This window comes from Fastidiosibacter lacustris (genome assembly GCF_003428155.1).
Classification (GTDB): domain Bacteria; phylum Pseudomonadota; class Gammaproteobacteria; order Francisellales; family Francisellaceae; genus Caedibacter; species Caedibacter lacustris.
This window is the reverse complement of record NZ_QLIR01000014.1, coordinates 1-48,532: the sequence shown is the minus strand read 5'-3', so window position 1 is coordinate 48,532 and position 48,532 is coordinate 1. Positions and strand designations below refer to the sequence as shown.

Annotated in this window: 52 protein-coding genes, 6 tRNA genes and 1 pseudogene; 17 read left to right on the top strand and 42 right to left on the bottom strand. The window is 36.5% G+C overall.

Translation table 11 applies throughout. From position 1 onward, the window contains the following. Nucleotides 1-296: 296 nt before the first annotated feature. From ispG to epmA, 3 genes are all read right to left on the bottom strand, one after another. Nucleotides 297-1,499: a flavodoxin-dependent (E)-4-hydroxy-3-methylbut-2-enyl-diphosphate synthase gene (gene ispG, locus DNJ77_RS07440; protein WP_116964363.1), complete on the bottom strand. Its 1,203-nt coding sequence runs from the start codon at nucleotides 1,497-1,499 to the stop codon at nucleotides 297-299. Between the two features lie 3 nt (nucleotides 1,500-1,502). Further along, nucleotides 1,503-2,456, bottom strand: coding sequence for a transaldolase (tal, locus tag DNJ77_RS07435; RefSeq protein ID WP_116964362.1), 954 nt, complete (start codon nucleotides 2,454-2,456; stop codon nucleotides 1,503-1,505). Nucleotides 2,457-2,548: 92 nt separating this feature from the next. After that, entirely contained in the window at nucleotides 2,549-3,466 is a 918-nt protein-coding gene (gene epmA / locus DNJ77_RS07430; RefSeq protein WP_116964366.1) for an EF-P lysine aminoacylase EpmA, read from the bottom strand. A 254-nt stretch (nucleotides 3,467-3,720) separates the two neighbouring features. On the opposite strand from epmA, the gene rpiA reads away from it, so the two are divergent. Further along, nucleotides 3,721-4,398, top strand: coding sequence for a ribose-5-phosphate isomerase RpiA (gene rpiA / locus DNJ77_RS07425; protein ID WP_116964361.1), 678 nt, complete (start codon nucleotides 3,721-3,723; stop codon nucleotides 4,396-4,398). A gap of 168 nt (nucleotides 4,399-4,566) precedes the next feature. On the opposite strand, the gene DNJ77_RS07420 is transcribed toward rpiA, so the two are convergent. The 5 genes from DNJ77_RS07420 to DNJ77_RS07400 form a co-directional block, all read right to left on the bottom strand. Further along, a tRNA-Pro gene (locus DNJ77_RS07420) sits at nucleotides 4,567-4,643 on the bottom strand. Between the two features lie 58 nt (nucleotides 4,644-4,701). Then, nucleotides 4,702-5,538 (bottom strand): hypothetical protein, encoded by an 837-nt coding sequence (locus DNJ77_RS07415; protein WP_116964360.1) that lies wholly within the window; start codon nucleotides 5,536-5,538, stop codon nucleotides 4,702-4,704. Nucleotides 5,539-5,547: 9 nt separating this feature from the next. After that, entirely contained in the window at nucleotides 5,548-7,152 is a 1,605-nt protein-coding gene (locus DNJ77_RS07410; protein WP_116964359.1) for a hypothetical protein, read from the bottom strand. Nucleotides 7,153-7,413: 261 nt separating this feature from the next. Further along, complete coding sequence (locus DNJ77_RS07405; protein ID WP_157966641.1) at nucleotides 7,414-8,652, bottom strand: ATP-grasp domain-containing protein; 1,239 nt, start codon at nucleotides 8,650-8,652, stop codon at nucleotides 7,414-7,416. Next, a complete protein-coding gene (locus DNJ77_RS07400; RefSeq protein WP_116964357.1) occupies nucleotides 8,645-9,907 on the bottom strand; it encodes an MFS transporter in 1,263 nt (420 codons plus the stop codon). The genes DNJ77_RS07405 and DNJ77_RS07400 overlap by 8 nt, the downstream gene beginning before the upstream one ends. A gap of 14 nt (nucleotides 9,908-9,921) precedes the next feature. Between DNJ77_RS07400 and DNJ77_RS07395 the strand changes: the two genes are divergently transcribed. Beyond that, complete coding sequence (locus DNJ77_RS07395) at nucleotides 9,922-10,134, top strand: transposase (protein WP_116964356.1); 213 nt, start codon at nucleotides 9,922-9,924, stop codon at nucleotides 10,132-10,134. A 115-nt stretch (nucleotides 10,135-10,249) separates the two neighbouring features. Here the strand turns inward: DNJ77_RS07395 and DNJ77_RS07390 are convergent, their stop codons facing one another. Further along, entirely contained in the window at nucleotides 10,250-10,492 is a 243-nt protein-coding gene (locus DNJ77_RS07390; protein WP_116964355.1) for a hypothetical protein, read from the bottom strand. 143 nt (nucleotides 10,493-10,635) lie between these two features. Between DNJ77_RS07390 and DNJ77_RS07385 the strand changes: the two genes are divergently transcribed. Continuing rightward, a complete protein-coding gene (locus DNJ77_RS07385) occupies nucleotides 10,636-11,595 on the top strand; it encodes a hypothetical protein (protein ID WP_116964354.1) in 960 nt (319 codons plus the stop codon). Nucleotides 11,596-11,996: 401 nt separating this feature from the next. Here the strand turns inward: DNJ77_RS07385 and DNJ77_RS09950 are convergent, their stop codons facing one another. Further along, nucleotides 11,997-12,143, bottom strand: coding sequence for a helix-turn-helix domain-containing protein (locus DNJ77_RS09950; protein ID WP_157966640.1), 147 nt, complete (start codon nucleotides 12,141-12,143; stop codon nucleotides 11,997-11,999). A gap of 177 nt (nucleotides 12,144-12,320) precedes the next feature. Here DNJ77_RS09950 and DNJ77_RS07375 point away from each other — a divergent pair, with 177 nt between their 5' ends. Further along, a complete protein-coding gene (locus tag DNJ77_RS07375) occupies nucleotides 12,321-12,665 on the top strand; it encodes a type II toxin-antitoxin system HicB family antitoxin (protein WP_116964353.1) in 345 nt (114 codons plus the stop codon). Between the two features lie 161 nt (nucleotides 12,666-12,826). Here DNJ77_RS07375 and DNJ77_RS07370 read toward each other — a convergent pair whose 3' ends face one another. Then, nucleotides 12,827-13,327 (bottom strand): DUF4411 family protein, encoded by a 501-nt coding sequence (locus DNJ77_RS07370; protein WP_116964352.1) that lies wholly within the window; start codon nucleotides 13,325-13,327, stop codon nucleotides 12,827-12,829. Next, nucleotides 13,327-14,460, bottom strand: a complete 1,134-nt coding sequence (locus DNJ77_RS07365) for an XRE family transcriptional regulator (RefSeq protein ID WP_116964351.1) — start codon at nucleotides 14,458-14,460, stop codon at nucleotides 13,327-13,329. The genes DNJ77_RS07370 and DNJ77_RS07365 overlap by 1 nt, the downstream gene beginning before the upstream one ends. A 90-nt stretch (nucleotides 14,461-14,550) precedes the next feature. On the opposite strand from DNJ77_RS07365, the pseudogene DNJ77_RS10215 reads away from it, so the two are divergent. The 4 genes and pseudogenes from DNJ77_RS10215 to DNJ77_RS07345 all read left to right on the top strand — a co-directional run. Continuing rightward, nucleotides 14,551-14,724: pseudogene (locus DNJ77_RS10215) on the top strand (type II toxin-antitoxin system HigB family toxin); the annotation flags it as partial. Between the two features lie 2 nt (nucleotides 14,725-14,726). Then, nucleotides 14,727-15,170 carry a helix-turn-helix domain-containing protein gene (locus DNJ77_RS07355; RefSeq protein ID WP_116964350.1) on the top strand — a complete coding sequence of 148 codons (444 nt, stop codon included), beginning with the start codon at nucleotides 14,727-14,729 and terminating at the stop codon, nucleotides 15,168-15,170. Nucleotides 15,171-15,661: 491 nt separating this feature from the next. After that, nucleotides 15,662-15,982: a type II toxin-antitoxin system RelE/ParE family toxin gene (locus DNJ77_RS07350; protein WP_239986773.1), complete on the top strand. Its 321-nt coding sequence runs from the start codon at nucleotides 15,662-15,664 to the stop codon at nucleotides 15,980-15,982. Continuing rightward, entirely contained in the window at nucleotides 15,982-16,272 is a 291-nt protein-coding gene (locus DNJ77_RS07345) for a helix-turn-helix domain-containing protein (RefSeq protein ID WP_116964349.1), read from the top strand. The genes DNJ77_RS07350 and DNJ77_RS07345 overlap by 1 nt, the downstream gene beginning before the upstream one ends. Nucleotides 16,273-16,414: 142 nt before the next feature. Here DNJ77_RS07345 and DNJ77_RS07340 read toward each other — a convergent pair whose 3' ends face one another. From DNJ77_RS07340 to DNJ77_RS07255, 17 genes are all read right to left on the bottom strand, one after another. Then, complete coding sequence (locus DNJ77_RS07340; protein WP_116964348.1) at nucleotides 16,415-16,726, bottom strand: hypothetical protein; 312 nt, start codon at nucleotides 16,724-16,726, stop codon at nucleotides 16,415-16,417. A 48-nt stretch (nucleotides 16,727-16,774) separates the two neighbouring features. Continuing rightward, nucleotides 16,775-17,062 (bottom strand): hypothetical protein, encoded by a 288-nt coding sequence (locus tag DNJ77_RS07335; protein ID WP_116964347.1) that lies wholly within the window; start codon nucleotides 17,060-17,062, stop codon nucleotides 16,775-16,777. Further along, entirely contained in the window at nucleotides 17,062-18,036 is a 975-nt protein-coding gene (locus DNJ77_RS07330; protein ID WP_116964346.1) for an AAA family ATPase, read from the bottom strand. The genes DNJ77_RS07335 and DNJ77_RS07330 overlap by 1 nt, the downstream gene beginning before the upstream one ends. After that, nucleotides 18,033-18,938: a toprim domain-containing protein gene (locus DNJ77_RS07325; protein WP_116964345.1), complete on the bottom strand. Its 906-nt coding sequence runs from the start codon at nucleotides 18,936-18,938 to the stop codon at nucleotides 18,033-18,035. Before DNJ77_RS07325 ends, DNJ77_RS07330 begins: the two co-directional genes overlap by 4 nt. Then, nucleotides 18,935-19,522, bottom strand: a complete 588-nt coding sequence (locus DNJ77_RS07320) for a hypothetical protein (RefSeq protein ID WP_116964344.1) — start codon at nucleotides 19,520-19,522, stop codon at nucleotides 18,935-18,937. Before DNJ77_RS07320 ends, DNJ77_RS07325 begins: the two co-directional genes overlap by 4 nt. Further along, a complete protein-coding gene (locus tag DNJ77_RS07315; protein WP_116964343.1) occupies nucleotides 19,516-19,953 on the bottom strand; it encodes a hypothetical protein in 438 nt (145 codons plus the stop codon). Before DNJ77_RS07315 ends, DNJ77_RS07320 begins: the two co-directional genes overlap by 7 nt. 26 nt (nucleotides 19,954-19,979) lie before the next feature. Further along, a complete protein-coding gene (locus tag DNJ77_RS07310) occupies nucleotides 19,980-20,255 on the bottom strand; it encodes a hypothetical protein (RefSeq protein ID WP_116964342.1) in 276 nt (91 codons plus the stop codon). Next, nucleotides 20,252-20,533 (bottom strand): hypothetical protein, encoded by a 282-nt coding sequence (locus tag DNJ77_RS07305; protein ID WP_116964341.1) that lies wholly within the window; start codon nucleotides 20,531-20,533, stop codon nucleotides 20,252-20,254. The genes DNJ77_RS07310 and DNJ77_RS07305 overlap by 4 nt, the downstream gene beginning before the upstream one ends. A gap of 2 nt (nucleotides 20,534-20,535) precedes the next feature. Further along, on the bottom strand, nucleotides 20,536-20,742 hold the full coding sequence (locus DNJ77_RS07300; protein WP_116964340.1) for a helix-turn-helix transcriptional regulator: 207 nt from the start codon (nucleotides 20,740-20,742) through the stop codon (nucleotides 20,536-20,538). A gap of 198 nt (nucleotides 20,743-20,940) precedes the next feature. Beyond that, a complete protein-coding gene (locus DNJ77_RS07295) occupies nucleotides 20,941-22,005 on the bottom strand; it encodes a hypothetical protein (RefSeq protein ID WP_116964339.1) in 1,065 nt (354 codons plus the stop codon). Nucleotides 22,006-22,347: 342 nt separating this feature from the next. Beyond that, nucleotides 22,348-22,569, bottom strand: coding sequence for a ParD-like family protein (locus DNJ77_RS07285; RefSeq protein WP_116964338.1), 222 nt, complete (start codon nucleotides 22,567-22,569; stop codon nucleotides 22,348-22,350). 18 nt (nucleotides 22,570-22,587) lie between these two features. Then, on the bottom strand, nucleotides 22,588-23,850 hold the full coding sequence (locus DNJ77_RS07280; protein ID WP_192877947.1) for a tyrosine-type recombinase/integrase: 1,263 nt from the start codon (nucleotides 23,848-23,850) through the stop codon (nucleotides 22,588-22,590). A 185-nt stretch (nucleotides 23,851-24,035) separates the two neighbouring features. After that, nucleotides 24,036-24,118 (bottom strand) — tRNA-Leu (locus tag DNJ77_RS07275). A 5-nt stretch (nucleotides 24,119-24,123) separates the two neighbouring features. Then, nucleotides 24,124-24,199: transfer RNA gene (locus tag DNJ77_RS07270), tRNA-His, on the bottom strand. Between the two features lie 15 nt (nucleotides 24,200-24,214). Beyond that, nucleotides 24,215-24,291 (bottom strand) — tRNA-Arg (locus DNJ77_RS07265). 33 nt (nucleotides 24,292-24,324) lie between these two features. Continuing rightward, nucleotides 24,325-24,401, bottom strand: a tRNA-Pro gene (locus tag DNJ77_RS07260). Between the two features lie 11 nt (nucleotides 24,402-24,412). Next, nucleotides 24,413-24,488, bottom strand: a tRNA-Phe gene (locus DNJ77_RS07255). A gap of 200 nt (nucleotides 24,489-24,688) precedes the next feature. Between DNJ77_RS07255 and DNJ77_RS07250 the strand changes: the two genes are divergently transcribed. Then, a complete protein-coding gene (locus tag DNJ77_RS07250) occupies nucleotides 24,689-25,195 on the top strand; it encodes a dihydrofolate reductase (protein WP_116964336.1) in 507 nt (168 codons plus the stop codon). Between the two features lie 16 nt (nucleotides 25,196-25,211). Here DNJ77_RS07250 and hslU read toward each other — a convergent pair whose 3' ends face one another. Both hslU and hslV read right to left on the bottom strand, forming a co-directional pair. Further along, nucleotides 25,212-26,561 carry an ATP-dependent protease ATPase subunit HslU gene (hslU, locus tag DNJ77_RS07245; protein ID WP_116964335.1) on the bottom strand — a complete coding sequence of 450 codons (1,350 nt, stop codon included), beginning with the start codon at nucleotides 26,559-26,561 and terminating at the stop codon, nucleotides 25,212-25,214. A gap of 28 nt (nucleotides 26,562-26,589) precedes the next feature. Continuing rightward, the gene (gene hslV / locus DNJ77_RS07240) at nucleotides 26,590-27,144 is read right to left on the bottom strand and encodes an ATP-dependent protease subunit HslV (protein WP_116964334.1); all 555 of its coding nucleotides are present in this window, start codon (nucleotides 27,142-27,144) and stop codon (nucleotides 26,590-26,592) included. A gap of 58 nt (nucleotides 27,145-27,202) precedes the next feature. On the opposite strand from hslV, the gene DNJ77_RS07235 reads away from it, so the two are divergent. Beyond that, the gene (locus tag DNJ77_RS07235) at nucleotides 27,203-27,940 is read left to right on the top strand and encodes an L-threonylcarbamoyladenylate synthase (protein ID WP_116964333.1); all 738 of its coding nucleotides are present in this window, start codon (nucleotides 27,203-27,205) and stop codon (nucleotides 27,938-27,940) included. Here the strand turns inward: DNJ77_RS07235 and DNJ77_RS07230 are convergent. Further along, a complete protein-coding gene (locus DNJ77_RS07230) occupies nucleotides 27,937-28,455 on the bottom strand; it encodes a cytochrome b (RefSeq protein WP_116964332.1) in 519 nt (172 codons plus the stop codon). The two genes, DNJ77_RS07235 and DNJ77_RS07230, sit on opposite strands and share 4 nt — an antisense overlap. A 167-nt stretch (nucleotides 28,456-28,622) precedes the next feature. Here DNJ77_RS07230 and DNJ77_RS07225 point away from each other — a divergent pair, with 167 nt between their 5' ends. Continuing rightward, nucleotides 28,623-29,384, top strand: a complete 762-nt coding sequence (locus DNJ77_RS07225; protein ID WP_116964331.1) for a hypothetical protein — start codon at nucleotides 28,623-28,625, stop codon at nucleotides 29,382-29,384. Nucleotides 29,385-29,420: 36 nt separating this feature from the next. Here DNJ77_RS07225 and DNJ77_RS07220 read toward each other — a convergent pair whose 3' ends face one another. The 3 genes from DNJ77_RS07220 to glpX all read right to left on the bottom strand — a co-directional run bounded on the left by DNJ77_RS07220 (nucleotide 29,421) and on the right by glpX (nucleotide 32,367). After that, a complete protein-coding gene (locus tag DNJ77_RS07220; protein WP_116964330.1) occupies nucleotides 29,421-30,425 on the bottom strand; it encodes a TDT family transporter in 1,005 nt (334 codons plus the stop codon). Nucleotides 30,426-30,514: 89 nt separating this feature from the next. After that, nucleotides 30,515-31,402, bottom strand: coding sequence for a LysR substrate-binding domain-containing protein (locus DNJ77_RS07215; protein ID WP_157966639.1), 888 nt, complete (start codon nucleotides 31,400-31,402; stop codon nucleotides 30,515-30,517). Continuing rightward, complete coding sequence (glpX, locus tag DNJ77_RS07210) at nucleotides 31,399-32,367, bottom strand: class II fructose-bisphosphatase (protein WP_116964328.1); 969 nt, start codon at nucleotides 32,365-32,367, stop codon at nucleotides 31,399-31,401. The genes DNJ77_RS07215 and glpX overlap by 4 nt, the downstream gene beginning before the upstream one ends. 225 nt (nucleotides 32,368-32,592) lie before the next feature. On the opposite strand from glpX, the gene yaaA reads away from it, so the two are divergent. Beyond that, complete coding sequence (gene yaaA, locus DNJ77_RS07205) at nucleotides 32,593-33,366, top strand: peroxide stress protein YaaA (RefSeq protein WP_116964327.1); 774 nt, start codon at nucleotides 32,593-32,595, stop codon at nucleotides 33,364-33,366. Further along, nucleotides 33,363-33,833, top strand: coding sequence for a 23S rRNA (pseudouridine(1915)-N(3))-methyltransferase RlmH (rlmH, locus tag DNJ77_RS07200; RefSeq protein ID WP_116964326.1), 471 nt, complete (start codon nucleotides 33,363-33,365; stop codon nucleotides 33,831-33,833). The genes yaaA and rlmH overlap by 4 nt, the downstream gene beginning before the upstream one ends. On the opposite strand, the gene DNJ77_RS07195 is transcribed toward rlmH, so the two are convergent. The 4 genes from DNJ77_RS07195 to DNJ77_RS07180 all read right to left on the bottom strand — a co-directional run bounded on the left by DNJ77_RS07195 (nucleotide 33,824) and on the right by DNJ77_RS07180 (nucleotide 38,251). Then, the gene (locus DNJ77_RS07195; RefSeq protein ID WP_116964325.1) at nucleotides 33,824-34,120 is read right to left on the bottom strand and encodes a hypothetical protein; all 297 of its coding nucleotides are present in this window, start codon (nucleotides 34,118-34,120) and stop codon (nucleotides 33,824-33,826) included. The two genes, rlmH and DNJ77_RS07195, sit on opposite strands and share 10 nt — an antisense overlap. A gap of 186 nt (nucleotides 34,121-34,306) precedes the next feature. Continuing rightward, nucleotides 34,307-35,587 carry an AmpG family muropeptide MFS transporter gene (locus DNJ77_RS07190; RefSeq protein WP_420810630.1) on the bottom strand — a complete coding sequence of 427 codons (1,281 nt, stop codon included), beginning with the start codon at nucleotides 35,585-35,587 and terminating at the stop codon, nucleotides 34,307-34,309. Nucleotides 35,588-36,008: 421 nt separating this feature from the next. Then, nucleotides 36,009-37,445, bottom strand: a complete 1,437-nt coding sequence (locus DNJ77_RS07185; RefSeq protein WP_116964324.1) for an amino acid permease — start codon at nucleotides 37,443-37,445, stop codon at nucleotides 36,009-36,011. Between the two features lie 50 nt (nucleotides 37,446-37,495). Beyond that, entirely contained in the window at nucleotides 37,496-38,251 is a 756-nt protein-coding gene (locus tag DNJ77_RS07180) for an indole-3-glycerol phosphate synthase TrpC (protein WP_116964323.1), read from the bottom strand. A 350-nt stretch (nucleotides 38,252-38,601) separates the two neighbouring features. Between DNJ77_RS07180 and DNJ77_RS07175 the strand changes: the two genes are divergently transcribed. Beyond that, complete coding sequence (locus DNJ77_RS07175) at nucleotides 38,602-40,011, top strand: peptide MFS transporter (RefSeq protein ID WP_116964322.1); 1,410 nt, start codon at nucleotides 38,602-38,604, stop codon at nucleotides 40,009-40,011. Here DNJ77_RS07175 and DNJ77_RS07170 read toward each other — a convergent pair. Together DNJ77_RS07170 and DNJ77_RS07165 are read right to left on the bottom strand one after the other, a co-directional pair. Then, nucleotides 40,008-40,892 (bottom strand): DMT family transporter, encoded by an 885-nt coding sequence (locus tag DNJ77_RS07170; RefSeq protein WP_116964321.1) that lies wholly within the window; start codon nucleotides 40,890-40,892, stop codon nucleotides 40,008-40,010. The genes DNJ77_RS07175 and DNJ77_RS07170 overlap by 4 nt on opposite strands. An 11-nt stretch (nucleotides 40,893-40,903) precedes the next feature. Then, a complete protein-coding gene (locus tag DNJ77_RS07165; protein ID WP_116964320.1) occupies nucleotides 40,904-41,674 on the bottom strand; it encodes an SDR family NAD(P)-dependent oxidoreductase in 771 nt (256 codons plus the stop codon). A 302-nt stretch (nucleotides 41,675-41,976) separates the two neighbouring features. Between DNJ77_RS07165 and DNJ77_RS07160 the strand changes: the two genes are divergently transcribed. From DNJ77_RS07160 to DNJ77_RS07150, 3 genes are all read left to right on the top strand, one after another. Beyond that, the gene (locus DNJ77_RS07160) at nucleotides 41,977-43,194 is read left to right on the top strand and encodes an MFS transporter (protein WP_116964319.1); all 1,218 of its coding nucleotides are present in this window, start codon (nucleotides 41,977-41,979) and stop codon (nucleotides 43,192-43,194) included. Between the two features lie 175 nt (nucleotides 43,195-43,369). Next, the gene (locus DNJ77_RS07155) at nucleotides 43,370-43,900 is read left to right on the top strand and encodes a hypothetical protein (RefSeq protein WP_116964318.1); all 531 of its coding nucleotides are present in this window, start codon (nucleotides 43,370-43,372) and stop codon (nucleotides 43,898-43,900) included. A 94-nt stretch (nucleotides 43,901-43,994) separates the two neighbouring features. Then, complete coding sequence (locus DNJ77_RS07150) at nucleotides 43,995-45,221, top strand: ribonuclease catalytic domain-containing protein (RefSeq protein ID WP_116964317.1); 1,227 nt, start codon at nucleotides 43,995-43,997, stop codon at nucleotides 45,219-45,221. A 236-nt stretch (nucleotides 45,222-45,457) separates the two neighbouring features. On the opposite strand, the gene DNJ77_RS07145 is transcribed toward DNJ77_RS07150, so the two are convergent. Continuing rightward, nucleotides 45,458-48,199 carry a hypothetical protein gene (locus DNJ77_RS07145; protein WP_116964316.1) on the bottom strand — a complete coding sequence of 914 codons (2,742 nt, stop codon included), beginning with the start codon at nucleotides 48,197-48,199 and terminating at the stop codon, nucleotides 45,458-45,460. Between the last annotated feature and the right edge of the window lie 333 nt (nucleotides 48,200-48,532).

Here is a 48,532-nt window from a genome sequence, read left to right as displayed (position 1 = left end):
ATGAATTTATTATTAGTATCCAACATGAGGTTGCTCCTGTTTTTGATTTATTTTGTTTCACGTTTATCAAAACAGGCAACCTCATCTAAGTCAAGATGAATGTCAGATTATATCTAGACTAATACAGCTAAGTTTGATAAAATAAATGTGGATTGCCTTAAATTGGCAGAAAATAATGTACAAAGCCGTAATCCTTGATGGACAGGTTGTTGGTCAAACGTAACCGCTCCAATGATTAAAGAGTTTTAAATACTACAATATGGTTTCTACCTGTAATATCAATACAAATGCTTTCTTTAAGCACTGTACTTTTCTTTTACATATTTATCAACAATCGCCATAAACTCCTGAGCGATATGCTTGCCTCGTAACGTATGTACTTTTTTGCCATCAATAAAAACAGGTGCCACAGGTGCTTCTCCTGTTCCAGGTAAGCTTATGCCAATATTAGCGTGCTTACTCTCACCTGGACCATTGACAATACAACCCATCACCGCAACTTTCATGTTTTCAACACCAATATAATGATTTTTCCATACAGGCATCTGGTTTGTTAAATAATTTTGAATATCGTTAGCAAGCTCTCTAAAAAAGCTACTGGTTGTGCGTCCACATCCAGGGCAAGATGAAACTGTAGGAGTAAAAGTACGTAGCCCGATTGTTTGCAGAATCTCACGACAAACTTTTACCTCATTTGTGCGAGGTGCACCTGGTTCAGGTGTTAAAGACACTCGAATCGTATCACCAATATTTTGCTGTAATAGATAACCTAAGCTCACACTACTGGCAACTATACCTTTAATTCCCATCCCCGCTTCAGTTAATCCCAAATGTAATGGGTATCGGCATTTTCTTGCTAACTTTTGATAAACTTCAATCAAATCTTGAACATCGCTGACTTTACATGAAACAATAATTTTATTTGGTGCCAAGCCCAGCTCTTGTGCATACTCTGCACTTTGTAAAGCCGATTCAATTAAAGCTTTGTGCATAATCTCACGCGATGACAGTGGCACTTTTAATTGACTGTTTTGATCCATCAGTTTAGCAAGCAAGACTTGATCTAAACTTCCCCAATTCACTCCTATGCGCACAGGTTTATCATACTCAATTGCTTTTTGAATAATTTCAGCAAATTGAGTATCTTTTTTACGTCCAAATCCAACGTTGCCTGGGTTAATTCGGTATTTATCAAGCGCTTTAGCACATTCTGGAAAGTCTCCTAATAACTTGTGACCATTATAATGAAAATCCCCTATCAACGGCACATCGCAATCACGCTTTAATAGCTGCCTTTTAATTTCTGGAACGGCTTGCGCTGCCTCATCATCATTAACTGTAATGCGTACCAGTTCACTACCCGCATGGTAGAGCGCCAACACTTGAGCAACTGTTTTTTCAACGTCTGCTGTTGCTGTATCTGTCATCGACTGAACCACAACTGGCGCGCCCCCGCCAATGATAATGTTGCCAACTTTAACCGATAAAGACTTAGACATAACTTAAAGTCCTAATTTATTCTCAATGAGTTTCTCTAGCTTAACCGTATCAATCGCAAATTTACGGATACCTTCGGCAAGCTTTTCTGTTGCCATTGGGCTTTCATTCATCATCCACCTAAAATCCCCCTCGCTTATTTTATAATCTGACTCTTTTGCGAGCTCAACAGGAGACAAATGGCGTATTAGTTCACCATTATCTTGCTGCAATTGTTGCAATAAACTAGGGGCAATTGTCAATGCATCACAACCTGCTAAAGCCTCCACTTGAGCAATATGTCTAAAACTTGCTCCCATTATAATTGTTTTATAGCCATGAAGCTTATAATGTTTATAGATCTCTTTGACAGACAATACGCCATTATCCTCACTGACATCTGGAAAGTTTACTGTAGCTTGCTCTTTCATGTACCAATCGGTAATACGACCCACAAATGGTGAAATCAAAAAGACTTTTGCCTGCGCACAAGCAATTGCTTGCACGATATTAAACATCAAGGTCAAATTACAATTAATACCTTTTTGCTCTAGCACTTCAGCTGCCTTAATCCCCTCCCAAGTTGAAGCAACTTTAATCAAAACACGTGACTTATCAATGCCATACTCAGCATACTTAGCCACCAACTTTTGTGCATATTCAATCGTTGCTTCCTTATCGAAAGATAAACGCGCATCAACTTCTGTTGAGATACGCCCTGGAATGATTTTTAAAATTTCAACGCCAAAGCCAACTGCCAGATCAAGCATTGCCTCTTCAACGCGTAATCTGCCCGACAAATGCTTGCTTTTAGCAAGTGCTTTATCAATGACATAAGCATATTCAGACATTTTAGCGGCATTGAGTAATAGGCTTGGATTTGTCGTTGCATCTACAGGTTGATATTGCTCAATTTGAGCAAAGTCACCCGTATCAGCAACCACTTTTGTCATTTTCTTTAACTGCTCTAGTTTATTCATATTATCTACTCTAAATTTGTTATACGACTTAATAAACACTATGCTTTTACATAGCCTATATTTGATTGCTTATGATCTCAACGTTATAATAATCAACAATATAATACCTCATCAATTCGCTTAAACCCTTCCAAGCACATGATCAAACGATCTAAGCCAAGCGCTACACCAGAACACTCTGGAATATTATCTAAACACATAAGAAGATCATTGTCGATGGGAACTGCTATTTTTCCTAGCGTTGCACGTGACTTTAAATCATTTTCAAAGCGCCGCTTTTGCTCCTGATAATTTGTTAATTCATAATAACCATTGGCAAGTTCGACACCTTGGTAAAAAAGCTCAAAACGCTTTGCAACAAGCTCTCCTGAGTTATCGGGCATCACACGTGCAAGTGCTGCTTGCATCTTTGGGTAATTATAAATAAACACAAATTGAAATTGTGTAAGCCACGGTTCAATACAATGACTAAACAATAAGTCTAAGCATTCAAACATATTGGGAGAAGCCAAACCAACGATGTCTCCAATTTTTTCTTTGACCAACGTTTGTAATTGATCTTGAGGTGCTTGATGTGGATTTATATCTAACACCTTCATAAATACTTCACCATAACTTAAGCTATGAATCACAGCGTTAGGTTTAAGCAACAACAACATTTCCATTATTTCTTGCCTTAACTTCTCATCATCCAAGCCCACTCTATACCACTCAAGCATCGTAAATTCATGATTATGGTATTGTGCTTTTGGATCATTGCGAAAGGCTTTACATATTTGGTAAATGCTACCACAGCTATTTGCCAATAAACGCTTCATTGCATATTCAGGGGAAGTTTGCAAAAAACGAATTCCTGATTGCGTCTCGATAGTAAAAGCATCAATATATGGATCCGTTACAGGATAAGGATAAGATAATGGCGTCTCCACCTCTAAAACATGCTTTTGCTCAAAATACTGACGAATTTTTTTAAGATAAATCGCTCGTATTGTAAGTGCTTTTGTCGAAATCATGAAGAAATACTGATTGGCTTAAATTGCAATAATTTTAAAATAAGTACTTAGAAAACACCATTACTATTGATCAACACCATAAAGCATTTTGGCCATACGTAACTTTAAACGTTTGTGCAGGTAAAATAATTACTTGCTCTATGTTTGTTCTTACGTCAACTAAATTCTACAAAAGCCATGCTAAAGAAATTGTTGCATAACTTAAACTATGCCACAATAACTACCATAAATATTGGCTTATAATATAAACTATGTTTTTTAACAAAAAAGTGAACCAAAACGAATTAAAACAACGTGCTGCTCAAGCTGCTATCGAATACATCAAACCAGGTATGGTGGTTGGTATTGGTACAGGCTCAACAGTTAATTTTTTCATCGATGAACTGGTTAAAGCCAAAGCAAAGGTAGAAATGATTGTTTCAAGTTCTGAGTCAACTACTTCAAAGTTAAAAGCATATGGATTTGAAGTCGTTGATTTAAACTATCCAAGCAAGGTTGACATTTACATTGATGGTGCCGATGAGGCAAATAAACATCGTGAGCTTATTAAAGGTGGAGGTGCAGCTTTAACACGCGAAAAAATTTGCCGTGTAGCCAGTAATAAATTTGTATGCATCATTGATCAAAGTAAACTCGTCACTCAGTTGGGCAAATTTCCTTTAGCTGTTGAAGTTATTCCAATGGCGCGTAGCTATGTCGCCAAAGAATTAATGAAAATTGGTGGGCAACCTGTATATAGAGAAGGTGTGATCACTGATAACGGTAACATTATTCTTGATATTCATAACTTTATGATCGATAATCCTTTGCGTATTGAGCAACGAATCAACCAAATTACAGGCGTTGTTTGTAATGGTATTTTTGCAGTTCATCCAGCAGACGTTTTATTAATCGCTAATGAAACAAATGGTGTTAACGTTATTGATTAACCTAAGAGTTTGTCATAAAACTGTCAACTTGATCAAATAACACACCAAGCTCAACGTTTTGCTTGTCATTAATTTATATTTAAGTTATAGCTTAATATGAATTTTCCTTGTGTTAAACTAAAATAACTAAGTTTTACGACACACTCTAAGTCCAGCTGTAGAAATAACTGGTCGGGACGGCGGGATTTGAACCCACGACCTCTAGCACCCCATGCTAACGCGCTACCAATCTGCGCTACGCCCCGAGTGCCGGCATTATAATACACTCTAGATATAGAAACAATTTGAGAATTCGATCTAATTTTAAACCATTTGCATGCCTATCACACCATAAGGCATAGGTGCATTTTGAATTTCAATACCAACGCTATCAGCTGTCGTTTTTAGCAAAGTCCTTTGCTGTGTTCGATCATAGCTAATATATACTCCAGCCGTTGTTGCCAAATTAAATGTCGCAAACTCTGTATCCACAGCTAATGCAATAAAATGTGCAGAACCCATTGGGGGGGTTGTGTCGTCTTCAGAAATTACAATGATGAAACCTTTAAATGGTAGTATTCGCTTAATGGTCTCTCCGCTAAAATTTATCTGTCTGACAAATTCTAACGTTCCTGAGCTAGGTGTATATAGATAAATATCAATACTATTTTGATAAGGTAATACCAAAAAAGCATTTGCCGTACCATTAGGAATAACCAAAGGCATATAAGTCATTCGTGCTCTAGGGAATGATCCTGGCGTAATATCTACAGATGAATCAACCCCAAAAGTCGTTGTACTAAAGTTTATTTGTAAAAGTTTTTCTAGTTGAGTGACACTAGATAAAAACAATAATACATGTTGTGTATTTTGATTACTGTTTATGTCAATTGGTAAAATATAGGCATTACTTATATTAACGAATGTTCCAAGGTTATATTCAAGGCTGACTTGATTACCAACACTATCATATAACCAAGTACCAATTTGATTAGATAAGTCTTTTGTTAATACAATACTATAAATATTATCTTGAGCATTAATGAGTTTTGCAGCTATGATCGTTTCTTCTGCAGGTAACATTGCTGAGTAAATACGATTCATACTGAAAATTAACGCCACTACCCATACTACCTTCCTATATAATATATGCTTAATCATAAAACTTCCTTAAGGCAAACTTGTCCAACCGTTACCTGGGGGAGGATCACCAGGATTAATAGAGCTATTATAATTGATATCAGCAAAATATATTGTCCCCATGAATATAATCGTATCACCTTTATAGTAACGTACATTACTGTTATAAGAGGACGCTGTATTTTCAGGAATAAAAATGCGCCACCAATTTTGATTGTTCTGATAAGGATTGTTACTAGTAGAGTTAAGATTCACAAAAACTTGATTATCATAACTGATACGTAAACCCTTGGTATAAAATATATTTTCATTGTAAGGCAATGGATTATTATTCTGAATTACAATTCGCCAACGAGCAGGTTGATCAAGTGGATTTCTATTTTTACCGCTTTTTTGAACATTAACAAAGGTAAACCCACTATAAGTAACAAACTCACCTGGATCGTATACTTGTTCTTGCCACGGAGTTGCATTAAATTGTGCCACTTCCCAACGGTTACTAGGAGGGGGCGTTTGATTGACATTATTATCACTAGTTGCTACATATCTAATTCCACTATAAGTAACAATATCCCCTTTATAATAATTCACATTGGTATTCCATTGTGGATAAGTATTTCCAGGAATCACTAACCGCCAATCATTTGGATTATTATAAGGATTCTCATTAACTCCTGTATTGATAGGCTGAAGGGAAACAAAAATTTGCTCATCAAATGTTACATAACTACCTTTAGGATATTGTAAAAGAAAATTATATTCTGCTGGCGCTAAATCCCACTGACTTATAATCTCATGCCATTGTAAAGTTGAAAATGTATCGACTGTAGCAAGGTTTTTTAAGCTAGATAAAGTAATCTCAGTTTGCCATACATTCGTTGCGCTTACATCATAAATAAGTAAACTCCAATAACATTCTCCATCTTCCAAACGCCAACCTTGTTCTAATTGATAAGAATTGTCGTTAGGAAATTTCAAAGCAAAACTTGCGGGTGTGGTAGTTGGAAAAGGAAAATAAACAACTTCTTTACCAACACCTAGTACACTACCTGAATTATCAACGGTTAGTGCTCCAATATAGCCTGCTGGACCAACACTTATCGAATTACTAGCATTTTTCTGCCTGTTATTTAATTGTGTCAAGTTTACAACGGGAATATTAACATTTTGTATTACTTGAGGAACTAAGTCATTTATCTGTCTATATTCGCTAGGTGCGTTAACAATTGCTTGGTAGCTTACTTGATGTTGTGCTTGAGTTGTAACGTCCATCTTAACATCATATTGTAACATAGCTGAGGCGTTATTTAAGGCAAAGCTATCTGGGATAATGCTTTTAGCAGTATTCGTTACAGTGGCTTCTGTATTACCCGCGCTATAGTTACTAATAATAGTTGCAGGAGGGATATTGGTATATAGATAATCATTCGTTGCTAACGAAAATTTCAAAGATAAATATGCTGTATTTCTGACATTATGATCGTTCTCAATTGCGCGATTTTGCACTACATTAATTTTAATCATATAAAGGATAGAACCTGACAGGATAGACACAACAGCAACGACAATAAGAGCAATTAATAAAACACCACCATTTTCTTTTGGATATGGGAATGCACTACACTTAACTTCCATCTTTTGCCTGTGCTAGTGATAAAAAATCATGTTACGTATTATAGCGTAATTAAACTAATTTTTCCTTTCTGAAATGGTAATAACATCAGCAATCTTATTTATTTAATAGGGGTAGCTTCCCACTTTATTTTAATAAGTCTGTGAGTCTTTACTAGACCTGTAGCAAATGGTGTCAACATATTACTTAAAATACCGATTTGAAAGTGTTCTCTCCCATTTTTGTAATACTATCATAACAATTATTTTCTAACTCTAGTTAACTTATATGGTCACACTGTTAAAACAAAACATATCTCGTATTGTTTTTTCATCCTCATTAACGATATTAATATCTTTATGCGCAAGCCAAATAATACCAGGGCAGTCAAATAAGCTCTTTGTTTTGGGAATAGGCTTTCCTTCTGGAACAAACCATTTATGCCCTTGATAACTTGTTAAGCTTTCGAATTTAGGTAGATATTGCGCCTCAAACATTGGCATAATCCCATCGCTATCAACATGTAAAAAAACGATTCTTCCTTCACGTAGTTTAGTCGCATAAGTACAATCAAACATTTTGCCTAAAAAACTGTCAACGGCATATGCAAGCAAATGCGGTTCATAGCATGATTTAAAAAAGCTAGGTGCGACACCCCCGTGCAATCTTGCACCTGCTTCGATCATAACAAATCCTTTATCATCTTTCATAAACTCCATATGCATAGGACCTTTTACTAACTCTAGTGCATTAGCACATTCAATGGCATATTGTACTAAATCATTATATTTCGTATCCGATGGGTCAATTATATCCAAGCAGTGATAGACTAGACCTGTTTCTCCCACTTTAGTATATTTGCAAAGCGATGCGATGAAATACTTACTCTCACTTTTGACCAAATCCACCACATATTCATCCCCTGCAATAAATTCTTGTAATACCAACCCTCGACACTTCTCTCCAATAGCGGTGTCCCGCTGCCAATTATATTGTGCCAAATAAGCATAGATATGTTCAACGCTATCAAACGAAATCACTCCATCTGAACCAGCTGAGTTAAGTGGTTTGATTATCCATCTATTTATACTGTTAATTGAACTGTATTTTAAAAACTTAGTGAGATCTTGATCTTGAGACAGGATTTCGTAGGAGCATATATGGCGTAGATCATTTTCTTTCAATGCTATTTGCATCAAGTATTTATCTCTTCTAATGGATGAGCTTGAAGCTTGATTGGCATTAATTTTGAATAATGAATTGAGTTTGTCGGCAAAATAAACACCCGTTTCACCACCCGCAACTGCAATATATAAACCATGCTGGCTGAAAAAACGAACGCATTCCTCATAACTGTAGAATAAGTGCTTATATTTTGCCTTGTCTAGTGTACCTATAAGATATGCTGGTACTTGTTCATTGGAAATTAAACAATATACATCGTAGCCTTGTGCAGTGAATGCATCTGCATACAACGCACCCGTCGAAAATGGATCTACTATTAAAATATTGTTATTACGCATTTTTAGCTCCTTCATTATACAATTCCAATAGTAATGTTTTGGATGAAACAGATAATATAATTACAAGCATGACCACAATACCAATCACACCAAATAAATAAGAAGCAATGATGTCATTGGCATTTAATGCAGAAAGTATCAATGCAACAAGAATCGGTGATACACCTTGAAAACACATATATGTTGCAGTCGAAAAAGAAGCAATCTTTTCTGCCTCAGATGAGTTTGTTGGAAGTTTCATCAGTTCTTGTCGTAAGGCTATGCGGCAATAGTTCATTGAAAATCCTATGAAAAAACATGCAACCATGACAATAGCTAAAGTGCCTGCCAATCCTGCAATCCAATCACAGACAGCCAAAATAATTGCAAATATAATAACGATTTTACTATGATTTCTAACTAATGATGCACAAAAGGATCCTACACCTGCTACTGCAGAAGCTATTCCTAAATAGACGGCATTCCAAATATAAACTTTTTGAAATACAACAGGCATCAGGATATTAAATGAACTAATCTGAAAACCAATCATTCCCACACCTACTGATAGCACAACTAAAGACATCACAGTATATTTACTAAATTGTCCCGTTGAGCTTAGAGCGTTAGACTCATTATTTTCGTGTTCTGAGGCTTGAAGCTGCTCATGTTCTCCTTTCCAAAGAATCAACAGACTTATTGTTGCCAAAAGTGAAATGATGCTAATCACTTGTGCAAACGACAAAATGTTCAAATAATAAATTAAAATTCCACCTAAAAATGCTCCTAAACACGCTCCTATTTGCACCATAGTTTGCATAAGTCTTGCTGCTATTTCATATTTAAGTTTTCCTGACATGGCTATTATCGTATTATGTTTCTCAAGCGTTGAATTCGTAATAAAACTAGACAGACCTAACAATATCCCCCACATCATTAAATTTAAAAGATCATGTTGTGAAAATACTAATGACGATAACATGATAATGGCATAGATTAATATTCTTTGTACGGCCATATTTTTCAGGGTTTTATCACGTTTTTGGCGGTATATAAATTTCTTAGCAAGAAATGGTAAAAATACCGAAACGCTTAACAAGATACCAATCAACATGGGACTACCTGTCACTTTTAACGAAAACCAAATCATTCCCGTTAACAGCATCAAATCAGTTGAGCTTAATAGCGCAACATAAGTGTAGAATATAGTGAGTGTGACTTTATTATTTTGTTGCATAGACAATCCCTCTTTCCAGTACGATTCCTTCACCTTCATTATAGCATCCTAAAATGCTCAAAACCCATAGTCAATCGTTTAATCAGTGGTTAGATGAGAATTTGATAAAAAAGCTTAAACCGGGTTCAATGGTTATTATGGGTAATGCCTCATTTCATAAAAAGAAAGAGATACAAGCTACTTTAGAGTGTAATAGTCATACGGCATTATTTCTACCAAATTACTTGCCAAATTTTAATCCAATTCAACAAGATTTGTTGTACTGAAGAAACGAAAAATATATGGATCATAGGCATCCATTGATGAAATCATTAAGGAATATGGGTATTTATTGGAATGACCATATGTCTATGATTATACTTTTTAATAACTTGATATAGCTTATTCATCAGGTGCTACAGCTGTTTTGTCATGATTGTCTTTCCAATAAAATTGGTTTTCAATGATAGGTTGCTGATTTTGTGGCATAGCATAATTATGTTCATTAGGATTGTAATATCCTGGTGTTTTAGGTTGAGCGTTGACATCAGGGGCATGAAGTACATTAAATTCATTATGGGTGCAAGCACTTACGCCGATAAGTGTTGCAACAAGAGTAAATAATTTAATTTTCTTAATAAACATCTAAAAATCCTTTTAACGCGCTTTATGTTTTGTGAGTATGATAGAAGGAAGTAGATTTTTCAAGAAAATGCTGTATTTAGGTGGTTGCAAAAAATCAAAATTTGTTAAGATAAGCACATCAATATAATCAAGGTGTTAAAAAAATGAAAAAAGCAATGATATTAAGCACAACGATATTGATGTGCATAAATGCCAATGCAAGTGGTAATGAACAACCTGAATCAAGTATTAGCTTTACTAAAACGTCTGAAATGATCGTTAGCTCGACAACAGCTTTGGTTAATATCACCGTTAACGCTACCGCATTGCAAGATGATAGTTCAATTATTCAGCAATCAGCGATTCAGAGACTTACATCTATCCTACCAAAAATTGACTGGAAAGTAATTGATCTAAAAGAATCACAAGCCGATAGTGGTGCTCAAAATATTAAGCTTGTAATCCAAGCTAGATTAACTGATCAACAAATTAAAACCTTACAGAAAGAATTAAAGAGTAATAACTCTAGTAACAGTCGATTTAAAGTTGACGTTATAAGCTTTAATCCAACACAAGATCAGCTTAACCAAGCTAAAGAAAATATGATGCTTGAGATGTATCAATCCATTGAGCAATATGTCGATACATTTAACAACAAAACAAATAGTCATTATTTTATCCGTTCAATAAACTACAATGCAGATGAAAGCCCATTTGCAAATAAAGCAGTGATGTCCATGAGAACAGATAATGCTGCAATTGAACAATCAAGCGATAATAATGAAGACAATAAAGGGATACAAATCTCTAAAAAAGTCAACATGCGTGCCTATGTAACATTAGCACAAAAAGATGTTCTTACTTCAACTATTAAAAAGGATGTGCAAATGAAAATAGCAACGGTACTGCCACCTGCTTACTTACAAGTTGAGGGTTATAACCAGTGTTTACAAACACAAAATGAAGGTACATGGACTGCATGGTGCATACCGAAAGTGCAACCCAAAAGCTGTAGCGATGACAGCTGGAAAGCATTACTTAAACTTAAAGTACAAGGAAAACTAGATGGCATGGTGAATTGCGACGGGGAGACACAAAAAGAGGTAACAAAAGCCTTAATATAAAAGGCTTTCAAAAATTCAACTTTTACTGTGGGGACATTACAGGGGACACTTAGCTCAATGTGCCTCTGGTTTAATTGACCAAGGTTCAAATTTGTACCATACACCGCATTGCTATGTTATACCCTAACACATTGTTTTTTCCCCATCCGCCATTATTGGCGTGTGACCAATATGTAAACAAACAAGGGAAAGACTGGATTCTGCCACTCCCCAAGTCTGGGGCTTAACCTACTTCATGATTTTTTCGCTATTGATTTCGTTTTTTTATCACTTTTTCCATTTACATATGTGTCAAAAACGAAACGAAATGTATTTTTACTGGTAGCGAGAAAGTGTTTTTTGCGCGTATCACACCCGCTTGCTTTTAAACCTCTGGAAGTACCTTTTCAGATGCCTATTAACTAGACCAGTAGAATATTGATGCCATTTTTATCAATCAAATTTAATAGCTTTAATGCTGAACCGCTAGGCTTTCTCACTCCCTGCTCCCATTTTTTTAAAACCTCTGTACTGACATTTAGGCATCTGGCAAAAACTGGTTGACTCATGTGCTCGCGTAATCGAATGCTTTTAATGTCTTGCCCGTGATATTCCCTTGGAGTAGGAATACATAGCTGTTCAAAAAATGAATCCCGTTTTCCCTGACCATGGTGCTAAAGAAATTGGTAAAGGTTTAGTGGCGAAGATTAAAAAAGATTTGAATCTAAAATAAAGCGAGGTGTGTGATGAAATACAACATGAATATTCAAAAAGACGATAACGGCGAATACCTAGTCACCTTCCCTGATGTGCCCGAGGCTGCTACTACCGTTGATAGCTTAACTGATTTACAAACCCAAGCTGTTGATGCACTTATCTCAGCTTTTGATTTCTACATTGAAGACAAAAAGCCAATTCCCGTGCCTCAGAATATTGGCACAGATTTTGTTACATTACCTGCTGCACTTGCTGCCAAAGTTTATCTTTATAACGAATGGCTTGCATCAAATCTTAAGAAGACAGATATTGCCAATAAAATAGGGATTGCGCCATCAAATTTAGACAGACTGTTTAATTTGCGCTATCGCTGATTGAACAAGCATTAGGCGCTCTAGGTAAGCGCTTAGACATAAAAATAGTTTAGTTTTACCTTGTGGGTACGACTAATCTGTCATACAGTAAGCCTGAAATGGTTCTTGTCGCTGACAAGATGTAAAGGGCAGCTTCACTTAAATGTGATAGATGGTAAAGGTCATTCGTCTCGTTTCACCACAGAGAATTTTACTTCCAAGGTTTCCAATAGGTCGTACGTATCTATATAACTAACCTGAAATTCCCTACACATATTAGGTATAAGAACTTTTCTCTTTGAGTTTAGGTTAAGCCTTTCATGTGTCACGACAGTAGCTTTTAATGTCATTGCTTTTGCAATTAACCATGGATCTGCTCCTTCGATAAAATCATCACATGCCGCTCGCTTATATCCTGATTTGTATATAGAATCAATTATTTGAATATAGTTACTCTGTGTCTCGATGTCACTTACTGGCAAAAAGAAAAAATTGTTTGTTGCCGCCCATTCACTTAAATAATCATTACCCTCTTTCAATTCATCCTTAACACTCTCAATGCTTGCAACCGCAAACTCTTTGTATGAATCGGATAGCCAACGCCAATATTCACAAAATATAGTTGGTCTATAATACTTGTTTTTAGCTTCAATAAAAGTATTTGAGTCGAGCAAATAATCCATTATTCTAATTCCATCGCAAAGCGTTTAAATCTTTCTGGTTTGATATCTAACAGCTTACCAGCATCTCTTAGTAACATTCTTCCACTTAAAGCTTCAGATATGACAGTACTTGAAAACACAAGACCATTCTTTATTTTGGAGGTTTTGTAAAAATCACCTCCATTGGTATTTTTGACTTTAGATTTAGCTTTCTGCTTTTCCAAAGCACGATATTCCGAATACTGTTGCCAATCGATTAGTTTACAATGATACGCTCTTATCATAATAACCATTACACTTACTTGATAATATCGAGCGAGTTCTTTTATTTTTTCGTCATTATTAGGACTGGCTTTCCAACGTTCTATAAAATCTTGATGAGGAACTAAAAATTCCCCTGCCACAGAGTTACAAAATTTCTCTTCTTCTGAAGAATCATTCTCTAAATTAGAAACTCCGCTGCTTCCTATCCATATGTGTGCAAGTTCATGAATCAAAGTAAATAACCGGGCAGTTGCCGCATCTGCTCCGTTAATAAAAATAACAGGTGCTATTTTATCGCTTATTGCAAACCCTCTAAACTCTTGGGGATCTAATACTCTATGCGTATTATTGCCAACTACACCACTACGCATGACCAAAACACCTATAGATTCAATATTTTTTGTTAGCTGACGCTCATAACCGTCCCAACTTAGTGCATTTGAAGATTTAACACCTATATGTTTCCGCATATCTTGCACAATACTTAAAACACTATCTTTAGCACTGAATGAGCCTACAAAGCTTAACTCTTGTGCTCCTGTTGACAGTAAATAATCTCGATACCACTCTTGTTTCAACTCTACTTTAGCTACTACATCTTTCAGCTCTCTTGATGGTTCCAGAATCTTTTTCCCCGCCATTGTACGAAGGTCGGGAATATTAATATCCTGATTAGGTAGGTTAGATAAATACAAGTAACCAAAAGGAATATGAGTAGAATCAGCTAGTTTTTGAGCTTGCTTGAATGTTGGAAAACTTTTACCTTTTTCCCAATCCTCTATTCTGTTTTCTTTAACAGATAATTTCTTTGCTAATTCAAAGCGACTTAGCCCAGCTTGTAATCTAGCCCAAACGATATTATCTGTTTTAACTAGTGCTTGACTCTTCATGTTATTATTTACCGTTAATTATATGAAATAGCTTCTAACTCAAAACAAATTGTAGTTTAGACTTGCAATCTTTTCAACCGTAGCAGTTACAAAACAGTTGATTCAGTAGGCAGATATACGGTTTTTAATATTGGTGGCAATGCCTACAGACTGATTGCTACTATTCATTATAACAGGCAGAAAGTATATACCAGAGCAATTTGGACTCATACAGAATATAGTAAACGTGTAAACCAGATGAAATTAGTAAATGGAGACATATAACGATGTTAGAAGCAAAAAAAACACAGCAGGCGCTTAGCATAGTTGCACCATGGTTTAAACCTCCAGAAAATAGTACCGAATTAAGCCAGCTGATAAATTTATCTATAGAGTTGGCTGACTTTATAGGAGATAACACTCAGCACGAATATCTACCTGTTCTAGAGATAATAGAACAACATATTGCTGATTATGAAAACATGCACTTGCCACAGCTTTCAGAACTAAGTACACCCAATAAATTGGTTAAGTTTTTAATGGCAGAATATAACCTAAAGCAAAAAGACCTTATAAATATCTTTGGCAATCAAGGAAATGTTTCTAAATTTCTAAACGGTCACCGCAAGCTAACCTTAGAGCAAGTTACCAAGCTTAGTAAGCGCTTTAATTTAAGTGCTGATGCTTTTATTTCTTGGGATGACATCAATAACAGTAAATCAATACATTAAAAAGGTACTTTTGAACGGTTGAAAGCAAGCGGGTGTATGACGCGCAAAAAATACTTTCTGTGTGCAATTTTGAGTTGTAGGGTTTAGGTTCGGGGGATAATAATTAGGGGGAAATGCCGACAGTTGCCAAAGGAAACATTGTCACGCGACAGCAAGCAGCTCATACCTCTGGAGTCACAGTCATTACAATTGATAACAGGTAGGCATTACGCGCGTTCCTGAAAATTCAGGAGTCAAGCTTGAGAGTATTTTAACTCGTTTATTTCAGGAGTTAAATTTTGATCATATTCTAACCGCTGGATTTCAGCTGTTACATATCTAAAGTGCCATGGTAAAGCATAGCTATGGATGCTATAGCATCAAAGTTATATTGACTCTATAAATATTTCTCGACCCACATTAAATGATTTTATATGATAAATATTTAATACGCCATTGACTTACTTTTAAGCGTGATATAAACTCGATAACAAGTGGATAATGCTAGATGTATGAAATTGATCTTTATTGAAACGGATATTTTTACTGAAGATGTAAAGGCATTACTTAGTGATGATGAATATGCGGAATTTCAGTCCTATTTGGCTGAAAACCCTCTGATTGGTGATGTGATACAACAAACTGGTGGATTAAGAAAAGTCAGGTGGTCAGCAAAAGGTAAAGGTAAACAAGGTGGTGTTAGAGTTATATACTATTACGTATTACCTGATTCACAGATAAGACTTTTATTGATTTATCAAAAAGGCAAACAAGATGACTTGACACCAGAACAAAAGAAAATATTAAGGCAGTTAAATGAAAGGTGGCAGTGATGGAAAATAAACTTTTTAATCGATTGGTTGAAAGCATGCAACAAATGAATGAAATCATAGATGGAGAGCGCTCTCCATCGCGAGAATTCACAATAAATGCTATGAAAGTAAAAGAGATTCGCAATAAAACTGGGCTATCTCAGGCAAAATTCTCCAGATTGATTAATGTGAAGTTGCCAACCCTAAGAAATTGGGAGCAAGGGCGTAGAGAGCCTACTGGACCTGCTAAAGCTTTGCTAAAAGCAATATCAAAAGATCCAAAACATGTTTTGCTTGCGCTATCCCAATAAAAAAAGATCTTAGGAGATAAACAACATTACGTAGATTTTCTCAACGGGTTATTTAATTATAAAATCATTAGATTTGGTGCAATTTAAGTATCGCCAGAAAAACGAGTGATTTTTTGATATTCATTTTAAAACCTCCTTTCCATTATTGATTTAAATATTGACGTATCCAAGTGTTAGCTTTGCGCCTGGCTAAGTTCGCGCGCTTTATTAGGCAGTCAGTTGCGTGATATTCATCTACCCATACTTGGCAATACCTTTCGATAACTTCATACCTTGAAAACCAAGTGGTATGAACAAGCAGTTGCTTAACATAAGCAGCATCTAATACAGTTATTCCGTATGGCACTAAATCCACCAGTGTTTTTGGTGTTGTTTTTTCGGATACATCTCCGAGGATTTCACCTCCAGAATTGATGTTTTTTTGCTCGTCATTTTTGACGTGTGATTTAATCATTTTTTTGTCACTCCTACCATGGCAAAATGTGTAGATTTTACGATCATATTATTGAAATATTACTGCAACTTTTTTACCCCTAAAAGTTGCAGCACAAATATCATTCAGTTGCAGTTCGTTGCAATAAAAGTTGCAGTTGCAACTTCCTTTTAAAATAAGGGTTTCAGGCATGTTTTTTACCTGATACAGTTGCAAGAAAAGTTGCACGCTTTTTTGAAAAGTTGCAAGTTGCAACGCCCTAAGGGACTGCAACTCTGCAACTATTGCGAAAGTTACTTTAATTATTTCACAAAAAGCATGGCAAAATTTAGCATATAATTTAATCAAACACTCCATTATACGGTCCTTAAAATTCCATCACATTTTTTATGCTTTTGAATGATTCTGGTCACTTGATATTTTTCAAGCCCAAGCTCTCTGGCAATATCAACTTGCTTCATCCCATCATTATGGAGTGCCCACACCTCTTCTTTGATTCCTGCTTCGCAATCTTCATATACCCAGCCATTGCTTGTTAGTGCTGCTTTAAACGGTTTGGCGTCCTCACCATGAAACAATCTTGACTTGGTATGGCTTACCCTAAAGGCAGCGCCGTCTTCTGCACTATAACCTTCTTCATGTTCTAGCTTTATAACTGTGCTAAGCACATCCTCTTTTTTACTAGTTCCCCTTTGGTCGCCGTTTTTATTGGAGTGATGGATAAATAATATTGCTTTGCCTTGCGCACGCCATTTAAGTGCCCAATGTTGAACAGGTATCCAGCTATCTGCCTCATTGTCTCTACCATTGCGGCAAAGTGTGCTGATATTATCAACAATGATTAAATCCACATCATTCACAGCAGCTTCTACAGCCTTCCACCCTGTAGACGTTGCCAAGTCTGGCGGGATTTTATCCTTTAACAAATCGGGGGTGATAATATTTAAATTGTCATCTGCAAACCCTCTACCTTGGTCAATTACCTTTAACCGTTCATGCAGTGCATATGCTGGCATTTCCCCATCAATAAATAAGACCTTAGCTGGGCGCCTGGCTTTCCATTTTAAAAAGCTTCCACCCGTTGCCACGGCGTAGGCAATATTTAAGCTTACATGAGTTTTGCCAACCCCACGCATAGCGTAAATCATGGCTAACCCCTGTTCTTCAATGATTGGATATAAAAGGAACTCCGCGCTTTTAAGGTTTAGTTTTTTAAAATCACCGTATTTAATTGGTACAATTTGCGGCGTTATTATCCCCTGTTCTTTAAGCTCATTTGTTACAAGGTCGCTTGCACTGGCTTGATTGCTTTGTTCATTAAACTGGTTCATGATTGCACCTCCTTTGTTCCTATATATCCCCTTAGCACTAGCCAATCATTCCAATCTGTGCCTGTTTCTTCCGTTTCAAACCTAGGGACGATACAAACAGCATCGGCAGAGTTAGCCGCGTCTCTTGCAGCAAGCACACCGGTGTTTTTGTCATTAAAGCGGTCATTGTCGGCGCATATAACGATTTTACTAAATGGGTGGTACTTGCGTAGGGATAAAGCAACATCTTTTAAATTACCCGCGTCAAAAGCGCAATAAACGCTATCGTTTGGCTGAACCATTGCCAAGCTTGCTGCTGTTGCATAGCCCTCCGCAATTAATATCCTTACATCTTTGCCTTCTCTTACCTGCAAGGGATAGAATCCCGCCTTCTTTCGTCCACCCTTAAAAAAGCGTTTGTCTCCTTGAGGCGAGATTATTTGCAGCGATTGCAGTAATGTATTGGCACCATCATCAAAACCATAAATAGGGACAATTAACGCATTATCCACGCCTTGTAAGTGTGGAGCCCAATGAAGCCCAAAAGAAATAACGCTTTTTTTGACTAAATAAGCATGACTATCTTGCGCCTTCTCTGAGTTATTCAAAATGAACTGGCATTGATGTGCTACTTCTTCTTGCTGCTGTTGCAGCTCAAGCTTCAATCTTTCTGCCTGGTGTATAGCGCACTCATAGGCTGCTGTTCTTTCCGTATGACTCATCTTATCCATATTGGCATGCCATACGTATTTGCTTTGACTCACCCAATCACCAAAAACGGCACACTCTTCACTAATAACAATCAGCCAGCCTGCTTTATTACCCTTTCCTTTGTCTGGAGCGGGGTATCGATTGTAGCCATCTGGATTAATTACACTTGGGGGCGTATAGCCGCATTTAAGCATATATTCTTCAAGCCTCATAGCCTAACCCCCTTTACTTGATTATGTGTACCAGTAAGCTTGCCAATCCACCATTGCGCAATTATTTCACTGATATATAAGCCATTGATTGAGTAATGTAAAAAGCCATTAAAATCTTCATCATTAATAAGTCTATTGATATTTTCTTCTTTATTGACTCCTAGATGTTCACACAAATCCATTGCGGATAGATAAATTGATTCATTATGCTTTCTGGTACTTACTGAACCTTGGAAAATATGAAAATTATATTTAGGCTTTGGCTTAGAGGCTTGTGATAGTTGGTTAATTTCATGCTTAATAATATTCAGTAATGACGATTGATACTCAGCTAAAAAAAGTAAAGAACCATTATCTAGTTTGCTTTTATCCATCGTATTAAGCCAGTTGTTTAATTCAGATAATTTAATAGTCACGTCATCGGCGGTTATATGTAAATATGACGATTTCATTAAGGCTTTTACGGTGTCGTTAAAGTCTAAGTTTAAATCATCCATAATTTTAACGATGGATAAATAGTAATCACCATTTATATAATGGATAGTGATGTTTTTGTCATTGAAAATAATTGTTTTTACTACCATGGTTTAGCTCCGTTTTGGTTATCCTTAAAAATCGGGTGGTTAGAAACTGCCCAAAACGAAACAGCGCGCATTATTCCCATAAAGGTGTTGTATTGATGCGCCCACCCGATTATATGAAACCATGAAGCTATAACTAGCCATAAATGAGATATAATCGTTTGAATATCAAGTTTAACGGTTTGATAAGCTCCGCGTTTTGGTAGTATCTGGGTTTCTAAGCCCGAACGTTTTTGCTGGCTTTCTACGACCAACATTCGCAAGCTTAACAGATTAAAAGCACAAAACCAAGACGGGGCTATTGATATACAATTGCATTGACTGATGTCGTTGGTTTTATCAGTTGGTTCATGAGTGACTGTATAGCGCGGGCTTTGTACTTCTACACCAGTATGAGAATACGAACGCCGCGTTATACGGTTTAGATTATTCATATAATTTGATTCCTTGTTTTGTATTACTAAATTAATCGGGTGGTTAGTAACCTCAAACAAGTAAGGCTGGCGCTATTTCCCATAATGAAACGGGTATTGTATTTACGCCACCACCCGACAACTTGAAAAACAAGTAGCCAAGATGAAAATATATTGATACCATTTATCGCATGATTACGCTTGTTTTTGCAGGTTACTACGCCCGAACGAGCGCAGTATAACATTGTGGGGCGGGAAGTAAACAGGGAATCACCAATGTGATTTCCTTTTACTTTTTGATTAAACTTATTATCAATCATCATTTCACCTCCTTGTTTTTAATTACTAGCTTACAAGCATCATCTTTCTGGCTTTTATCCAAGCTGTAAAACCCCGCGTAAACCTTCACACCATAATGGTCAACGCGGGGTTTTCTAACCATATGGATAATGCATCCCTTTTTACGTAACTGGCTTATGGTTTCAGGTGTATTTAACCCCGCATAGCGACTCAACTCAAGCCTTGACACTTCACCCTTTAAAGCCAACTCTTCAAGTGTCCTTAATTGACGTTTACTTAGTTGAATTTCATTACTTAACATGCCTACACCCCTTTACTCAATTTACCATCACGTGCTTTAATGCGATTATCAATCCATTGATTTACATCCGATTCAAGCCAGCCGCTTGAACGCTCACTTAGCTTTACAGGAGCTGGAAACTTACCCACTTTAGCTAATCGATATATGGATGCAGTTGAAAGGCTTGTTTTTTCAACCACCAACGGTAATTTAATAATATTTAAATTCATGGTTTCCCCTTTTTAATAGACTTTATACAATCACTATTTAACAAGACTTGGCGCCAAGTCTTGGGGTGTATTATGAGAGACAAAAAAGGAAAAGAAAAAGGGGGCTAATATGGGGTAGTCGACCAATCACCCCATATTTACATCCTTATTAAATCAGGGTTTCAGTCATATTGAAAAAAAATGAAAGTCACTCTATATTTAGCATTTTTCGGTTATGTCTTCCATGCTTCTACGTCCAGAATTTAGGTTAAACAGCTGCTGCTTCTTAAAAAAGTCATTAAAAGTAGTTCTTGCTATAGTGAATAACTCTGGTGATGCTTGCTTTAATATTTTATGAATCTCTGCCTTTGTATGGCTTTTTTTTATCGCCCCGAGATTTATGGCAGTTTGCAAAGCTAACTCTCGTTGTTTTTGAACACACTTTAAGACACCATTGCTTGTAGGTTCTGGTGCTTTTTCTTTGCTTGACTTATCCTTATTATTGTTTTCTCGTTTGTTACTCTCTTTCTGCCTGATTTGTGCTTCTTCAAAGGCTATAATGTCTTCACCCTTGAAATATAACTGAGACTCTTTAAATACAGGTGCTTCAATCTTTGGTTCAAGAAGTACAGGATTCCATAACTCTTTGTATATAGCTACAATACAATCATCGTCCATGACATCTTTCCATTTATATGTAGTTATAATATAATCAGCGCCCACGACATCACCAACTTGCAACTGCAAATAACCATTGTAATCTTGAACAAGCACAGTTTTTAGTTCAAGAGGATGGTTTAATAATACCGTGCAATAGGTACCATTTGAGATAATCGAGAGAATTTCGCCACGCGTTTTGTTACCAATTTTGTCAACAATATCGTCATCAATGGGAAATAGAACAGTTGTTATGGATCGCAAAAACAAATTACGCCATGCTTCACTTTCGATAAATTTAAACCTATTGATTTTATACCCCTTAACAGGTAGTGATTTTACAAGCGCTAAATTGCTCAACGCGTGTTTTATTATTTTAATGCTCAATTCGCTATAATTAATTGCCTGGCTGCCTAATTTAATTGAAATTGATATGTATTCTTTACCATCGTAAGATGGCGTCAAGAATGCTTTTAAACCGTGCTTATTAATTAGTTGTGCGATATATTTAGCCTTTGCATTATTATCTGAGAATCCCCAAAGTTCCAAAGGCTCACGCCAACGTTCTAAAAGTTCATGATAAGATAGTTCAGATGGTATTGATAAAAGTTCTTTTATTGGCTTCATTTCACCTTCCTAAGCATCCACTTAATTAAACAGTGCCACGCTGGTGGAAAGTCAGCTATTCGGTAGCGAGCCTAGGCACTGCTTAAGGCGGTATGATATATTATGATACATTTAGATATAAACTTAAACTGAGTAAGGCACATATTGCTTGGTTTAGCTGTAAATTTTTAATACAAATCCATCTAGGAATGTGTAGTTTTAAAAGTGTGGGTAGTCAACCATAACACCAGTTTACACGGTCAACTATTCGGTATTAATGACTTAGATATGTCTTCGTCATCTAATTAAAATTTATCTTGTTTAGATAGTTTTTTGATGGATTTTTTAAAGCTATTGGTTTGTTTAATTATCAAATTCATAATCGCTCACATCATTATTATTAGATTCTGCCTTAGCAATTAACGTATCTCTAATAAATTCATAACTTAGTTCTGGATTCTCTTCTGCCATCTTCCCTATTCTTGCCCAGTACTCAATCTGTTTTGCGCATGAGCGATACATAACAGCGCTTACACTTTGCGCTTGTTTCACCAATTCATCTGATAATCTAACTGATAAAGCCATATAAATTTAGTATTATTCTCAGCCAGTTTTAAAATCAGATAGATTAACCACATTTTTACCATCCCTTAGATTGTCCAAGTAATCCGCCCATATCTGCATCATTCTAGTGCGTTCTTTAATATATTGCGCATGATTATAAGCTGCTTTTACTTTATTGGATTCTGCATGCGCTAGTTGCAACTCTATCATATCCCCATGAAAACCATACATACTTGCCATCTCATAAAGTCGCGTGCTTGCCATATGTCTAAAACCATGAGTATCATGCTTTGGCTTCTCTCCTTCTCGCATTGGCTCCGCACTATTCGATGAATATTTATAACCCATTGCCCTTAATGCTAATCTAAGCGAGTTTATATCAATAGGTTTTTGTGGATTCTTTGCACTTGGAAATACGTGCACACCTTTACTAGAGTATGCTTTCATTTGCTCAATAATAGCCCATGCTTGTTTAGACAAAGGTACTATATGAGCTTTACGCATTTTCATGCGCTCAGGCTTAATATGTATTTGCTTTTCATCTTCGTGTATTTCTTCCCATTCAAGCTTTGCCAATTCACTTGGACGTAACATCACATAGGGGGCGAGTTTTAACGCCATAACAGTAGTATAAAAGCCATGGTAGTTATCAATATCACGCAATAAACTGGCTATATCCTCAGGCTTGGTTACTGCCGCATAGTTTTTGCCTTTTGATACTTTTAAAACGGGGCTAATGCCTGCTACTGGATTATGAGAACATACACCACTAGCCACGCCATAAGCAAAGATTTGCTTAAGATGACTTTTAACCTTATTTCGCTGCTCAAGGTGTCCTTCAACTTCAAAATTTTTTAAAAACCTAACGACTTCTGGCGCGTCTATCTTGTCAATATCCCTTTTACCGAAGGTTGGCAAAATAAAGCGGTTTAGCCTGCTAACGGTTTGCTTGTAGTGACTGGCAGAAAACTCATTCTTCTTGACGTCTAACCAATAGGCAGCGATATGCTCAAGCGTCTTGTCATGTTCTGTTTTTTGTTTGTCTTTATAAGTTTTGGGGTCAACTCCATTAGATAGCAACTCCCTGTACTCTGCTGCTTTTTCTCTTGCGTTTTTTAAGGACAAATCAGGGTAAGTCCCTAAACTAAGTTTATAGGTCTTTCCTGAAAGCTTGTATTTAAACAGAAAAGATTTTGAAACCTCCCTTACACGAAGATATAGCATGCTACCTCTACCATCGCTGTAAAGCTTTTCTTTCCCTGTATACTTCAAACCCTTTATTTTACTATCATTCAGCTGCATAAGTGTCCCCAAATCCAACATTTGGAAATTTTTATTGATAAATTATAGCACAGGGGACACTACAGGGGACAATTAAAAGTAAGTCACTATAAGACGTTATAAAACGTCATGAAATCGAAAAGCCTTGTAAAGTAAGGGTTTAAGGTTAGTATTAAGATGATTTGAAACGTTATAAGATGATTATTTGGTGCGGACGGGGAGACTCGAACTCCCACGGTCACCCGCTGGAACCTAAATCCAGTGCGTCTACCAATTTCGCCACGTCCGCATATCTGGGGTGAACGATGGGACTTGAACCCACGACAACCGGAATCACAATCCGGGGCTCTACCAACTGAGCTACGTCCACCATAAACTCTTTTCATGGTACGCCCGGCAGGATTCGAACCTGCTACCCTCGGCTTAGAAGGCCGATGCTCTATCCAGATGAGCTACGGGCGCATTTTCTCTCCACCATTGACGGTATCCAATCTATGGTCGGAGCAGAGGGATTCGAACCCCCGACCCTCTGGTCCCAAACCAGATGCGCTACCAAACTGCGCTATGCTCCGAATATCGATAATGGTGGCCAGAGGCAGAATCGAACTGCCGACACGAGGATTTTCAGTCCTCTGCTCTACCGACTGAGCTATCTGGCCAATGACGCATATTAAAACGGATTTCCCAAACTCGGTCAAGCACTTTTTTGAATAATTTATTTTATGTCTATAAAGTCATAAAAACCTGAAAATCAAAGGTTTTTATGACTATTTTAAGTGCAAAAATTTTTCTTCTTCCACTAAAATTCGTTACAATAACCCAACTTTAATTCTTACATTCTTAGGGAGTTTAGCTCATCATGCTATCTATTATTGTTGCCTATGATCAAAACCAAGGTATAGGCATTAAAAACAGCTTGCCATGGAAGTTGACCGATGACTTAAAGAATTTCAAAGTCCTCACTCAAAACAATTATATCGTCATGGGACGCAAAACCTTTGATTCAATTGGTCATGCACTTCCCAACCGCAAAAATATTATTCTCACTCGGCAAAAAAAATATACTCAAGAGAACTGTACTGTGATACATGACATCCATGATCTTCTGAATTTAGTACGCGAAAAACCACAGTATGAAATTTTTATTATTGGCGGTGCTGAAATTTACCAAGCTTTCTTACCGTATGTCGATAGACTGTATATTACTAAAGTCAACACCATAAAAAAAGCCGATACTTTTTTTCCACAATGGGATGAAAAGCTCTTTAAGCGTATTGGTCAACGCCATTATCTACAAGATGATAAAAATGAATGCAGTTTTGACTTTGAAGTGTGGGAAAAAACTAATAACAACACCACTATGTAATTGGCACAACGTAACTTTACAAAATATATTGACTTAAATCCCGATCTTTTACCAGATCCCCAAGCTTCTCATCTACATAACTAGCGTTAATCTCAAAATTTTTTTCCATACGGTCAGAAGCATCAAACGAAATCTCTTCTAATAAACGCTCAAGCACAGTATGTAAGCGTCTAGCTCCTATATTTTCTATCTCCTCATTGACGCGATAGGAAATCTCAGCAATACGCGCAATTGCTTCTTGCTCAAATCTCACTTCAACTCCTTCTGTGGCTAACAGCGCAATGTACTGTTTAATCAATGAATAATCAGGCTCCGTTAAGATTCGGAAAAAATCTTCAACCTCTAATGACCGTAACTCAACACGAATCGGTAACCGACCTTGTAATTCAGGAATCAAGTCAGAAGGTTTTGCAACATGAAAGGCACCCGAACCAATAAACAGAATATGGTCTGTCTTAATCATACCATATTTTGTTGACACCGTTGAACCTTCAACCAGTGGTAATAAATCTCGCTGCACACCTTCACGAGAAACATCCGCACCTCGTTGATCTGATCTTCTACACACTTTATCAATTTCATCAATAAAGACAATACCATTTTGCTCGACAGCCTCAATCGCTTTAAGCTTAACATCATCTTCATTAACAAGCTTACTAGCTTCTTCATCTTGCAATAATTTAAGCGCATCTTTAACCTTGACTTTCCTGCGTGTTTTACGATCACCTCCCATAGATGAAAAAATACTTTGTAGTTGATTTGTCATATCCTCCATGCCAGGAGGTCCCATGATTTCCATACCAATTGTAGGTGTTGCAATTTCTATTTCTATTTCTTTATCATTCAACTCACCTGCTTCTAGCTTTTTTCTAAACAGCTGCCTTGTAGTGCTTTCAATTTTTTTATCACTTTCCACTGGCTCGTTGGCAAAGCCAACTTTACTTTCTCTTGCTGATGGCAATAGCGCATCCAAAATTCGCTCTCGTGCAAGCTCTTCTGCTCTTACCGCCACTTTTGCTTTTTCTTGCTCACGAAGCATCTTGATAGCAATATCTGCTAAATCCCGTATAATAGAATCAACGTCTTTCCCAACATAACCTACTTCAGTAAACTTTGTCGCCTCAATTTTGATAAATGGAGCATTAGCAAGCCTTGCTAAGCGCCGTGCAATTTCTGTTTTCCCAACCCCTGTAGGTCCAATCATTAAAATGTTTTTGGGTGTCACTTCTTGGCGCATCCCTTCTTCTAACTGCATTCTGCGCCAACGATTTCTAAGCGCAATGGCAACTGCTTTCTTAGCCTCTTTTTGACCGATAATAAATCGATCTAATTCACTCACAATTTCTTTTGGAGTCATTTGCGACATAACTTCTATCCTCTAAAAATTTAAATTACTATGTTTTTGCTTTATTAGGCAATTTTTCAATTGTTAAATTATGATTGGTATAAATACAAATATCTGCTGCAATATTTAAACTCTTTTTCACAATTTCGTAAGCTGGTAAATCTGTATTATCAACAAGTGCATGTGCTGCAGCTTTAGCAAATGCTGCACCAGAACCAATAGACAAAATACCTTTGTCATCAGCAGCCATTACGTCTCCTGAACCAGAGATCAGTAAAGATTTTGTTTCATCTGCGACAATAATCATTGCCTCAAGTTTACTCATCATTCTATCCAAACGCCATTCACGTACCATTTCAACCGACGCTCGTTCAAGATTGCCTTGATAAAAATCCAATTTCTGTTCAAATTTTTCAAATAGGGTAAACGCATCTGCTGTCGATCCAGCAAAACCTGTTAGTACTTTACCATTACTTAGCCTTCTCACTTTAATAATGTTATCCTTAGCAACTGTGTTACCTAATGTCGCCTGACCATCTCCACCAACAACAACTTCGTCGCCTCTGCGCACACACAAAATTGTTGTGCCCTTCATTTCCAACATAAAACAATTCCCCACTTAGCGTTTGGGTTAAAAAACGTATTGGCAATAGATTGAGCTGATGCTAAAAATTGCAAGAATAAATTTTAAAAAATGCGTCTTGTCATTGCCAAGACCTTATCTATTGCCTGCTAGACCCACACCCTTTACTCTAGATTTTATCTGTATATTGATTATCAGAATAATCAACGTTAGCATTGATGAACCTAAATGGCAAATTTGGAAAAAACACATGGGCACTGAAAAATTTTATAAAACCCTAGCACAGATAGCCGTAATGCTTAAAAATGGTAAAGTGTTAGGATTACCAACAGAATCTGTTTATGGCTTAAGTTGTATTATTCAAAAAGCGGCTGTTGAAAAAGTTATAGCGTTGAAACAGCGCGATTTAAAGAAAGGATTTATTGTATTATCTGGTGACATTTCACATTTATTAGCGTTAATAGATACCGAAAAGCTCAATGAAAAACAGCTAGAAATACTCAGTCAAAGACAAGATAAACCAACGACATGGGTAGTACCAGTGAAACATGAATACCGTTGGTTAACTGGTGATTTTGGTACGATTGCGGTACGTTTAACAGATCATCCACTACTTAAGGAGCTAACAATAACACTAGGATGCGCGATTATCTCAACAAGCGCAAATCTATCCAATCAACCGCCTGCCACTTCCTATGATAAGGTACAACATTATTTTGGTGATCAGCTAGATTATATTCATCCACAACAAAATTTTATTGCAGCAAAACCTTCACGCGTTATCAACCTTATTAGCAACGAGGTTTTAAGAGATTAAAACATTTTTTGCATGATTTTATCTTTAGCAATAAACTGATGGGAAAGTGCAGCTAATATGTGCAAAATGACAAGCACCAATAAAATCATAGCAATAAAAGGGTGCCAGCTAAAAATCTCACGTCCAAGCCCAGGATTTTTCGGTAAGAAATTGGGGATATCAAACCAATAAAAATATTGCCATTTGCTATGAAAGAGTTGTGATGCTATAAAACCTGACAATGACATGAGTAATATACACAAATACAATCCCCAGTGCACCAATTTAGCAAGCATCCGCTGGATGACGGGCATTTCTTTGGGATAGGGAATTTTATTGGAAAATATACGCGTAATGATTAAAAACACAATAAGTAAGAATAAACTTAAACCTATAGATTTATGGATGGTCATGAAAAATGCAGGGTTAAGCTTACTGAACATATCATCAAAGAAAAAGCCAACGATAACTTGTAAAATCACTCCTAGCGCAACAAGTGTATGCAGTAATCGAATAAGAACGTTATATTTTGGCATATCATTATCCTTGTGTTGTTTTTCTCCAAATCATGGAACTTAAAAGTATAAACAAGAAAAATAAGAAATCACTATTAATTACTAGGCAGAACAAGAAATACTGCAAAATGGTTTGTGAGTGATATATACTTAGCACATCAATTGCAAAACAAAATCGCGTTAATGCTATGAAGAATTTATTTAAAATATGGAATAAAAAACCACAGGATAATCATTCAACCAATAACATATATGATGAACAGCCAAAAAAAGTACCGATAACCCAACAAAAGAAACTTGTGTTTATTTGCATTGGAGCAATGATATGTGTTTTGATTTTTGAAATATTTATCATTAAGAATCAAAAAGATATCCTAGCACACCAACAGGTTTTACAAACACATATTGAGGATCAAGCAGGAGAGATTCGCAATACACTCTCTGACATCATACACGCAGAAGCAAAGCAAGTGCGTAAATCAACAGATGCTAAAATTGCTGATTTACAGCAGATGATTCTAAATGGCAATACTGAGGCGGTAACGCAATTACAACAAATACAGATGAAGCTTGATGAAATCCAAAAGCAGACAAAAAACTTAGATAAAGTCAGTGATGAGCTTATGAAGCAAATTGATGCTAAGCTTAAGCATATCTCTAGTAGCGCTCCGGTAATAAATGCAAAATTACCACAACCACAGACAGTAGTAGCGACAAATGAAGATAAAGTTACAAATCGTTATCGCATCTATTCAGTCAATAACTATGGCTTAGTATTACAATCAGAATATGGAGCTTTTACAATTGCAACCATTGGTAAAGTTTTAGCAGATTTAGGCGAAATCACTTCAATAGCAGCAGATGGAGTAGTAGCTGGAGATTATAAAATAATAACTAATCCATCAGGATTTAAACTCAACCAAACAGCAGTTATATCAGCATATCAGTAAATAACATAAAATCAAAATCGTTTAGTTTTTTAGCAACTAAGCGTTAATCTTCTTTTTCATCCCACTCACCTTGTTTACAGCACCTATATTGAATTTTTTCAACACTAAGTGATACAAATATTGCTGGGCAACAAACCCAATAACAAGTGTGGCGATAATAAGCTCAAATACAGCAAGGTAATATATTTGGGCAACGTATTCTGGTGGAAGATGTATAACGGTTTCTGCCCAATGTGCTGTTTTAAATAAAGCTGTTGAGCCAATGGCCATTGGGAACGTAAATGCTGAAAAGCCTGGGCTAAAAGGAAGCGTCATGAGTTTAATAAATGCAATGTAAATTAAAGCAGTCATGAGAATTGCAATACCAACAAGGAGGATAACAACATTTGGCGAAGGATCTTCGATAACAGTCAAGTAACCTGCTAAAGATAAACTTGCAGGTGCAGCAAAAATTGCAATAGTTGGTTTAGACGCATCAGGTATCTCATGACAAAAAATAATGCGATAAAGCATTACAGGTAGTAAAATTGCATAACAAACAAGTCCGAAATAAAGCAAAGTGATTGCCAATGGCTGTAATACCCCACCTGGAAAAGCAACGTCAGCAACAATAATCCCAACTGGTGGTACAAACCATGACGGTACCATGTGATGTAATTCAAAGACTTTCGCTCTGTGAAAGATAAAAGTAGCTAAGAATAACAAATGAATGATCACTGCAATAAGCCATACAATTTCAGCTAGAATATGATTGAAATATTCGATACTATTAGAAATAATCATAAGTGTCATCGCAAATGTAGGGACAACGCTACCAATAACAGGATGAGATAGGTCAGTAAGCAGTTTTTGTGGCCAGAGCATAAATTTACTGGCTACGACTAGGATCAATATTAATGCTATTCCCGCGCTTGTAATCTGCAAAGTATGATGAGTAGAAAGTGCATTTTCAGCACTCCAACCTAAGCCTGATATACCCAATGCCAAACCTGCCATCGGAGTTGGCGTATTTTCTAAAATTGTTTTAATACGTTGTCTCATAATACACCTTTAAGCAATTTAATATACTGATAGTATATTTGACAATAAAAATAAATTAAATTTTTTAAAAGTTATTGGACACATTAATTTTACTTATTAATAACCCAGTCCAACCATTCTTCGGTAAGCTCTGAAATATGTGTGCGCTTGTTTTGAACAACAAGAAAATCACGTTTCAACTCAAACATATCACATGTTAAAATAACACACTCAGGTTGATCGACTAAGGCATGACGTGAAATACAACCGATAGCTTGGCTATTCTTAACCGCTAAGCATACTGCTGCACTACTGCCAAGTTCTAAAAAAATATTGAGTTGATAGTTCATTAAAGGTAAGAAGTTTTGCTCTAGAATGCCTCTTGTGCCTGAGCCACGTTCACGCAAAATAAATGGATAGTCTTTTAAGTCCATTATGCTCACATTGTTCTTACCTACTAATGGGTGTTGTTTTGACACAAATAAAACCAGTTCATCCTGGGCAAAAGGGAAAGAGTTGATTTGGTTATTTAGACAATTTGTCTCTATGAATCCAATTTCAACTTGATGCTGGATCACTTGCTCAATAACTTGCTCACTATTAGAGATAGTTAGTATCAATTGCACATTTGGGTATTTGGTTTTAAAACTCGCCATACGCGGTGGTAAAACATAGTTGCCAATGGTGTTGCTTGCAGCAATGCGGATCTTACCACAAAGCGCTTGGTTATGAGAGAAAAAACTTTGGACTTTAGCTACCTCTTCCAAAAGCTTAACAGCTTGAGGATAAAGACGCTCCCCATTATGGTTAAGTACAATTTTACGATCAACACGATCAAAAAGTTTCACGCCTAATTTCGCTTCTAATCCTGACAAAGCACTACTTAATGCAGGCTGTGTTAAATTGAGCGCTTCTGATGCTTTAGTGATACTGCCATGCTCGGCAATCGCAGTAAATATGGCAAGTTGTTGATAGGACAGCATATTGTTATGACTCAACCTAAATATTCAAAACCTTTTTTAAAGTTGAAGTTATGTTCCGCTTCAATATGTCGAATCGTACCAGAAACAGAGCGCATGACCAAACTATGTGTTTTTGCGATTTGACCCTTGCGTTTTACACCTTTTAACATTTGACCATCAGTCACACCCGTGGCTGCAAAAAGCACATTACCAGAAGCAAGGTCGGTTAAATGATAGATTTTATTCAGATCCGCAATGCCCCATTTTTTAGCACGCGCTTTTTCATCATCATTTCTGAAAATTAATCTCCCCTGCATTTGTCCACCTAGACAACGTAAGGCAGCAGCAGCTAACACCCCTTCAGGCGCGCCACCTACACCCATATACATATCAATACCACTGTCTTCTTGTGCTGTAGCTATAACAGCCGAAACATCGCCATCACCAATAAGTGCAATACGCGCACCTGCCTCACGCACTTTGCGAATGATTTCTTCATGTCTTGGACGCTCCAAAATACACACTACTAAGGCTTCTATTGGGATAGCTTTAAAATCAGCTAAACGTTTTAGATTTTCAGCAGGTTCTGCATTGATGTCGATGATATCCTTTGGTAAGCCATGTCCACCAACTGCAATTTTCTCCATGTAGACATCTGGAGCATTTAAAAAACCACCATCTTCAGCCATAGCGATAACCGCCAGTGCATTAGGACCACCCTTTGCTGTGATGGTCGTCCCCTCTAATGGATCTAAAGCAATATCAACTTTAGGACCACCTTTACCAACTTTCTCACCAATATAAAGCATAGGAGCCTCATCACGCTCACCCTCACCAATAACAACCGTACCATTAATATCTAGTCCATTTAAGGCACGACGCATGGCATCAACTGCAACTTGATCTGCGGCTTTTTCATCCCCTTTGCCCATTTGACGCCAAGCAGATAGGGCTGCAGCTTCAGTGACTCTTACGGTTTCTAGTGCTAAATTACGATCCATTCTACGCCTCTTTGATTAAGTCTTTGTGCACCAACATCATGCTTATTGCCATAACAAAAATAGCCATACAGGAAGGTTGGTGTTCGTTGAAAATCGTCAACATTGTAACAATTGTGATCTGAAAAAGGTATGAGTTTTTTTGGCTAAAACTAAAGGCTACACCTATTTAGACCTAAGTATATTCTGTTACAATGTGCACCAAGGTTATTTTAAATAAGAAATATTATGTTAAGCTTGATTTCACCAGCTAAAAGTCAGGATTTTAGCAACAACGTACCAACGGATAAAGCAACTGATGTATTATTTAAAAATGAAATTACACAACTTGTGCAAAAGCTAAAACACTATTCTCCAGATCAATTTGAGACCTTAATGAAAATATCGCCTAAGCTTGCCGAGAAGGTATTTGATATGTATGTTAATTTTGACAACCAAAATTATACTAAAGCGAATGCTAAGCAAGCACTTTTTGCCTTTACAGGCGATGTATATCGTGGGCTAGATACGTTAAGTTTAACTGCCAACCAACTCGACTATGCACAAAATCATGTATTGATGATCTCAGGATTATATGGACTTATTCGTCCGCTTGACTTAATTCAAGCCTATCGCTTAGAAATGGGAGTAAAGTTTTATATTGATAACTTGCTGTTATATGATTTTTGGCGCGCTAAACTTACTACAAAGTTAAACGAAATTATTGCTACCAGTGAGCACAAAGTGATTGTTAATCTAGCTTCAAATGAATATAGTAAAGTAATCGATCAGAAAGCAATTCATGCAACGTGGCTAGAAGTCGATTTTAAAGAACACCATATGAATAAATACCAAACAATCGCACTTTTTGCCAAACGCGCACGAGGGCGTATGGTACGTTTCATTCTTGACCATCGTATCAACACCATAGATGGACTTAAGGCATTTGATTATGATGGTTATACCTTTAACTCTGAACTCTCACATACATATTTGCTTTGCTTTACTCGAGTAAAGCCATGAAAATAAAACTCTTAGCTTTAGGCGAGAAAATGCCCAAATGGGTCATGGCTGGTTTTGATGAATATAGTAGGCGTCTATCAGGATCTACGATTCAATTACAGCTTATTGAGCTACCTATTGCAAAGCGGACTAAAACCGCTAGCATTGCAAAATACTTGGAGCAAGAAGCAAAAACACTACTATCCAGATTTGATGACAATGATCATTTAGTAATATTAGACGTTCAATCTAAACAAATAAGTACAGAAGAGTTGGCACAAAGAATTCAAAACTGGCAGCAACATACGCCTAATGTCGCAATTGTCATCGGTGGTCCTGATGGTATTGATCAATGTATTAAAGCACAGGCTCAAGAAAAAATCTCATTATCAAGAATGACTTTCCCACACCCGATTGTACGCATCATTTTTGCAGAGCAAATTTACCGTGCATGGACAATATTGCAAGGGCACCCTTATCACAAATAGCGAATGGCAGAAAAGTAATGGTAAAAAATGCTCAGTATATTTTCTGGATTTTGCTCACATTCTTCGTAGATGTAGTCCAAATTTTTGGGGAAATGTAGTATCTTCTTTTTGGTAACAGATTCAAGCCAACCAAGAATATTTAGCTCTTCAGGGTAAGTGGCTGAGGATTCAAGGTAACTAAATGTGATCCCTTCATCAGCGTATGAAATATAAATAATAATAAGGTTTCCCTGGTGATCACGAAGTTTAACGGGAAGCTTTAACTCATCTTCATCATTTATTTTCAAATGCTAAAACCAACAAACAGCTATTTGTAGGTGTAAGTTTATCAGTTCTTAAGCACTATGCAAATGCAACAAATTTCAAAATCACTCACTTTATAGCTTCCAAAGTAGACTTAAACGCTCTTACCCCCTTAAACTGCTTCAAATAAAAAAATCAATACACATGCACAACCATAACAGTCAATACAATTAGCCATGTAAATTTGCCATTAACATAATTTGTCTTCTTGCTCGCCATATCCCGAAAGCGATTGCAATTCCAATAGCAAAACTCACAAAGAATAATGCTGACCACCCCCAATGTGTTTGAATCCATCCAGCCATTGGCCCTACTAACACTCTTCCTAACGAATCAATCGAGCTTAATACAGCAAATTGTGTTGCCGAGAAACTTTTATTGACCAAGCTCATAATCATCGCAACCAATACAGCTGTCCCCATTGCACCAATCATGTATTCAATGGCAACAGATAGCACCATCAAATAATAACTTTTACCAATAAGAGCAAGCCACATATACATTAAATTGGCAGTCGCCATTAGCACACTCAACCATAAAAAAGTACGAAACAATCCAAAGCCTTTGGCAAGCATCCCACCTAAAACTAAACCAATAAAAGTAAATATAAGCGCGTTAAACTTATATGAAACGGCAATAGTAGTTTTATCAAACCCAAGCTCTGAAAAGAAAACTGTATTAAGTGAAAATGCCAAAGCATCACTAAATTTATAAAAAACAATAATGAGTAACATTACGGTTGCCACCCATATTCCACGCCGAGTGAAAAAATCATAAAACGGCAGAATAACTGCATCAACGAATGTTTTAGGTTGATTTGTCACCTTAGCTTCTTTTGCCAATAGCGTCCCTAGCAATCCTATGGTAAAAAAAGGAATAAGCGCCTGCATCCCTTTATTCCAATTATTATCAAAATACTCAACTATTATCAATAACAGTGCACCTGTCACCATCATTGCAACACGATAACCCAAAACTGATACTGAACTGCCTAAAGCTCTCTCATCTTCATTTAGTATTTCTGTTTGATAGGCATTTATAGCAATATCTTGAGTTGCTGAAAAAAAACAAATTGCCAATGCAATGATCGCAATCATAACAGGGGAACTGGAAGGTGAGAATTGACTCAACAAGAATACGCAAAAAATGAGTATAAGCTGCATAAGCAATATCCAACCTTTTCTGCGTCCTAAATATTTAAAGCTTATACGATCGATAACAGGTGACCACAGATATTTAATCGTATATGGAATTGCCACCAGTGACAAAAGACCGATATCTTGAATGCTTATTCCTGCCTCTTTATACCATAACAGCAAAGATGAGGCGGTTAACATCAAAGGCAAACCAGAAGAATAGCCTAATAAAAACATCACCAGCATCTTGCGGCTAGTTAGAATCCCTTTAATACTATCAATTGTTGCCGCTTTTAACTGTGTGGAAAAGTTCATAAATGTAAAACTCTACCTAGAGTAATGAAAATTAAGTATATACCACTCATAAATTTTAGTGTCAAACATTTAAAAAGCGTATTTATGCCTAAACGACCTTTATCATTACATATTTACCTAAATCTAAGCGCTTTTGTATTTTTGAGTCAAAAGCATATAAATGTTGCTTTTGCACGTGTAAATGAATATCTTGATCGCCATTTCCTTGTCAATAACCTTCAATTCTCACTGTCATTCGTGATTGGCTGTTACGAATAAAGCCATACAGTAAGATTTCAGCACCTAGATGCTCAATAGTAATATAGCTAAATCACTTTTAGCTTTTATATAACCTTTGCTAATATGCTCATATTCTTTGATATATCCTTAAAAGAAAATATTTATACCTCATTACTGCCAATCAATGCTGTTACTACATACTTTAGTGTTTCTTCGCTTTCACGTCACACTTAGCCAGGGGAATAAGTTTACTATGCTTTACGAGTTTATAGCCGATCAAAAGTACTAGAAATAAAATAAAGCCAATATAGATGGCAAAAAATTTCTGCCAAGTTAGATTACCTGTCAAGATGTCATGAAACTCCTGTCCTAAAATAATGATGGCAATCAAAATCATGGCAAGAATGGGTGCCATTGGGAACCATTTTGACTTATAGGGTAAATCTTTTAGTGCATAGCCTTGGATAAGATATGCGCGACGAAAACGATAATGGCTTAATGCAATGCCAAACCAAGCAATAAAACCTGCTAAAGAGGAAATATTAACAAGCCAAATAAACACCGCTCCATTTTCTAAAAAGGAAGTCAAAAAGAAAAAGCAGCCTATAAGTCCGGTAATCAAAAGTGCATTTACTGGAATACCCTGACGATTGATGTAAGCAAATAAGCGCGGGGCTTGTTTAGTATGTGCCAAATGCCACATAATCCGTGTCGCTGAATACATACTTGCGTTACAAGCAGACAAAATAGCAATCAAAATTACAGCATTCATGATGGTGGCCGCATAAGTAAGCCCTGCATTTTTAAAAACAATCGTAAATGGACTAACTGCAATATCTGAGTTTTTATTTACCAGAATTTCGCTTGTATAAGGAATTAAAAAACTGATAATACCAATTGCAAGTATATAAAAAATCACCAATCTCCAAAAAGTGCGCTTAATCGCTTGTGGAATAGAACTGCGTGGATTATCGGCTTCTCCTGCTGCCACTCCAACAAGTTCTGTACCTTGAAATGAGAACCCTGCAATCAAAAACACAGCCATAAAGCCAATTGCACCATTATGAAAAGGTGCATCACCTATATGCCAATTTTCGAAGCCTACAGAGCCTCCCATACCCGTGACGCCAACAAGAGTCAGAATACCAACCACAATGAAGATAATCACAAATGCAACTTTGATAAATGAAAGCCAATATTCCGTTTCGCCATAAACTTTGACTGCCAGAAGATTAAGACCAAATATCAATACAAAGAACAATACACTCCAATAGATAGTATGCACGTTTGGAAACCAATATTGCATAATAAATGAAGCGGCAATAATTTCAGCGGCAATAGTAATCGCCCAGTTAAACCAATAATTCCAACCCATAGCAAATCCAAATTCTGGACTCACATATTTGCTAGAATATTCACAGAATGTACCTGTTGTTGGCGAATGTGCTGCCATCTCTCCAAGACTACACATTAAAAAATAAACCATTATTGAGATGATGGTGTAAGCTAACATTGCACCACCTGGTCCCGCTTCATAAATCGCACTGCCACTGGCTAGAAAAAGCCCTGTTCCAATAGATCCCCCCAATGCAATCATAATCAAATGGCGTGCTTTCAAATTCCGCTTTAAGTTTGACATATCTTTCCTTTCCCTTTTTATTTTATCTTTTTGCACTAAACTTAACCATTTTATGGACGTGTATAAATAGCGCTACGTAACAGCGCTACCTTATCATTTGCTTTCATCAGTAACGTGCCTGCAAGTACTCCATCATAGGTTGTCGCATAATAATATAAGTCTTCTGCTGTTTTAACACCTGATAGACTCAATAGGGTAACATAGTTAGGTATGATTTTTGCTAAGCGTGCAATGTTGTTCATATCCATCTCAAGACTATCAAGATCACGATTATTAACACCGATAAGTGTTGCCCCACAGTTAAGCGCCATTTTTGTTTCTTGCTCATCAAAAACTTCAACAAGTGCTGTCATATTTAAAGATTCAACACATTCAATGAGTAATTTTAGTTTATCTGCTGTTAAACAACGAACGATTAACAAACACGCATCAGCCCCACTTTTACGCGCATGATATACCTGCTTTTCATCTATAATAAACTCTTTACACAATATAGGTAAACTTGTAACTTGCCTTACTCTTTGAATATCCTCAAAGCTCCCACCAAAAAATGGCTTATCGGTTAAAATAGAAAGTGCACAAGCACCACCTTGTTCATATTCTGTCGCAATCTTAATCAGATCATAGTGTGGGTCAATTATCCCTTCTGAAGGGGACCGTGCTTTAAGTTCCGCAATAATTGCAACTTTCGCCTTATGGATAGCTGTTAAAAAATTATTATTGGATTTAGCTAAGTACTTTGAGTCGATAGTTGGAAGAGATAAAAGTTCTTTATCCTTGGATTCGATAATTTGTCGTAGAATCATATCATTATCCTAAAGGGTTACAAAACACAGTTATCACTGTGCCATTGTCTAATCTGAATTTCAAGTTGTATTAATTAACGTGTTAAATTTAACTTGAATTAAGTGAAAGCTGCTAAAAAATCACTATTTTGCTCAGATTAGAACATAATAAGATTTAAAAGTAACCATACTTATTTGTTACTAAATGTGTAACGAGAATTTGAATTTACACAGTATTTAACAACAAATTATTTAAAAGGGATGGGAATTATTTTCTGAGCAGTTACGTTTAGAGTAAACTTTTTCTTGATTTTTCGATACTTTTATTATCGAATCTACGCTTAAGCAATTTAAATTTAGTCGAAAACTGAATGAAAACTTTAAAAGGACAAACCAGCGTTTTAACCATCACAAGCCTTACTGAATTTGGAGAGCGCTACAGTTACTACGTTATTCAATCACTATTAATCTTCTTTTTAATCCAAAAATTTAATCTTCCACAGGCAGCAAGCGCCTCTTTAGTTGGAACAGTATTAAGCATGGTATATATTTCTGCTTTAGTGGGAGGCTACATTGCTGACAAACTGATTAGTTATTATCGCTCAGCAATACTCGGTGTTGGATTCATGATTACAGGTAGTTGTATACTTGCTATTGCAAGTTCTGAAAATCTACTATTTGTTGGACTTGCATTTATCTCAATTAGTACGGGATTAATCAAGTCGAATATTAGCTCTTTTATTGGACGCTTTTATGATCATACAGGCGCCACTGAAGGGCAGCGTGATTTTGGATTTAATATCTTCTACATTGGTATTAATGCAGGTGGTTTTGCTGCGCTATTTATCGCTTCATATTTGAATGACACGTATGGATTTGCAGCACCGTTTTATTCAAGTTTAATTGTTTCGATTTTGGTGCTAATAAATCTGATTATTGGTTTTTTCTTGTTGGTTAAACACATAAAAGAAGTCAGAATAAACTTAACTATTATTGCTAAAACAACTGTTATTTTGGTCGGATATTTTGTGATGGTGTTCATTATTTTAAAAAATCCCATTATTGCAAATGTAGCAATTATTGTTGCAGCAATCGGATGTTTGGTGATTATGACATTTTCGGCACAAAAAAAATATTGGCGTAATGTAATCGTGTTGTTAGTGTTTTTTGTGCTTTCCATTTTATACTGGGCGCTGTTTTTTCAAATATTTATTTCGATATTGTTATTTATCTCGCAAGGCGTAAATTCACATTTTCTGGGCTGGAATATATTAACTTCTCAGTTTTTAAGTTTTGAGGCAGCTGGAGTGCTTATTTTTGGCTTTTTCATGGGGAAAATATGGCTCTACTTTGATCACAAAGGCAAACCGATACATGATATCGATAAATTTAACTTTGGCTTTATGACATTAGCGTTGGTCTTTTTAATTATTTGGATTGGCATCAAACTTACACCAATAGATAGTAGTATGGCTGCAACTTATATGATCATTGCATTTTTAGTGATGGCAATTAGTGAGCTATCGCTTTCTGCAATTGGTTTATCGCTTATTACTAAATTAGCGCCACCGAATTACGTGTCACTCTACATGGGCATATGGTTGGTAACACTTGGCATTGGTGGCAAACTGGCGGGTGCTATTTCACAGTGTGTAACTATTGCCGGGGATACTGAGTCAGTCAAATCAAGTATGGCTTTAGGTCTACTATTATTCATTGCACTGACGGTAATCGGCAGCATGTTATGTTTTTGTGTTAGAAGGTTTATTAAACACGGTTAACCTTTCCTTGCCCCAAGCATGATAGAGGTAAGGATAAGCAACGTTCCAACGCCTTGAATGAGAGTAATTTTTTCGTCTAAAAAAATAAATGATAGTAGCAGGGTTGAAATTGGCATTGCTGCTGTAACGAGTCCAGCTGTGCTCGCGCTGACTTGATTACATCCCATAAACCAAAACAAATAAAACAGCGCTGAAGAGATAGAAACTAAAAGCAATACAAAATAAGCAATGTAACTAAGTACCACTAATTCATACCAATTGGTAAAAAACAAAAATGGGACCATGGCAATGGCATTAATAATATTCATTAAAAATGCTGATTTTACAGCAGATAGCTCTGTACTTTTGAATTTGCTGATCACATAGTATAACGCTTCAGGAAGCATCGCGATCAAAATAATCCCGTCACCGATAAGCGATAACGATGAGAAATCATTAGCCGTGATATTTGTGCCATTAATCGCAATTAAACCAATGGTAGCAAATATGATGCATAGTGCTTTTAAACGCGTGATGCGTTGTTTAAAAATAAAGAATGATAGAATAATAATCATTGCTGGCAGTGTGCTAGTAATAAGCCCTGCCATACTAGCCGTGGTAAACTGAATGCCAGAAAGCATAAGAAGGTTAAAAAACATTCCAGCACAAAGTGCTTGCATGATCAAAATAAACCAATCCTTTTTGGCTAAAGTGCAAATTTTATCTTGTGGATTATTTTTTTGTTGCAAAAAAGGCATACACAGCATCAACACTAGGCTACCAACAACAAATCGAATTTCCAGTAGCACGACAATAGGTAGGTTTGCCACTAGAAACTTAGAACCTGTAATATTTATCCCAGTTACCATCTGTGCCACAATAAGTGACAAAATGCTCCACATATTAGCCTCCTTTAAAGTGATTGACTGACGATACTTAATGGTGCCCAGCTTTGGCAAGTTGGCATGACCTCTAACGTGTTGATATTGATATGTGGTGGTAGAGTCGTGGTAAAGTAAACAATGTTTGCAATATCTTCAGCAATAAGTGGTGAGTTTCCTGCGTAAACTTCATTTGCTTTGACTTCGTCACCCTTAAAGCGCACCAAAGAAAATTCGGTTTGTGACATACCTGGTTCAATTTCACTTACGCGAATGTTTTTACCTTGTAAATCACAACGAAGTGTGCGTGAAAATTGTTGGACGAAAGCTTTGGTTGCACAGTATACATGACCGCCAGGATAAGGCCAGTTTGCAGCGATAGAGCCAATATTGACAATATGACCCATGTTATTATTAAGCATAAATGGCAAAATGCGTTTAGTCATATAGATGAGCCCTTTAATATTGGTGTTGATCATCGTTTCAAAATCAAGCTCATCAGCATTTTGAAAGCTTGAAAGACCAAGAGCAAGTCCTGCGTTATTAATCAAAATCCCAATGTTCCGCATCGTCATAGGTAAAGCTTTGATAAACTGCTCAATATCATTCTTCTGCGTAACATCTAATTGAGCGATGTGAATAGGAAAGTTTGAATCTAGCTCTTGTGTTAACTTCTTAAGTCTGTCAAAGCGTCGTGCGGTTAAAATGACTGGGTGACCATTGGCATTGTATTTTTTTGCCATAGCTGCGCCAAAGCCTGCACTTGCTCCAGTAATTAAAACAATTGGTTTTGATTGTGACATTTTGACCCTTAATTTGTGATAGCTAGAGCCTCTTACCGTTGCTATGCTTGCGACAAGCTCTAAGAAATTTCAATATTTAATATGAGTATATAAAAAAACTTATCAACAAGCATCTTCCTTATATATGCTTTTTTGACTGACAACATAAAGCTTATGAATAACATTTGTTGATATTCCAAAAGTGTGTAACATATTCAAATTACAGATATTATAGTGATGAACCATGTGTATTATAGAATATAAATTATATGGCTTCTCGGATAAGCTCATAGACATATGGCAAACATTGTGTGGGATGTTAAATGACTGTGTTAGATAAAAAAACACTTCCTGCATTACTCATCAATAATGCTCTCTTCAATTTTTCACGCACCTTACCAGGTGCGATTATCGTTGTAGTCATTCTAGCGCATGGCGTATCCCTACAAGCGTTTACTTTAGCCAAGGCTTTACAATTAATTACTTCGACCATTGTCACTATTCCTGCTGGTATGGTTGCCGATAGGTATGGTCGAAAAAAGGCTTTAATTATAGCGTGTTTGTGCCAAATTATGTATTTTAGCTTACTAATAGAACCAACCTCTAATAAAGTAATTTTAGGTGAAATTTTTAATGGAATGGGACTAGCGTTCTATGCTGGCAGTTATGAAGCTTGGTTACTGCATTTAAATAGTAAGCGCCATGATTATCGCTTTATGAACAACATCATTCGCTCTTCTGAAATGGTGTTTTTATCTATTACTACTGCCTCCATCATTGGTGCGCTGATATCAACCTATGTATTTATCATTACCGTTATTTGTCTTATTTTAGTGACGCTTTTCTATTGCATACTTCCTGAAGAGAAGGCTGGAGCGCCTGAAAATAAAGAAAAGCCATTACCATCGCGTATGATATTTGTATCAGCATTTCGTTATCTTTTAGTCAGTAATATAGGCAAAGTTTTCCTCATCTCAGGGGTCGTTAGTATAGGAATGATGCAGTTTATTTATCAATATTGGCAGCCATTTTTTGTCCATACAGGTTTAGTACAACCTCTAGTTTTGGCACTTATTTTTTCATTTACTTTATGTGGACAATATCTATATTCCATACTATTTCGCAAATATATTTATACAAAACTACCATTAATCCCCTCCATTGTGCTTAGCCTCCTTTTAGCAAGCTCATCCTTGTATTTATTACTGTTTTTCTCTTCCAGCACTGCTTTGATTGTTATTGTTATATTTTTATATGCTAGCTTTAACGGTCTTCTATCCAATGCCACTAATTTGGTGAACGTTCTGGTGGCACGCAACATCGATAAGCAATATCACTCAACAGGGATCAGCATTATTGATCTGATTGGTAAATGTACAGGCGGCATTGCCTTATTTGTCGTTATCCCCTTTATATCAAGTGCCAATATATTCTGGATATGGCTAAGCTTTGCTTTGCTTTTGTCAGTGCTGGCGATCATCCTATATTTGCTACATGCACGTGCTATTTTTGCCAATGAAAGTCATGATATTATTCGCTAATTTTAGTCTTGTAGAGCTATCCTGAGAAGGCTTAATTTCCTGGGGCCCTTATCGTATAATTATCGATTCTGATTGGGGATTTTTTCTAAACCAAAAAAATCAGTAACAATCATCCCTGTTTATTCGCTTTTTTGATACCATAGCCCTAATCCATCAAGCTGATATGTAGTTAAGAATGCAAATAGATAGTTTAGTAATTTTTAAAAATCACCCAGCGAGAGTGATTGGTTTTCAAGATAAGAAAGTCGAAATTCAGTTAGAAAATGAAAAAACCATAAAATTGCCCGAAAAAAATTTATTATTGCTACATGATGGTGGTTTTAAGAAGTTTGATGTACTTGCAGATGAATTAGGAGATGGTGAGTTAATTGAAGCCTGGAATTTATTACAAGGTGAAAAAACAAGCTATCCAGAATTAAGCGAATTAATTTATGGTGAGTATACACCTGCTACGGCTTATGCCACATGGCAACATGTGCAAAAGAATGTCCATTTTGCTGAAGAATCTGGTGAAATCGTTGTCAATAATGAAGAAACGATAGCTGCTATTATCAAAGAAGCAGAAAAGAAAAAACAAAAAGCGCAAGCCTTAGAGAGTTTTATCACTCGGTTAAAACAGAAGACCTATCTCACTCAAGATGAACCCTTCCTTAAAGAGATTGTGAGTTTTGCCCTAGGGCAAAGTTTAAGTTGTCGGTTTTTTTAAATTCTTAGACAAAGAAGAAAATCAACAAAATGCACATCTATTATTACTGGAAATAAATTATTGGAATGAGTTTTTTAATCCATATCCAATCAGAATGGGCATAAGTTTAGATGAGCCAAAGTTTGATTTACCTAAGCTTCAAGATGAAACAAGAGTAGATTTAACCCATATGGAAAGTTATGCTATTGATGATGAAGATAGCCATGACCCAGATGATGCAATCAGTTTTGATGAAACCAATCAAAAGTTTTGGGTGCACGTTGCAGATCCTGCGGCAATAATCACTCCCGATGGTAAAATAGATATTGAAGCGCGTGCCAGAGGTACTAATCTATATTTGCCAGAAAAGATTGTACCAATGCTACCACATCAAGTAACACATAACTTGGCACTAGGGTTACACCCACTTTCACCTGCGCTTTCTGTTGGATTTAGAGTGTTAGATGGCGAAATTCAAGATATTGAAGTGGTATTATCGACTATCAAGGTCAAGCGTCTAAGTTATACAGCAGCTGAAGCAAGACTAACAGAAAAACCATTTCAATATTTTGTTGAAGCTTCTAAAGCCTTCAATCAATATCGTCATCAGCATGGCGCTGTTGATCTACAGTTTCCTGAAGTCAAACTACAGTTGAGAGAATATAAAGTTGAGATTAGGGAACTTGAAATATTAAAAAGTCGTAATATCGTGCGTGATGCGATGCTTATGGCAGGTGTTGCTATAGCGAAATTTGCTGATATGCATAATATTCCATTACCATTTTCAACTCAGCCAGAGCATGATTTAACTCCAGAAGAGCAAATGCCTGTTAAGTTATCCGAGATGTTTGCCATAAGAAGACGCCTACAAAAAGGTCAATATAAGAGTGTCGCTGATCGTCACGCAGGAATGGGATTATCTGCTTACGTTCAAGCTACAAGCCCATTAAGGCGTTATTTAGATCTGGTTGTTCATCAGCAACTTCGCCGCTTTCTAAAAGGTGAAACACTGTTTTCAGAGGAAGAGATTTTGGTGCGTATTGGTGAAAGTGAATCTGGCATCAAGGCTGCACGTCAATCAGAAATGTTTAGTAACAATCATTGGAAATGCGTTTACCTTATGCAACATTGTGGCTGGGAGGGTGCGGCAATCGTGATCGAAAAACAACAAGGGAATCGTGTCACCATATTTATTCCCGCATTATCGCTAATCAAAAAACTCACATTAGTGGAGTCGGTAGAATTAGATGAAACCATCAAAATAAAATTAAGTCACGTGAAACTTCCAACTCAGGATTTTTATTTTCAGGTGGTTTTGACTGACAACACTGTAGGCAGGTGAAAATACTCTATTTTATTTTTGCTACCGTTTCAAAAATTTTGCAGGCTATACGTACTCGTTACGACAGATATTTAACCAGGATAGTTTAGAAAATTAGGCGTTTTAGCTGTAACGATAGATACTATCGATTGCAATTATAAATCGTCTAATTTATAGAGATGGTTTAAATTCTTTTAACTTCATCCCAATAAATAATTCACCCAGAATTCATGGTTAAAATAACGATTTTACAAGTTTCATACCGGTTGTGGGTTATTGTAATATCGTTTGATCTGAGTGGCAAGCCAGCCACCATCATCCATGGGGAAAGTCCCGACACTAGTGGTACTACCGCCACCCCATAGGATAGCAAATACATGGCTTTGTTGCGCTTTATCCATGTTGTCGCGCGACCAATCATAATTGCTGATCATCTGACCATTACTCAATAAATACTGTGGCAATTGACATGCTGGTTCACAATCATAAATCTCTTTTTGCAGAGTAATATTTTTGATATAGCTTTGTAGATTACTTAAGTCTTTTTTAACCACAGGATTACCCAAGAAGTAATCAGGCGCTGTTGCCCCATGGGTACCTTGATCAAGCTCCTCTGTCGTCTGTAAATGCCCTCCTGGCAATTGCCATAACATTACAGGCACTTTACCCAAACCTTCTGATAATTGTTTGACATAAGTTAGATAATTATTCCAGTCACGGCTATTCCAAACAAATCCTGCACCTACTTCACCTGGTATTGGATTACGCTCGTATTTATCAAATACCAAAAAATCTGGTTTGTAAGCTCCGGTATACAAGCCAGCATCCTGCCACAATTTAATCGTTGAATTACTGATAACTTCCTCTACTTGTTGTTCTGTTAAATCCTTATGCAACCAATTTGCACCTATCACATTCCAGACATTTTCTTGCCACCCAAAGCTAATATCTGGAGCAAAGTTTTTGATCACCCAGTTACTAGCCTGGATCCAACCTTTAAAGTCATCGCTGAAGTTTGGCAATTGCGCCGTTTGACCTTTATAATCTTTTAATATTTCAATAGCATTCTCTTCCCATGGTTTTTTAACGTCCCATGGGCTATAAACGTCTGGTTTAAGAGATCCATTTTCAGCAATTTGAAAAAAACCTTCAGGTGTTTTGTTGTTAATATTCAGTGTCTTACCGTTATTCAACATAATTGTCCAATTATGCGCAGTTGTAACGAACCAATAAGCCTGCTGCAATGCGTTTTTGACATCTATAAAAGTTGGTGAATTTGGATCAAGCAAGTCCTTATATAAAGACATTTGCTGGATCATCCCCATAAGATCAGGGTTTAATATAATTGATCCTGGCAGATCATACTTCTTTCCTTCAGCTTGAATGGTCTGTGCTTCCAACATTAAGTTAATAAAATGCTTTGTTAAAATCAGGTTTTGTAGCTCATCTTCACTTTTACTATTATCAAAATCTTTAAAACTTGTGCCCCCGCTCATTTCGGCAGTATAAATCACCATAACAGGACGAGTTACACGCTTATTTTGCTCTGTAACCACCTGCGCAAGTTTATAGGTGTTTTGAGTGTAAATTGGATAAATAATCATACCAGGGTCACCATTTCCGCCATCACCTGCATATTTAAAAATTGCATCTACAGGTCGATCTCTAAACTGTGTTGGATTTAGGAAATTGGCATCCGTCACAGCTCCCATAGCAATATAATTTGGCCAGCCCTTTACAGATGGATGAGCTTCATTTTTATCAAATTGCAAGACAAAGTGATTACAACTTTGACAATTCTGAATCACTACTGTTTGCGGTTTTAAGCTATATTGATAGTCACCTATCGTGATACTTGCAGCATCCACTTCATAACTACCCACTGGCAAATTCACTTTTAGTTCTTCACCATGCGTATCTTCAATCTCTTGTTTATCAATTACCTTGCCTGCCTGACTTAATGTCAACGTTGTTTTGCTACCTGTTGGTAATCCTGAGATTGTATAAAAAACAGGGTAAGTGATAATCGGTGTTTCTGTAACGTTCATGCTCACAGAGTAAATGGTGCTTGGATTTTCAAGAGTTACTTCAGTTGGAGAAAATGTAAAGTGGTAAACGCTCATAGAGCCAGTTATATCTTCTGTACTAAACCGATAGGTTTTATCTTTTGCCAATGTAATCGTCTTATCTGCACCCCAAGGGACATCTAAGGTTTGGCTATCACTTACACTATTTTTATCCTCTATTGTCACGGAAACAACGTTGTTACTGATTCCTTGTGGTTTTTCATGCAACAAGCTGAATTTTAACTGTGAATCTTGCAATTGATACTTTAACGTCACGATTTGCGATTTATTTTTAACTGCTGTCACAGGATTGGCTGAAACAATAGCAACTGGTTGCTGTATATCATCCTTTTTAACATATGCGCTAATGCTATATCTCCCGGGAGTTACGTTTAAACCTTGTGTTTTTACTGATTTCCAAGTAACCCTATACGCAATTACCCCATTTTCCATAAGCTCAATTACAGTGTCATTGGGTAGTGTGTGACTATCGTTTGCTTGCTCAAATAATAACAGACTTGTTTCTTCTGGTTGTGAGGACTGAACGTGGAACTCAGTAATATTTAAGTTATTTTCTGTAGATGAAAAAGTAAAACTTGCCAGATGACCTTTAGGTAATATTACATCCTCTTCTGGCCACCAATATTGTCCATACTGAACCTTAATATTTCGTTCATCTTGAGATATAGTCACTGGTGCAGATAATTCCTTTTTAGCTGTATTGTCCCTGAGATCCCAAACCGCATTTATTTTCCCTTGGTCTATTGTAAACTCAATGGCTCGTTGTGTCAGATCAATATCTTCATCACAGCTAAAACTTAAGGTCTTCGTCCAATCTCCGCTGATTTCTTTTAAAGTGCATGTAGCATATGTACCGTTATACAAAAAGCCAAGCACAGTTAAAACTAATATTTTTTTGTTACTATTTTTCATTTGTGTTCTCAACTTGTTCTCTCATATTTCTGCTTCAATCGTGAATTTTAGTCACCACTTTTATATTTTTTAAATTTTTATGTTCATCTCTATATTTAAAAAAATCTAAAGTCAAAGCAAAGTACCTCTGATAATTCTTTTACGTTTTGATTTTGAACTTCGATGGAATAATCTAAAAAAATAGACTTTGGCACGTAAATGTTCTCTATTTTATCTTTCTTGATATTATGTTGGTCAAATTATAATAAACAAGTTTAACGTAAAATTTAGGACAGATAGTCTGAAAACTATATTGCTTCTTGACACTTAGCAAATCTCGTTCTGTTGCAAACT

Coding starts and splice junctions, on each gene's coding strand:
- DNJ77_RS07370 (WP_116964352.1), bottom strand. CDS start 13,327: ATGGATTATTTGCTCGACTCAAATACTTTTATTGAAGCTAAAAACAAG.
- DNJ77_RS07220 (WP_116964330.1), bottom strand. CDS start 30,425: ATGAGACAACGTATTAAAACAATTTTAGAAAATACGCCAACTCCGATG.
- hslU (WP_116964335.1), bottom strand. CDS start 26,561: ATGTCGCAAATGACTCCAAAAGAAATTGTGAGTGAATTAGATCGATTT.
- DNJ77_RS07175 (WP_116964322.1), top strand. CDS start 38,602: ATGAAAACTTTAAAAGGACAAACCAGCGTTTTAACCATCACAAGCCTT.
- DNJ77_RS07295 (WP_116964339.1), bottom strand. CDS start 22,005: ATGAAGCCAATAAAAGAACTTTTATCAATACCATCTGAACTATCTTAT.
- DNJ77_RS07285 (WP_116964338.1), bottom strand. CDS start 22,569: ATGGCTTTATCAGTTAGATTATCAGATGAATTGGTGAAACAAGCGCAA.
- DNJ77_RS07160 (WP_116964319.1), top strand. CDS start 41,977: ATGACTGTGTTAGATAAAAAAACACTTCCTGCATTACTCATCAATAAT.
- yaaA (WP_116964327.1), top strand. CDS start 32,593: ATGTTAAGCTTGATTTCACCAGCTAAAAGTCAGGATTTTAGCAACAAC.
- DNJ77_RS07400 (WP_116964357.1), bottom strand. CDS start 9,907: ATGAAGGTGAAGGAATCGTACTGGAAAGAGGGATTGTCTATGCAACAA.
- rlmH (WP_116964326.1), top strand. CDS start 33,363: ATGAAAATAAAACTCTTAGCTTTAGGCGAGAAAATGCCCAAATGGGTC.
- DNJ77_RS07150 (WP_116964317.1), top strand. CDS start 43,995: ATGGGCATAAGTTTAGATGAGCCAAAGTTTGATTTACCTAAGCTTCAA.
- hslV (WP_116964334.1), bottom strand. CDS start 27,144: ATGTTGGAAATGAAGGGCACAACAATTTTGTGTGTGCGCAGAGGCGAC.
- DNJ77_RS07385 (WP_116964354.1), top strand. CDS start 10,636: ATGAAAAAAGCAATGATATTAAGCACAACGATATTGATGTGCATAAAT.
- DNJ77_RS07365 (WP_116964351.1), bottom strand. CDS start 14,460: ATGAAGAGTCAAGCACTAGTTAAAACAGATAATATCGTTTGGGCTAGA.
- DNJ77_RS07145 (WP_116964316.1), bottom strand. CDS start 48,199: ATGAAAAATAGTAACAAAAAAATATTAGTTTTAACTGTGCTTGGCTTT.
- DNJ77_RS07340 (WP_116964348.1), bottom strand. CDS start 16,726: ATGATTAAATCACACGTCAAAAATGACGAGCAAAAAAACATCAATTCT.
- DNJ77_RS07300 (WP_116964340.1), bottom strand. CDS start 20,742: ATGAATTTAAATATTATTAAATTACCGTTGGTGGTTGAAAAAACAAGC.
- DNJ77_RS07355 (WP_116964350.1), top strand. CDS start 14,727: ATGTTAGAAGCAAAAAAAACACAGCAGGCGCTTAGCATAGTTGCACCA.
- tal (WP_116964362.1), bottom strand. CDS start 2,456: ATGAATAAACTAGAGCAGTTAAAGAAAATGACAAAAGTGGTTGCTGAT.
- DNJ77_RS07235 (WP_116964333.1), top strand. CDS start 27,203: ATGCTAAAAATTGCAAGAATAAATTTTAAAAAATGCGTCTTGTCATTG.
- DNJ77_RS07330 (WP_116964346.1), bottom strand. CDS start 18,036: ATGAACCAGTTTAATGAACAAAGCAATCAAGCCAGTGCAAGCGACCTT.
- DNJ77_RS07170 (WP_116964321.1), bottom strand. CDS start 40,892: ATGTGGAGCATTTTGTCACTTATTGTGGCACAGATGGTAACTGGGATA.
- DNJ77_RS07335 (WP_116964347.1), bottom strand. CDS start 17,062: ATGGAGTGTTTGATTAAATTATATGCTAAATTTTGCCATGCTTTTTGT.
- DNJ77_RS07280 (WP_192877947.1), bottom strand. CDS start 23,850: ATGCAGCTGAATGATAGTAAAATAAAGGGTTTGAAGTATACAGGGAAA.
- DNJ77_RS07225 (WP_116964331.1), top strand. CDS start 28,623: ATGAAGAATTTATTTAAAATATGGAATAAAAAACCACAGGATAATCAT.
- DNJ77_RS07250 (WP_116964336.1), top strand. CDS start 24,689: ATGCTATCTATTATTGTTGCCTATGATCAAAACCAAGGTATAGGCATT.
- DNJ77_RS07395 (WP_116964356.1), top strand. CDS start 9,922: ATGCTCAAAACCCATAGTCAATCGTTTAATCAGTGGTTAGATGAGAAT.
- DNJ77_RS07405 (WP_157966641.1), bottom strand. CDS start 8,652: ATGCGTAATAACAATATTTTAATAGTAGATCCATTTTCGACGGGTGCG.
- DNJ77_RS07350 (WP_239986773.1), top strand. CDS start 15,662: ATGAAATTGATCTTTATTGAAACGGATATTTTTACTGAAGATGTAAAG.
- DNJ77_RS07375 (WP_116964353.1), top strand. CDS start 12,321: ATGAAATACAACATGAATATTCAAAAAGACGATAACGGCGAATACCTA.
- DNJ77_RS07325 (WP_116964345.1), bottom strand. CDS start 18,938: ATGAGGCTTGAAGAATATATGCTTAAATGCGGCTATACGCCCCCAAGT.
- DNJ77_RS07320 (WP_116964344.1), bottom strand. CDS start 19,522: ATGGTAGTAAAAACAATTATTTTCAATGACAAAAACATCACTATCCAT.
- DNJ77_RS07185 (WP_116964324.1), bottom strand. CDS start 37,445: ATGTCAAACTTAAAGCGGAATTTGAAAGCACGCCATTTGATTATGATT.
- rpiA (WP_116964361.1), top strand. CDS start 3,721: ATGTTTTTTAACAAAAAAGTGAACCAAAACGAATTAAAACAACGTGCT.
- DNJ77_RS07190 (WP_420810630.1), bottom strand. CDS start 35,587: ATGAACTTTTCCACACAGTTAAAAGCGGCAACAATTGATAGTATTAAA.
- DNJ77_RS07230 (WP_116964332.1), bottom strand. CDS start 28,455: ATGCCAAAATATAACGTTCTTATTCGATTACTGCATACACTTGTTGCG.
- DNJ77_RS07345 (WP_116964349.1), top strand. CDS start 15,982: ATGGAAAATAAACTTTTTAATCGATTGGTTGAAAGCATGCAACAAATG.
- DNJ77_RS07410 (WP_116964359.1), bottom strand. CDS start 7,152: ATGGAAGTTAAGTGTAGTGCATTCCCATATCCAAAAGAAAATGGTGGT.
- DNJ77_RS09950 (WP_157966640.1), bottom strand. CDS start 12,143: ATGAGTCAACCAGTTTTTGCCAGATGCCTAAATGTCAGTACAGAGGTT.
- DNJ77_RS07180 (WP_116964323.1), bottom strand. CDS start 38,251: ATGATTCTACGACAAATTATCGAATCCAAGGATAAAGAACTTTTATCT.
- DNJ77_RS07315 (WP_116964343.1), bottom strand. CDS start 19,953: ATGAATAATCTAAACCGTATAACGCGGCGTTCGTATTCTCATACTGGT.
- DNJ77_RS07310 (WP_116964342.1), bottom strand. CDS start 20,255: ATGATGATTGATAATAAGTTTAATCAAAAAGTAAAAGGAAATCACATT.
- ispG (WP_116964363.1), bottom strand. CDS start 1,499: ATGTCTAAGTCTTTATCGGTTAAAGTTGGCAACATTATCATTGGCGGG.
- glpX (WP_116964328.1), bottom strand. CDS start 32,367: ATGGATCGTAATTTAGCACTAGAAACCGTAAGAGTCACTGAAGCTGCA.
- DNJ77_RS07305 (WP_116964341.1), bottom strand. CDS start 20,533: ATGTTAAGTAATGAAATTCAACTAAGTAAACGTCAATTAAGGACACTT.
- DNJ77_RS07390 (WP_116964355.1), bottom strand. CDS start 10,492: ATGTTTATTAAGAAAATTAAATTATTTACTCTTGTTGCAACACTTATC.
- DNJ77_RS07165 (WP_116964320.1), bottom strand. CDS start 41,674: ATGTCACAATCAAAACCAATTGTTTTAATTACTGGAGCAAGTGCAGGC.
- DNJ77_RS07155 (WP_116964318.1), top strand. CDS start 43,370: ATGCAAATAGATAGTTTAGTAATTTTTAAAAATCACCCAGCGAGAGTG.
- DNJ77_RS07415 (WP_116964360.1), bottom strand. CDS start 5,538: ATGATTAAGCATATATTATATAGGAAGGTAGTATGGGTAGTGGCGTTA.